45 protein-coding genes (2 of these 45 running past the window's edge) are annotated in these 56,807 nt (G+C 73.9%); 18 read left to right on the top strand and 27 right to left on the bottom strand.

Translation table 11 applies throughout. The features are described from left to right. From ACF1BN_RS05040 to ACF1BN_RS05025, 4 genes are all read right to left on the bottom strand, one after another. Positions 1–1,922 carry the 5' portion of a GAF domain-containing protein gene (locus ACF1BN_RS05040; RefSeq protein ID WP_392330181.1) on the bottom strand. 130 nt of this gene lie to the left of the window's left edge, so only the first 1,922 of its 2,052 coding nucleotides appear in the window; it begins with the start codon at positions 1,920–1,922; its stop codon lies beyond the left edge, outside the window. A 158-nt stretch (positions 1,923–2,080) separates the two neighbouring features. Continuing rightward, positions 2,081–3,076, bottom strand: a complete 996-nt coding sequence (locus ACF1BN_RS05035; RefSeq protein WP_392330180.1) for a BTAD domain-containing putative transcriptional regulator — start codon at positions 3,074–3,076, stop codon at positions 2,081–2,083. Between the two features lie 323 nt (positions 3,077–3,399). Beyond that, on the bottom strand, positions 3,400–3,867 hold the full coding sequence (locus ACF1BN_RS05030) for a DUF1772 domain-containing protein (RefSeq protein ID WP_392330179.1): 468 nt from the start codon (positions 3,865–3,867) through the stop codon (positions 3,400–3,402). Positions 3,868–3,953: 86 nt separating this feature from the next. Next, positions 3,954–5,549 (bottom strand): von Willebrand factor type A domain-containing protein, encoded by a 1,596-nt coding sequence (locus ACF1BN_RS05025; RefSeq protein ID WP_392330178.1) that lies wholly within the window; start codon positions 5,547–5,549, stop codon positions 3,954–3,956. Positions 5,550–5,816: 267 nt separating this feature from the next. On the opposite strand from ACF1BN_RS05025, the gene ACF1BN_RS05020 reads away from it, so the two are divergent. Further along, positions 5,817–6,533, top strand: a complete 717-nt coding sequence (locus ACF1BN_RS05020; protein WP_392330177.1) for a DNA-binding response regulator — start codon at positions 5,817–5,819, stop codon at positions 6,531–6,533. 19 nt (positions 6,534–6,552) lie between these two features. Here ACF1BN_RS05020 and ACF1BN_RS05015 read toward each other — a convergent pair whose 3' ends face one another. Next, positions 6,553–7,449: an ABC transporter permease gene (locus ACF1BN_RS05015; RefSeq protein ID WP_392330176.1), complete on the bottom strand. Its 897-nt coding sequence runs from the start codon at positions 7,447–7,449 to the stop codon at positions 6,553–6,555. After that, positions 7,446–10,253, bottom strand: coding sequence for an alpha/beta fold hydrolase (locus ACF1BN_RS05010; RefSeq protein WP_392330175.1), 2,808 nt, complete (start codon positions 10,251–10,253; stop codon positions 7,446–7,448). Before ACF1BN_RS05010 ends, ACF1BN_RS05015 begins: the two co-directional genes overlap by 4 nt. A gap of 142 nt (positions 10,254–10,395) precedes the next feature. Here ACF1BN_RS05010 and ACF1BN_RS05005 point away from each other — a divergent pair, with 142 nt between their 5' ends. Then, positions 10,396–10,839, top strand: a complete 444-nt coding sequence (locus ACF1BN_RS05005) for a GNAT family N-acetyltransferase (RefSeq protein ID WP_392330174.1) — start codon at positions 10,396–10,398, stop codon at positions 10,837–10,839. Between the two features lie 232 nt (positions 10,840–11,071). Here the strand turns inward: ACF1BN_RS05005 and ACF1BN_RS05000 are convergent, their stop codons facing one another. The 4 genes from ACF1BN_RS05000 to iolC are packed head-to-tail and all read right to left on the bottom strand — an operon-like array spanning position 11,072 to position 16,246. Beyond that, positions 11,072–12,574, bottom strand: a complete 1,503-nt coding sequence (locus ACF1BN_RS05000; protein WP_392330173.1) for a CoA-acylating methylmalonate-semialdehyde dehydrogenase — start codon at positions 12,572–12,574, stop codon at positions 11,072–11,074. Between the two features lie 32 nt (positions 12,575–12,606). Continuing rightward, on the bottom strand, positions 12,607–14,469 hold the full coding sequence (iolD, locus tag ACF1BN_RS04995; protein WP_392330487.1) for a 3D-(3,5/4)-trihydroxycyclohexane-1,2-dione acylhydrolase (decyclizing): 1,863 nt from the start codon (positions 14,467–14,469) through the stop codon (positions 12,607–12,609). Continuing rightward, positions 14,460–15,275 carry a 5-deoxy-glucuronate isomerase gene (iolB, locus tag ACF1BN_RS04990; RefSeq protein ID WP_392330172.1) on the bottom strand — a complete coding sequence of 272 codons (816 nt, stop codon included), beginning with the start codon at positions 15,273–15,275 and terminating at the stop codon, positions 14,460–14,462. The genes iolD and iolB overlap by 10 nt, the downstream gene beginning before the upstream one ends. Continuing rightward, entirely contained in the window at positions 15,272–16,246 is a 975-nt protein-coding gene (iolC, locus tag ACF1BN_RS04985; RefSeq protein ID WP_392330486.1) for a 5-dehydro-2-deoxygluconokinase, read from the bottom strand. The genes iolB and iolC overlap by 4 nt, the downstream gene beginning before the upstream one ends. A gap of 179 nt (positions 16,247–16,425) precedes the next feature. Here iolC and ACF1BN_RS04980 point away from each other — a divergent pair, with 179 nt between their 5' ends. Both ACF1BN_RS04980 and ACF1BN_RS04975 read left to right on the top strand, forming a co-directional pair. Further along, on the top strand, positions 16,426–17,346 hold the full coding sequence (locus ACF1BN_RS04980) for a sugar phosphate isomerase/epimerase family protein (protein WP_392330171.1): 921 nt from the start codon (positions 16,426–16,428) through the stop codon (positions 17,344–17,346). Positions 17,347–17,603: 257 nt separating this feature from the next. Then, positions 17,604–17,801 carry a helix-turn-helix transcriptional regulator gene (locus tag ACF1BN_RS04975; RefSeq protein ID WP_376602477.1) on the top strand — a complete coding sequence of 66 codons (198 nt, stop codon included), beginning with the start codon at positions 17,604–17,606 and terminating at the stop codon, positions 17,799–17,801. A 183-nt stretch (positions 17,802–17,984) separates the two neighbouring features. Here the strand turns inward: ACF1BN_RS04975 and ACF1BN_RS04970 are convergent, their stop codons facing one another. After that, positions 17,985–20,243: an MMPL family transporter gene (locus tag ACF1BN_RS04970; RefSeq protein ID WP_392330170.1), complete on the bottom strand. Its 2,259-nt coding sequence runs from the start codon at positions 20,241–20,243 to the stop codon at positions 17,985–17,987. Between the two features lie 165 nt (positions 20,244–20,408). Between ACF1BN_RS04970 and ACF1BN_RS04965 the strand changes: the two genes are divergently transcribed. Then, a complete protein-coding gene (locus tag ACF1BN_RS04965; RefSeq protein WP_392330169.1) occupies positions 20,409–21,146 on the top strand; it encodes a TetR/AcrR family transcriptional regulator in 738 nt (245 codons plus the stop codon). Here the strand turns inward: ACF1BN_RS04965 and ACF1BN_RS04960 are convergent. Continuing rightward, entirely contained in the window at positions 21,124–22,332 is a 1,209-nt protein-coding gene (locus ACF1BN_RS04960; RefSeq protein ID WP_392330168.1) for a cation:proton antiporter, read from the bottom strand. The genes ACF1BN_RS04965 and ACF1BN_RS04960 overlap by 23 nt on opposite strands. Positions 22,333–22,396: 64 nt before the next feature. Between ACF1BN_RS04960 and ACF1BN_RS04955 the strand changes: the two genes are divergently transcribed. The 3 genes from ACF1BN_RS04955 to ACF1BN_RS04945 all read left to right on the top strand — a co-directional run bounded on the left by ACF1BN_RS04955 (position 22,397) and on the right by ACF1BN_RS04945 (position 25,891). Next, on the top strand, positions 22,397–23,344 hold the full coding sequence (locus tag ACF1BN_RS04955) for a PrsW family intramembrane metalloprotease (RefSeq protein WP_392330167.1): 948 nt from the start codon (positions 22,397–22,399) through the stop codon (positions 23,342–23,344). A gap of 46 nt (positions 23,345–23,390) precedes the next feature. Further along, a complete protein-coding gene (locus ACF1BN_RS04950) occupies positions 23,391–23,615 on the top strand; it encodes a heavy-metal-associated domain-containing protein (protein WP_392330166.1) in 225 nt (74 codons plus the stop codon). 71 nt (positions 23,616–23,686) lie between these two features. Continuing rightward, entirely contained in the window at positions 23,687–25,891 is a 2,205-nt protein-coding gene (locus ACF1BN_RS04945) for a heavy metal translocating P-type ATPase (protein WP_392330165.1), read from the top strand. 498 nt (positions 25,892–26,389) lie between these two features. On the opposite strand, the gene ACF1BN_RS04940 is transcribed toward ACF1BN_RS04945, so the two are convergent. Both ACF1BN_RS04940 and ACF1BN_RS04935 read right to left on the bottom strand, forming a co-directional pair. Next, positions 26,390–27,679 (bottom strand): citrate synthase, encoded by a 1,290-nt coding sequence (locus tag ACF1BN_RS04940; RefSeq protein ID WP_376604714.1) that lies wholly within the window; start codon positions 27,677–27,679, stop codon positions 26,390–26,392. Positions 27,680–27,857: 178 nt separating this feature from the next. Then, complete coding sequence (locus ACF1BN_RS04935) at positions 27,858–30,089, bottom strand: ATP-dependent RecD-like DNA helicase (protein ID WP_392330164.1); 2,232 nt, start codon at positions 30,087–30,089, stop codon at positions 27,858–27,860. Between the two features lie 99 nt (positions 30,090–30,188). Between ACF1BN_RS04935 and ACF1BN_RS04930 the strand changes: the two genes are divergently transcribed. Next, a complete protein-coding gene (locus ACF1BN_RS04930; RefSeq protein ID WP_392330163.1) occupies positions 30,189–30,656 on the top strand; it encodes a DUF937 domain-containing protein in 468 nt (155 codons plus the stop codon). 174 nt (positions 30,657–30,830) lie between these two features. Here ACF1BN_RS04930 and ACF1BN_RS04925 read toward each other — a convergent pair whose 3' ends face one another. From ACF1BN_RS04925 to ACF1BN_RS04915, 3 genes are read right to left on the bottom strand one after another with little or no spacing between them, the layout of a single operon-like run. Beyond that, positions 30,831–31,604, bottom strand: a complete 774-nt coding sequence (locus ACF1BN_RS04925) for a sugar phosphate isomerase/epimerase family protein (protein ID WP_392330485.1) — start codon at positions 31,602–31,604, stop codon at positions 30,831–30,833. 26 nt (positions 31,605–31,630) lie between these two features. Further along, positions 31,631–32,785: a dihydrodipicolinate synthase family protein gene (locus tag ACF1BN_RS04920; RefSeq protein ID WP_392330162.1), complete on the bottom strand. Its 1,155-nt coding sequence runs from the start codon at positions 32,783–32,785 to the stop codon at positions 31,631–31,633. Beyond that, entirely contained in the window at positions 32,782–33,933 is a 1,152-nt protein-coding gene (locus tag ACF1BN_RS04915) for a Gfo/Idh/MocA family protein (protein ID WP_392330161.1), read from the bottom strand. The genes ACF1BN_RS04920 and ACF1BN_RS04915 overlap by 4 nt, the downstream gene beginning before the upstream one ends. 152 nt (positions 33,934–34,085) lie before the next feature. Here ACF1BN_RS04915 and ACF1BN_RS04910 point away from each other — a divergent pair, with 152 nt between their 5' ends. Together ACF1BN_RS04910 and ACF1BN_RS04905 are read left to right on the top strand one after the other, a co-directional pair. After that, positions 34,086–35,132 carry a LacI family DNA-binding transcriptional regulator gene (locus ACF1BN_RS04910; protein ID WP_392330160.1) on the top strand — a complete coding sequence of 349 codons (1,047 nt, stop codon included), beginning with the start codon at positions 34,086–34,088 and terminating at the stop codon, positions 35,130–35,132. Between the two features lie 40 nt (positions 35,133–35,172). Next, the gene (locus ACF1BN_RS04905; protein WP_392330159.1) at positions 35,173–35,739 is read left to right on the top strand and encodes a Uma2 family endonuclease; all 567 of its coding nucleotides are present in this window, start codon (positions 35,173–35,175) and stop codon (positions 35,737–35,739) included. 1 nt (position 35,740) lies between these two features. Here ACF1BN_RS04905 and ACF1BN_RS04900 read toward each other — a convergent pair whose 3' ends face one another. After that, on the bottom strand, positions 35,741–36,307 hold the full coding sequence (locus tag ACF1BN_RS04900; protein WP_392330158.1) for an AAA family ATPase: 567 nt from the start codon (positions 36,305–36,307) through the stop codon (positions 35,741–35,743). Then, positions 36,304–37,362, bottom strand: a complete 1,059-nt coding sequence (locus ACF1BN_RS04895; RefSeq protein ID WP_392330157.1) for an EamA family transporter — start codon at positions 37,360–37,362, stop codon at positions 36,304–36,306. The genes ACF1BN_RS04900 and ACF1BN_RS04895 overlap by 4 nt, the downstream gene beginning before the upstream one ends. Before the next feature lie 251 nt (positions 37,363–37,613). Here ACF1BN_RS04895 and ACF1BN_RS04890 point away from each other — a divergent pair, with 251 nt between their 5' ends. Both ACF1BN_RS04890 and ACF1BN_RS04885 read left to right on the top strand, forming a co-directional pair. After that, positions 37,614–38,525, top strand: a complete 912-nt coding sequence (locus ACF1BN_RS04890) for a LysR family transcriptional regulator (RefSeq protein WP_392330156.1) — start codon at positions 37,614–37,616, stop codon at positions 38,523–38,525. 204 nt (positions 38,526–38,729) lie between these two features. Beyond that, positions 38,730–40,556: a glycoside hydrolase family 3 protein gene (locus tag ACF1BN_RS04885; protein WP_392330155.1), complete on the top strand. Its 1,827-nt coding sequence runs from the start codon at positions 38,730–38,732 to the stop codon at positions 40,554–40,556. A gap of 45 nt (positions 40,557–40,601) precedes the next feature. Here ACF1BN_RS04885 and ACF1BN_RS04880 read toward each other — a convergent pair whose 3' ends face one another. The 6 genes from ACF1BN_RS04880 to speB form a co-directional block, all read right to left on the bottom strand. Continuing rightward, complete coding sequence (locus tag ACF1BN_RS04880; RefSeq protein WP_392330154.1) at positions 40,602–42,050, bottom strand: aminopeptidase; 1,449 nt, start codon at positions 42,048–42,050, stop codon at positions 40,602–40,604. Positions 42,051–42,136: 86 nt separating this feature from the next. After that, positions 42,137–42,511 (bottom strand): hypothetical protein, encoded by a 375-nt coding sequence (locus tag ACF1BN_RS04875; RefSeq protein WP_392330484.1) that lies wholly within the window; start codon positions 42,509–42,511, stop codon positions 42,137–42,139. Positions 42,512–42,804: 293 nt separating this feature from the next. Then, positions 42,805–43,233, bottom strand: coding sequence for a hypothetical protein (locus ACF1BN_RS04870; RefSeq protein ID WP_392330153.1), 429 nt, complete (start codon positions 43,231–43,233; stop codon positions 42,805–42,807). A gap of 49 nt (positions 43,234–43,282) precedes the next feature. Further along, positions 43,283–47,008: an ABC transporter ATP-binding protein gene (locus ACF1BN_RS04865; protein ID WP_392330483.1), complete on the bottom strand. Its 3,726-nt coding sequence runs from the start codon at positions 47,006–47,008 to the stop codon at positions 43,283–43,285. 248 nt (positions 47,009–47,256) lie between these two features. Next, on the bottom strand, positions 47,257–48,939 hold the full coding sequence (locus ACF1BN_RS04860; RefSeq protein WP_392330152.1) for a thiamine pyrophosphate-binding protein: 1,683 nt from the start codon (positions 48,937–48,939) through the stop codon (positions 47,257–47,259). Between the two features lie 76 nt (positions 48,940–49,015). Further along, entirely contained in the window at positions 49,016–49,981 is a 966-nt protein-coding gene (gene speB / locus ACF1BN_RS04855) for an agmatinase (RefSeq protein WP_392330151.1), read from the bottom strand. 118 nt (positions 49,982–50,099) lie between these two features. Here speB and ACF1BN_RS04850 point away from each other — a divergent pair, with 118 nt between their 5' ends. Continuing rightward, positions 50,100–51,518 (top strand): PucR family transcriptional regulator, encoded by a 1,419-nt coding sequence (locus ACF1BN_RS04850; protein ID WP_392330150.1) that lies wholly within the window; start codon positions 50,100–50,102, stop codon positions 51,516–51,518. A gap of 8 nt (positions 51,519–51,526) precedes the next feature. Here ACF1BN_RS04850 and ACF1BN_RS04845 read toward each other — a convergent pair whose 3' ends face one another. Then, positions 51,527–52,132 (bottom strand): hypothetical protein, encoded by a 606-nt coding sequence (locus ACF1BN_RS04845; protein WP_392330149.1) that lies wholly within the window; start codon positions 52,130–52,132, stop codon positions 51,527–51,529. A 164-nt stretch (positions 52,133–52,296) separates the two neighbouring features. Between ACF1BN_RS04845 and ACF1BN_RS04840 the strand changes: the two genes are divergently transcribed. The 4 genes from ACF1BN_RS04840 to ACF1BN_RS04825 all read left to right on the top strand — a co-directional run bounded on the left by ACF1BN_RS04840 (position 52,297) and on the right by ACF1BN_RS04825 (position 56,624). Further along, positions 52,297–53,535, top strand: coding sequence for a helix-turn-helix domain-containing protein (locus ACF1BN_RS04840; RefSeq protein WP_392330148.1), 1,239 nt, complete (start codon positions 52,297–52,299; stop codon positions 53,533–53,535). Positions 53,536–53,612: 77 nt separating this feature from the next. Beyond that, positions 53,613–54,770 (top strand): acyl-CoA dehydrogenase family protein, encoded by a 1,158-nt coding sequence (locus ACF1BN_RS04835; protein WP_392330147.1) that lies wholly within the window; start codon positions 53,613–53,615, stop codon positions 54,768–54,770. Beyond that, a complete protein-coding gene (locus tag ACF1BN_RS04830) occupies positions 54,771–55,652 on the top strand; it encodes an acyl-CoA thioesterase (protein WP_392330146.1) in 882 nt (293 codons plus the stop codon). Positions 55,653–55,673: 21 nt separating this feature from the next. Further along, positions 55,674–56,624 carry a cation diffusion facilitator family transporter gene (locus ACF1BN_RS04825; RefSeq protein WP_392330145.1) on the top strand — a complete coding sequence of 317 codons (951 nt, stop codon included), beginning with the start codon at positions 55,674–55,676 and terminating at the stop codon, positions 56,622–56,624. Between the two features lie 99 nt (positions 56,625–56,723). Here the strand turns inward: ACF1BN_RS04825 and ACF1BN_RS04820 are convergent, their stop codons facing one another. Next, positions 56,724–56,807 carry the final stretch of a phosphatase gene (locus tag ACF1BN_RS04820; RefSeq protein ID WP_392330144.1) on the bottom strand. Its footprint extends 699 nt past the window's final position, so 84 of the gene's 783 nt are visible here — the last part of the coding sequence; its start codon lies beyond the right edge, outside the window — the gene reads right to left on this strand; it ends in the stop codon at positions 56,724–56,726.

Below are 56,807 nucleotides of genomic sequence, written 5' to 3'. Positions count from 1 at the left end.
GGGCCGAGGAGTTCGCCGATGCGCTCCAGCCGGCGGGAGACCGTGTTGGGGTGGACGTGCAGGGCCTCGGCCGCGTTGGTGGGGCTGGCGCCGGAGGCGAAGTACGCCTCCAGGGTGCGGGTCAGGTCGGTGAGCCGCTCGGCGTCGTAGTCGAGGACGGGCCCGATGGCGTTCTCCACGAAGCCGTCCACGTCGTGATCGTCGGAGAGCAGCATGCCGAGGAAGCCGAGGTCGGCGACGGCCGCGGCGGAACCCGTGCCGCCCAGCGCGCTCATCGCGTCCAGGCAGCGCAGCGCCTCCGCGTAGAGCGGGCCGACGGCGTCGGGGCTGCCGCCGGGGCCGGCGGCGGCGACCGAGACGGGGTGGCCGAGGAGCGGGCTGAGCTCCTCGGAGACGGCCGCCGCGGCGGCGGAGGCGTCCACGCCGGGCAGGAGCAGCACGATGCAGCCGCCCTGCACGGTCTTGAGGCCGGAGAGCCGGTACGCGTACGAGGACGCCCAGACCACGGCCCTGCCCTGCTCGCCGCCCTCCGGCCGGGCGACCACGAGGACGTGCGGCTTGCGCAGGTCCACGCCGAGGCGGCGGGCGCGCTGGGCGCTCTGCTGCGGGGAGTGCGGCGGGTCGGCGATGAGGTCGTCGAGGAGCTCGTCGCGGACGGGGCCCTCGGCGACGGCGGTGGAGCGCTGCATGAGGAGGAGCAGGGCGACGGACTGGGCGACGAGTTCGAGGAGCCGTTCGTCCTCCTCGGTGAGGCCGCCCTCGGCACGGACCACGAGGCCGCCGAGGTTCTCGGAGCCGGCGATGACGGGAGCGACCCAGACGGCGTCGGCGGCGAGGACGGGCCGGCGCAGCGCGTGGGCGTCGAGGGACGCCTTGGCGACGGCGTCCTCGTCGAGTTCGGGGAAGTCACCGCTGGCGGCGAGACGGAGGCCGCCGGGGTCGCGGACCATCACGGTGGCGTCGAGGGCGTCGCCCGCCGCCTTGGCGACGTGCGGAAGGTCACCGCCGGCGAGGACCAGGTTCATGATCCGGCCGTGGGCCTCGCTGGTGTGCCGCATCCGGGTGAGGCTGGTGCGCACGCGCGCGCTGTCCCGCTCCAGTTCGAGGAGTTCGGCGCGGGTGCGGTCGAGGAGTCCGGCCTTCTCGACGGCGAGGGCGGCCAGGTCGGCGAGGGCGCCGAGCAGGGCGACCTCCTGGGGGGTGTGCTCGCGGACCCGACGGTCGGCGCCGAAGAGGGCGCCGATGACCGAGTCGCCGCTGCGCAGGGGCACGGCGACGATGGCGCGGAGCCCCTCGGCGCGGACGGCCTCGTCGCCGGGGTCGACGACCTCGGCGTCGTCGAGGGCGGCCGCCGGGTCGGGGGCGGTGCCGCTGGTGAACCGCTCGTCGACCGGGTAGTCGGGGGTCCAGACGGGTTCCCCGGTGCGCTGGACGACACCGCCGAGGCAGTTGCCGGTGCCGATCCGCAGCCCCACGCTGAGGCCGGGGCCGCCGGTGCCGCCGGTGTCCCCGCCGGTGCGGGAGCCCTCGGTGACGCGGATGTAGCAGGCGCCCCGGGGGCCGCGCAGCGTCACGTACGCCATGTCGAGGCCGAGGAGGCGGCGGGCGCGACGGGTGACGATGCGGAGCAGGGCGTCCAGGTCGTAGCTGAGTGTCAGATCCCGGGCGGTGTCGGTGAGGACGGCGAGGGAGGCGCCGTCGCGGTCGGCGCGGACCCGGTCGGCGGCGCGCTCGGCGTGGAGGGTGCGGGCGAGGGCGACGGCCCGCTCCAGGCGGCCGAGTCCGTCCTCGTCGAGTCCGGCGATGCGGGCCTCGTCGAGGAGGGTCTCGAACTGCCCGGGCAGGGCCTGGCCCGCGAGCAGCTCCAGGACCGCGAGCAGCGTGTCGGCGCCCGCGCCCCCGTCCGCGCCGTGCGTGTCCATGGCCCCCCACCCCCGTCGTCTCGCTTAAATCGGGCACCTCGGAGGAAACCCGTCCTCGCGGCCGAAACTAATTCGGTCCCGGGAGTGGGTCAACGGTGACGTGCGGCACTTCGTTCCCCACGGCTCCGGTTCCCCCCGAGAGCGCAACCGACACTCCGTCAGACGGCCACCGCCACACCCTTGGTGGCGGCGTCGGCGCGGACGGGATGGTGCTGGGCGGGGATGCGCGGCAGGGCGGGGCCGTACCAGGCGACGAGCGGTGCCGCGTCGGTGCGCGCGGGGGCCGTGGCGGCGGGTGCGTACCCGTGGCCGAAGGGGGCGTCGGCGGGGTGCGGGACCGTCCGGCCGGTGCCCACGCGCGTGTGGCGGACGGCGAGGACCGAGTGCTGGAGCCGGCGGAGCCGCGCGGAGGGCTCCATGCCGGTCTCGCGGTGGAGGACCGTGCGCAGCCGCTCGTAGACGGCGAGGGCCTCCTCGTGGCGGCCGCAGCGGAGCAGGGCGACCATGAGGTGGGCCTGGAGCGGTTCGTTGGTGGCGTAGCGCGCGGCGAGTCCGGGGAGCTCGGAGAGGATCTCCTCGGCCCGGCCGAGGCCGAGCTGGGCCTCGACCCACTGGTCGAGGACGCTGAGGCGGGCGCTCTCCAGGCGTTCGATCTCGCGGCGGAGGCAGGGGCCCGCGGCCACGCCCGCGTAGGGGTCGCCGCGCCAGAGGGCGAGGGCCTCGCCGAGCCGGAGGGAGGCGCGAGCCAGGTCGCCGACGTCCATGGCGCGGTATCCGGCGCCGGCCGCGCGCTCGAACTGGCCGATGTCGTGGACGCCGACGCCGGTGTCGAGGCGGTAGCCGCCGGGGAGCGAGACGAGGACCGCGTCGGCGGTGCGCCGCTCGCTCCAGCCGCCGGGCGCGCCGTCGTCCTCGGAGTCGTGCAGGGCGCGGGCGATGAGCGCGCGCAGCTCGGCTATGTGGGTCGCGAGTTCGGTACGGGCTCCGCGGGGGGCGCCGGACGGCCAGAGCTCCTCGGTGAGGACGGTGACGGGGACGACCTGACCGGCGAAGGCGGTGAGCAGGGCGAGCACCTGGCGTGGCGCGGCCGCGGTCGGGGTGATCGATACCCCGCCCTCGCGGACCGACAGTCCCCCCAGGATGTGGACGTCCACTATGCCCCCTCGGTGTCTGCGCACGCGGATCCTCGGGTTGATTAAAAAAAGACCCCCCTGGTCATGTCAATAAGAAACCGGAAGGTATGAAATCCGGATCCCGGAAATCGGGGTGATTCACCCTCTTTGCCAGGATATAAGGGCGGCGGGTTTTCGCCAGGGGCCGAAACCCCATGCGTGCCAGCAGCATGTTTCGGACTAGGTAGTTTGGTTTTGAAGGGTCCCTGTGGATGCGGGGACGGTGATCTTCGGCGAGATCGCGCCACCTGGGAGGACAAGCGGACCCGGCGGTCTGTTTCCCCGCCGGGCCGGCGGCGTCCCGGTCAGCCGACGGCGGCGGCCGTGAGCAGGCCGAAGGCCACGACGATCAGGGCGGTACGGACCCGGTGGTAGGCGTTCCAGCGCGGTTCGAAGGCGGCGCGGGTGGCGGCCGGGTCCTCGTCCGGGCCCTCGGCGGCGGCGAGCGCGTTGTTGAGGGGGACGTTGCCGACCACGGTGATCAGATGGTTGAGGACCGCGCAGACGAAGCCGGCGAGCACCAGCCAGCGATCCGTCCCGGTCCGGCCCTGGACCGGCACCAGATAGGCGGCGAGCGGGAGGACGGCCGCCGCCACGAAGACGGTCATGAAGACCGCCCTGGGCACCGCCTCGTTCACCCGGCGCATCGCGGTGACGAACGCGGCGTCGGTGAGGCGGCCCAGGGCGGGCATGATCCCGGTGAGGAAGATGAGGAAGAAGCCGGCGTAGAGGCCGGTGCTTCCGACGGCGAGGGCGAGCAGCAGGGTGGCCATGGGGTCATGATGCCGCCCCCGCGGCGGAGCCGCCCGTTCCTACCGGGGGTCCGCCGCACGCGCGCGCGGCGGACCCCCGGAAGGTCTCACGCGTACGGGTCGGAGGACCTGAACTCCCCCTCCTCCGACGGACGTTCCCCGATCAGCCGGTCGGCCTGCCGCACGGCCTCGGCCAGCTCGCCGACCACCGCCGAACCGGACCGCTCCCGGATGCCGTCGGCGTACGCGGCGAGTTCGCCCAGGCGCGGGGCGCCCGGCAGCGAACCGCCGCGCAGCCGGTCCGCGAAGTAGGCGGAGACCGCCGAGAGCTGGAGGCTGTCGCGGCCCGAGTCCCAGAGTCCGGCGCGCAGCGCGGTCGCCTCGACGGTGCCCGAACGCTCCCGCGGGGAACGGGACTCGGGGTCGAGCCAGCGGACGGTGGCGGTGGCGATCCGGCCGCTCACGCCGGGCCGGGTCCTCACCACGTACAGGGCGGTGACCGTGTGGCCCGCGCCGACCTCGCCGCCGTCGACCCGGTCGTCCCTGAAGTCGTCGTCGGCGACCTCGCGGTTCTCGTAGCCGATCAGCCGGAACCGCTCCACGGTCTCCCGGTCGAAGGCGACCTGCGCCTTGGCGTCCCGGGCCCGCAGCTCGACCTGGGCGGGCAGCTGGTCGACGAAGACCTTGCGGGCCTGCTCGCGGGTGGACACGTACGTGGTCTGGCCGTCCCCCTTGTCGGCGAGCCGCTCCATCAGCTCGTCGCCGTAGTCGCTGCCGACCCCGACCCCGAAGAGGGTGATGCCGTGCTCCCTGCGCTGCTCGTCGATGTGACCGAGGAGGGCGTCGGCGCCCGTCTCGCCGGAGTTGGCGAGGGCGTCGGAGAGCAGCACGACCCGGTTGGTGGCGCCCTCGCGCCGCCCCTCGGACGCCACGTCGTAGCCGGTGCGCAGCCCCGCCTCCAGGTTGGTGGAGCTGCGGACGCCCAGCGCGTCGACGGCCTCGCGGACCCGCTGGCGGGCCTCGCCCAGCCGGGTCATCGGGAGCAGGGTCTCGGCCTCGTCGCTGAAGGCGACCAGGGCGACGGAGTCGTCGTCGCGGAGCTCGTCGGCCGCGAGCCGCAGGGAGTGCTGGACGAGGTCGAGCCGGCCGGGCTCGCTCATCGATCCGGAGACGTCGACGACGAAGGTGAGGGCGGCGGGCGGGCGTTCGCCGGCCCGGTCCGCGCCCCGGGTGGCGAGGCCGACCCGGACCAGCGACCAGCCCTCCGCCCCGGTGGCGGCGCCGTCGACGGTGACGCTGAAGCCGTCGTCGGCGGGGCGCGGGTAGTCGGGGCGGAAGCTGTTCACGAACTCCTCGGGCCGGACGGTGGACGGGTCGGGCAGCCGGCCCTCGGCGAGCGAGCGGCGGGCGTAGCCGTACGAGGCGGTGTCGACGTCGAGGGCGAAGGTGGAGAGGTAGTCCGGGGCGGGGCTCGGGGCCCGCTGCTCCCCCTCGGGCCCGCCCGTGGGCCGGTCCTCGGCCGCGCCGGAGGGCGGGGCCCCGGAGGGCCTGGGCGCGGCGGTGGCACCGCCGTCGGGGACGTACGGGGCGGCCTTGTGGCCGTCGCTCGCCGATTCCTTCCCGGTGCCGGCGCAGCCTCCGAGGAGGAGCCCGGCGACGAGCGCCGCGGCGAGGGCCCCGCTTCTCCTGTGAGCACGCTTCATGGTCAACTCCCCGTTTCTGTATGGACCTTGCTCCGGGCACGGGTCACCGCCGGGTGCGGCGGGAGCCGCGCCCGGCTCCTGCGACTGTGACGAACGGGAGGCGTGCGCGGACCCCGCGAAGGAGTTGCGGATGGATCTCGATGTGGCAACGGGAGTCGGAACGAGGGGCGATGGCATGGAGACGCCAGGTTTGTCCCCAGGGGTTGTCACCGTAAGCAGTCACATGAGTACATAGAGTGGACATCGAGCGGGCGGGGGTGGTCAGCGGTGGCAGAGAGCGCGGGCTCCGTGATGCTCGCCCGTTCGGCGATGAACCGGGCCGCCACCGAGGGACAGCGGCCTGCGGGGCGCCCGGTCCGGGGAGCGCGGCGCATCAGCGCGGCGCTCGCCGGGCTGGCCGCCTCGACCCGGCACGAGCTGCTGACCTTCGACGATCCGGTGGCCTCGGCGGAGCACGCGATCCCCGGGCCGTTCCTGGAGCTGGCGGGGGCGTGCATGCGCGTCGCGGCGGAGCGGGCCGGGGAGGTGCGGCGGATCGTGCCCCTGCACGCGCTCCCCCGCCTGGAGGAAGGCCCGCGGATACCCGGGCGGGCGCGGTTCGCCGACGCGATCCCGTTCAAGCTGATCGTGGTGGACCGGACGGTGGCGGTGATCCCGCTCGACCTGGAACTGCTGTACAACGGACTGCTGCTGATCCGGGACCCGGTGGTGGTGCAGGCCCTGGTACGGACCCATCACGCCTGCTGGAACGCCGCCGAGGAGCTGGGGCGCATCCCTCCGCCGCGGTCCTCGGGCGGACCGCCCGAGCAGCTGCGGCCGGTCCTGGAGGCCCTGCTCTCGGGGGTGACGGACGAGACGGCGGCGGCCCGGCTCGGCATGTCGGCGCGGACCTACAGCCGGCGGGTGGGCGAGCTGATGGCGGCCCTGGGGACGACGAGCCGCTTCCGCGCGGGCGCGGAAGCGGCTCGTCGGGGGTGGCTGTGAGAGCCGGTCGCCCCGGGTCTCAGGACACGATGTCCTTGCGCGCGAAGCCCCGGAAGGCGAGGGCGAAGAGGACCAGGGCGTAGGTGACGGAGATCGCCGCCCCCTGGGCCATGCCGCCCCACTCCAGCCGGGGCTGGAGGGCGTCGATCCAGGCGAACTGCCAGTGCGCGGGCAGGAAGTCGCGCCAGTCGCCGAGCGCCGTGACCGCGTCCAGGACGTTGCCGACGATGGTCAGCCCGACGGCGCCGCCGACCGCGCCGAGGGGCGCGTCGGTGCGGGTCGAGAGCCAGAAGGCGAGGCCCGCGGTGACCAGTTGGGAGACGAGGACGAAGGAGGTGGCGATGAGCAGCCGGAGGACGGACTCCCCGGCCGGCAGCGAGCCGCCGGTGGGCAGCTGGAGCGGCCCCCAGCCGTAGGCGACCGTGCCGGCGGCGAGGGCGATCAGCGGCAGGAGGAAGAGCGCCGCGGTGCTGTAGCCGAGCGCCACCGCCAGCTTGGCGGCGAGCAGCCGATGGCGCGGCACGGGCGCCGCGAGCAGGTAGCGGAGCGAGGACCAGCCGGCCTCGGAGGCGACGGTGTCGCCGCAGAAGAGCGCCACGGGGATGACGAGGAGGAAACCGGCCGAGACGAAGAGGCAGGTCGCCGCGAAGTTGGCGCCGGAGGCGGTCGCCGTGTCGATGAGGGTGATCCGGCCGCCGCGGTCGTCGCCGTCGGGGCCGCCGATGGCGAAGGCGACGATCAGGACGAAGGGCAGGGCGGCGAGCACCCCGGCCATCACCAGGGTGCGTCGGCGCTTCCACTGGCGCAGGGCCTCGACGCGCAGCGGCAGGGTGCGCCCGGGGCGGTATCCGGGGGCGAGGGCCTCGGGGGCGGGGCTCTCGGGGCCGGCGCCGGGGCCGGTGGCCGTCGCGGTCATGCGGATCCTCCGATCAGGGTCAGGAAGGCGTCCTCCAGGCGTCGGTGCGGCCCGACCCCGGTCAGCGGGACGTCCAGGCGGACGAGTTCGCCGATCAGGGCGGTCACGTCGGCGGGTGCGTCTTCGGGGGTGCTTCCCGGGACGCCCTCGGGGGCGAGTTCGGGGGTGCCTTCGGGAAGGTCGAGGCGGACCAGGAGGCCGTCCTCGGCGCGGACCGCGGAGCCCACGCCGGGCAGGGCGGCGATCTTCTCGACGAGCGCGTCGCCGACGGGCGCGCCCAGGGTGACGAGCAGGGTGTCTCCGGCGCCGGTGATCTCGGCGACCGGGCCCGCCTGGACGAGCTGTCCGCGGTCCATGACGACGAGGTGGGTGCAGGACTGCTCGACCTCCGAGAGGAGGTGGCTGGAGACGATGACGGTGCGGCCGCCCGCCGCGTACCGGATCATCACCTCGCGCATCTCGCGGATCTGCGGCGGGTCGAGGCCGTTGGTCGGTTCGTCGAGGATGAGGAGGTCGGGCAGGCCGAGCATGGCCTGCGCGATGGCGAGCCGCTGCCGCATGCCCTGGGAGTAGGTGCGGACGGCCCGCTGGAGGGCGCCGCCGAGGTTGGCGATGCGCAGGGCCTCGTCCATGTGGGCGTCCTCGGCCGGGCGGCCGGTCGCCTTCCAGTACAGCTCCAGGTTCTCCCGGCCGGTGAGGTGCGGCAGGAAGCCGGCGCCCTCGACGAAGGAGCCGACCCGGGAGAGGACCGGGGCGCCCGGGCGGATGGCCTGGCCGAAGACCCGGATCTCGCCCTCGTCGGGGGTGATCAGGCCCATCAGCATGCGCAGGGTGGTGGTCTTCCCGGCCCCGTTGGGGCCGAGGAGGCCGAGGACCTGGCCCTGCTCGACGCGGAAGGAGAGGTCGCGGACGGAGTACCGCTCGCCGCCCTTGTACTTCTTCGACAGGCCGGTGATCTGGAGCGGTACGGAGGCGAGCGCCGGGTCCGGTGCCGGGGCGGCCGTCCGGCGGCGGGCGGTCAGCAGGAGGGCCGCGGCGACGGCGAGGCCGGCGAGCGGCAGGCCCCAGACCCACCAGGGCAGGCCGGCGGCCTGGGTGGTGACGGCGGGCGCGGTGGGCACGGTGAGGGGGCCCTCGACGGCGACGGTGTAGCCGGCGGTGGTGACCGGGGAGGCGTAGCCGAGGTCGGTGGCCGCGACGACGAGCCGCAGCCGGTGGCCGGCCTCCACCTCGTGGTCGATGGCGGGCAGGGTCAGCGTGACGGACCGGCCCTCGCCGGCGTCCTCGACGCGGACCGGGCTGACGAGCTGGGAGGGCAGCACCTGCTGCCGCCCGTCGGGCCCGACGTCGTACACCTTGGCGAAGAGGACGGCGGAGCCGTCGGCGGCGGTCGAGGTGACCTTGACGCGGACGGTGGGGGTGCCGGTGACGCGGAGCGGCGCGCTCCGCGGGGCCGCGTCGAAGCGGGCGTGCTGGCCCGGGAAGTCGAGGGCGAGGCCGACGCCGAGGGAGGAGGAGAGGCCGCCGAGGCCGCCGCCGAGACCGGGCACGGCGGAGACGGCGGGCGGGGCGCCGCCGGCCGGGTTGGTGAAGCTCTGCGGCGGTCCGGCGAGCGGGAGTTCGCGGGTGTCGGCGCGCAGGCCGGGGTAGCGGTCGGCGGTGGCGGCGCGGAGGGTGGCCCGGCCGTCGGTGGAGTCGACGCCGCCGGTGCGGCTGACCCGGAAGGCGGGGCCGGTGTCGACGGAGGTGTCCCGCTTCAGCCAGCGGTCGAACCAGGCGCCCACCCGGTCCTCGACCCGCCCGGTCTCGCGGTCGCCGCCGTCGTGGCCGCCGGCCGCCCAGTCCACGGCGACGGGGGCGCCGTTGGCGGCGAGGGCGCGGGCCATCGCGTCGGACTGGTCGAGCGTGAAGAGGGAGTCGGTCTGGCCCTGGACGATGAGGGTCGGGACCTTGATGCGGTCGCCGACGGCGGAGGGGCTGCGCGACTCCAGGAGCGCGCGGGCGGCGGCGTCGGGCCGGCCGGAGACGGCCACGCGGTCCTTCAGGGCGCAGATCTCGGGGGTGAAGCGGCCGCAGGCACCGCCGCGGACGCCGGGGCCCGCGGCGGAGCGGCCGGAGGCGGCCTCGGAGGGACGGCCCTCGGGTGCTCCCTCGGGGACGCCCTCGGGTGCTCCCTCGGGGACGCCCCCGGTGGCGGTGCCCATGGGGGTGCCCATGGAGAAGAGGATCCCCGCCCACAGCTTCTTGTAGACGCCTTCGGGGAAGAGGGCGTCGGCGAGGTTCCAGTAGGTGATCTGCGGGGCGATGGCGTCGACCCTGGGGTCGTGGCCGGCGGCGAGGAGGGAGATCGCACCGCCGTAGGAGGCGCCGGTGACGCCGACACGCGGGTCGCCGGCCTTGTCGAGGAGGACCTCGGGCCGGGCGGCGAGCCAGTCCACGAGCTTCCCGACGTCCCGGACCTCGTGGTCGGGGTCGTTCAGGCCGATCTGCCCGCCGGAGGCGCCGAAGCCGCGCGCGGACCAGGTGAGGACCGCGTAGCCGTCGCGGGCGAGCCGCTCGGCCTGCGGACGTACGTCGTCCTTGGAGCCGCCGAAGCCGTGCGCGAGCAGGACGGCGGGGCGGCGGCCGGAGCCCTCGCCGGGGTAGTACGAGGTGTCGATCCGCACCCCGTCGAGGTCGAGGGCCCGGTCCTCGCGCTGGACGGGCGGCGGTTCGTCCTGGGCGACGGCGGTCAGGGCGCCGGCGCCCGCGAGGACGGTGAGCGCGGCCGTGACCGCGGCCAACCGGGGAAGTCGGAGTCGCATGCCCCCGAGCCTAGGCGGGCCGCCGGTGTGGGCACGGCTGCCCCGAGGCGGAAATCCGCGGCCTCCTGGAGTCGTACGCAGTACGGTCCGCGTACAGCGGTCGCGGTACGCGCGCGGCCGGGCGGCGGTGAGGGAGACGCGGGTGGCGGACGGGTTCGGGATCCGGCGGGCCGGGACGGTGGAGGAGCTGCTCGCGGCCGAGCACCTGTACGACGGCCCGGCGCGGGTCGCGTGGGCGGAGCGCTTCCTCGCCTCTCCCGGGCACCTGATGCTGATCGGGTACGCGCCGGACGGGACGCCCGCCGGGTTCGTGACCGGGATCGAGACGCTCCACCCGGACAAGGGCGCCGAGCTCTGCCTGTACGAGCTGGGCGTGGACGAGGCGTACCGGCGGCGCGGCCTCGGCCGGGCGCTGACGCGGGCGCTGGTGGCGGCGGCCCGGGAGCGCGGGTGCGTGGGCGCGTGGGTGCCGGTGGACACGGACAACGGCCCGGCGCTCGCCACGTACCGCTCGGCGGGCGCGGCCGACGACGGGGTGTGCGCGGTCCTCGTCTGGTCCTTCGGCGCCGAGGGCCACGGGGACTGACGCCGGCGGGCCGCCCGGCCGGGACGGGGGAAGCGCTCCGGCCGTTCCCCCGGGAGCGCGCCCGGGGGAACGGCCGGAGCACGCTCGTGTGCCACTGGCGGGCGTCGGGCCGGGCTAAGCGCGTGAGCGACGGCCTCCGGTGTGCGGGCACGCACGCCGGGACCCCGTACGCGCGGCCGTCGGCCGCGGGGTGCGGGCCCGCACCCCGGGGCCGTCGGCCGGCTGCCGGGGTTCAGTGGTTGCGCGGGAAGCCCAGGTCCACGCCGGTCGGGGCGTCGGCCGGGTCGGGCCAGCGGGTGGTGACGACCTTGCCGCGGGTGTAGAAGTGCACGCCGTCGTTGCCGTAGATGTGGTGGTCGCCGAAGAGCGAGTCCTTCCAGCCACCGAAGGAGTGGTAGCCGACCGGCACCGGGATCGGCACGTTGACGCCGACCATGCCGGCCTCGACCTCCAGCTGGAAGCGGCGGGCGGCGCCTCCGTCGCGGGTGAAGATCGCGGTGCCGTTGCCGAACGGGGAGGCGTTGATGAGGGCCAGGCCGTCCTCGTACGTCTCGGCGCGCAGCACGCACAGCACCGGGCCGAAGATCTCGTCCTGGTAGGCCTTGGCGGTGGTGGGCACGTGGTCGAGGAGGGAGAGGCCGATCCAGTGGCCGTTCTCGTGGCCCTCGACGGTGTGGCCGGTGCCGTCCAGGACGACCTGGCAGCCCTCGGCCTCGGCGCCGTGCACGTAGGAGGCGACCTTGTCGCGGTGGACGGCCGTGATGAGCGGGCCCATCTCGGAGGTCGGGTCGGTGCCGGGGCCGATCTTGATCTTCTCGGCGCGCTCGCGGATCTTCTCGACCAGCTCGTCGCCGATGGAGCCGACGGCGACGACGGCGGAGATCGCCATGCAGCGCTCGCCGGCGGAGCCGTACGCGGCGGAGACGGCGGCGTCGGCGGCGGCGTCGAGGTCGGCGTCCGGGAGGACCAGCATGTGGTTCTTGGCGCCGCCGAGCGCCTGGACGCGCTTGCCGTTCGCGGAGGCGGTGGTGTGGATGTGGCGGGCGATCGGGGTCGAGCCGACGAAGGAGATCGCGGCGACGTCCGGGTGCTCCAGGAGGCGGTCGACGGCGACCTTGTCGCCGTGCAGCACGTTGAAGACGCCGTCCGGCAGGCCGGCCTCGGCGAGCAGCTCGGCGATCTTGAGGGAGGCGGACGGGTCCTTCTCGCTCGGCTTGAGGATGAAGGTGTTGCCGGTCGCGATGGCGATCGGGAACATCCACATCGGCACCATGGCCGGGAAGTTGAAGGGCGTGATGCCGGCGACGACGCCGACCGGCTGGCGGATCGAGGCCACGTCCACGCGGTTGGAGACCTGGGTGGAGAGCTCGCCCTTGAGCTGGGTGGTGATGCCGCAGGCCAGGTCGACGATCTCCAGGCCGCGGGCGACCTCGCCGAGGGCGTCGGAGTGGACCTTGCCGTGCTCGGCGACGATCAGCTCGGCGATGGCGTCGCGGTTGGCGTCGAGCAGCGCGCGGAACTTGAAGAGGATCGTGGTGCGCTGGGCCAGCGAGGAGGTGCCCCAGGTGGCGAAGGCGTCCTTCGCGGCGCCGACGGCCGCGTCGACCTCCTCCACCGAGGCGAGGGCGACCCGGGTGGTGACCGCGCCGGTGGCCGGGTCGGTGACCGGGCCCCAGTTCCCCGACGTGCCCTCGACGGTCTTGCCACCGATCCAGTGGTGGACGCTCTTCGTCATGACGAGTTACTCCTTCAGAGCCTTCGGTGCCTTCAGAGACGGCGGCGCCGGGCGGTGACGTGCCGGTCGTACTCCTCGCGGGCCTTGACCGCCGACGGGCGGGTCGAGATCTCGGCCACGGGCACATCCCACCACGCCTGGGCCGGAGGCGGGCCCGACACACTGTCGGGCGTTTCGGTCTCGATGTAGACACATGTGGGATCCGTGGCGGCGCGGGCGTCCGCGAGGGCTTCCCGCAGGTCACGGACGGTACGGGGGCGCAGCACCCGCATCCCGAGGGAGGCCGCGTTGGCGCCGAGGTCGACGGGGAGCGGGGGGCCGGTGAAGCCGCCTCCGGGGTCCCGCAGGCGGTAGTCGGTGCCGTACCGCTCGGCGCCGACCGCCTCGGAGAGGCCGCCGATGGAGGCGTACCCGTGGTTCTGGAGGATCACCAGTCTCAGGGGCAGCCGTTCCTGCACGGCGGTGACGATCTCGGTGGGATTCATCAGGTACGTCCCGTCCCCGACGAGGGCCCAGACGGGCCGGCCGGGGGCGGCGAGGAGGACGCCGACGGCGGCGGGGATCTCGTAGCCCATACAGGAGTAGCCGTACTCGACGTGGTACTGGTCGCGGGAGCGGGTCCGCCAGAGCTTGTGGAGGTCGCCGGGGAGCGAGCCGGCGGCGTTGATCAGGATGTCGGTGGAGTCGACCAGGGTGTCGAGCACTCCGAGGACCTGGGCCTGGGTGGGGCGGGCGGTCTCGTCGGGGACCGCGTAGGCGGCGGTGACCCGGGCCTCCCAGGCGGCCTTCGCGGCGGTCCAGGTCAGCGGGCGTGCCGGGTGGTCGCCGAGGGCGTCCGCGAGGGCGGTGAGTCCTTCCCGGGCGTCGGCGACGAGTGGCAGCCGCGTGCCCTGCTTGTGGGCGTCGAAGCCGGTGATGTTGAGGTTGAGGAAGCGGGCGTCCGGGGCGAAGAGGGTGCCGGAGGCGGTGGTGAAGTCGGTGTAGCGGGTCCCGACGCCGACGATCAGGTCGGCGACGCGGGCCAGGTCGTCGGCCGTGGCGGTGCCGGTGTGGCCGAGGCCGCCGACCTCGCAGGGGTGGTCGTGCGGGAGCACGCCCTTGCCGGCCTGGGTGGTGGCGACGGGGAGCCCGGCCCGCTCGGCGAGCTCCCGCAGGGCGTCCTCGGCGGCGCTGTGCCGGACCCCGCCGCCGGCGACGAGGAGCGGGCGGTCGGCCTCTCTCAGGGCCTGTGCGGCGGCGTCGAGTTCGGCCCGGTCGGGGCGGGGGCGGCGGACGCGCCAGACGCGGTCGGCGAAGAACTCCTCCGGCCAGTCGTACGCCTCCGCCTGCACGTCCTGCGGGAGGGCGAGGGTGACGGCGCCGGTCGCCGCCGGGTCGGCGAGGGTCCGCATCGCCTCCAGGGCGGCCGGGACCAGTGCCTCGGGGCGGCCGATCCGGTCGAAGAAGCGGGAGACGGGGCGCAGGCAGTCGTTGACGGAGACGTCGCCGGCGTGGGGCAGCTGGAGCTGCTGGAGGACCGGGTCGGCGGGACGGGTCGCGAAGGTGTCACCGGGGAGCAGCAGCACCGGGAGGTGGTTGATCGTGGCGAGGGCGGCGCCGGTGACGAGGTTGGTGGCGCCGGGGCCGATGGAGGTGGTGACGGCGTGGGCGGAGAGCCGGCCGGTCTGGCGGGCGTGGCCGACGGCGGCGTGGACCATGGACTGTTCGTTGCGGCCCTGGAGGAAGGGCATGGCGTCGGCGTGCTCGACGAGCGCCTGGCCGAGCCCGGCGACGTTCCCGTGGCCGAAGATGCCCCAGGTGGCGGCGATCAGCCGGTGCCGGGTTCCGTCGCGCTCGGTGTACTGGGCGGCCAGGAAGCGCACCAGCGCCTGCGCCACGGTGAGCCTCACGCGTATCCCTCCGTGTGGTCGGGGTGGAAGCTGATCCGCCACTCCCGCGCGGGGCCGGGGCCGGCCATGACGTTGAGGTAGTACAGGTCGTGGCCGGGCCGGGCGATCGAGGGGCCGTGCCAGCCGTCGGGGACGAGGACGGCGTCGCCGTGCCGGACCTCGGCGAGGAGGTCGGCGCCGCCGGGCCGGGAGGGCGAGATCCGCTGGTAGGCGTAGCCGCGCGGGTCCTCGATCTCGTAGTAGTAGATCTCCTCCAGGACGGACTCGGTCCCGGGGCGGTGCTCGTCGTGCTTGTGCGGCGGGTAGGAGGACCAGTGGCCGCCGGGGGTGATGACCTCGACGGCGATCAGCCGGTCGCAGGGGAAGGCGTCGGCCGAGGCGAAGTTCCGCACCCGGCGGGCGCGGTCACCGCTGCCGCGGTCCTCGACGGGAACCTCCGGCGCGGGGCCGTAGCGGGCGGGGAGTCGTCGCTCGCAGTTCGCTCCTGCCAAAGCGAAGCGGCCTCCCGCGCCGGAGGCGATCTGGGCGTGGGCGTCGCGCGGTACGTAGACGAAGTCGGTCACGGAGGCGAACACGCTTGCGCGGCCACCGAGTTCGAAAAACTCCCCGTCGACGCGCACGGTACCGCCCCCGGCGAGGGGAAGCACCACCCATTCGGCATCCGCGCTGTCGAAGGTGTGCTCCCCGCCGGGCGGCAGGTCGACGACGCGGAGTGCGGAACGGCTCCATCCGGCCGTCCCGGGGTCGATGTCGAGGGCGTACGGCCCCCGGGCGGCGCTCCCGGCGGGGAGGTGGAGGCGGCGGTCGGTCACCAGGGGTCGTCCTCGGTCGGGAGGGTGCCCGAGCCGGTGGCGAGGGCGCGGTCGATGCCGGCGGCGTCCGGCATGGCGGGGGCGCAGGCCAGCCGGCCTGCGACGATGGCGCCGGCGGCGCCCGCGCGGCGCAGGGTGTCCGCGAGGGGGAGGCCGGCGAGGAGGCCGTCGACGAGGGCGCCGCCGAAGGCGTCGCCGGCGCCGAGGCCGTTGACGACGTCGACGGGGAGCGGCGGGACGGCGGCGCGCCGGCCGTCGGCGGCGAGCGCGAGGACGCCCTCGGGGCCGCGTTTGACGACGGCGAGCGGGACGGTGGCGGCGTCGCCGGGGGCGAGGAGGCCGAGGAGGGCGCGGGCGGCGGCCTCGGGGTCGCGTTCGCCGGTGGCGACCTCGCACTCCTCGGCGTTGCCGACGGCGACGGTGGCGTGCCGCAGGGCCTCGGTGTAGTGGGGGCGGGCGGTGGCCGGGTCGGGCCAGAAGTGGGGCCGCCAGTCGAGGTCGAGGACGGTGTGGGCGCGGCCGGACCGGGCCTTCAGGGCGGTGAGGGTGGCGGCCCGACTGGGCTCCTCGCTGAGGCCGGTGCCGGTGGTCCACAGGACGCGGGCGGCGCGGATCGCGTCGAGGTCCAGCTCGTGCGGGTGGATCTCCAGGTCGGGGGCCTTGGGGCGGCGGTAGAAGGTGAGCGGGAAGTCGTCGGGCGGGAAGAGGGCGCAGAAGGTGACGGGGGTGGGGTGCTCGGGGACCTCGGTGACCCAGCGGGCGTCCACCCCGAACTCCTTGAGCTCGCGCCGGAGGTAGCCGCCGAAGGGATCGGCGCCGGTGCGGCTGATCAGGGCGGTGCGGCGGCCGAGGCGCGCGGCGGCGACGGCGACGTTGGCCGGGGAGCCGCCGAGGAACCGCCGGAAGGTGTCCACCCGGTCGAGTCCGACGCCGCTCTGGAGGGGGTAGAGGTCGACGCCGAGCCGCCCCATGGTGATCAGGTCGTACGGCTCCGACTCCACCCGTGCCACCTCTCGACTCCGGCGTCCGCTCCCAGGTCTAGCCGTCCGCCGGGAGGCGTGTCAACGATATGTCAGGACATTCGGACGGATGCCCCGCGCGTCCGGCGGGTGTCTTGACGCTGCTCCGGGGCGCGGTCAAGGTGGCTGGCATGACGAAGCCGTCGCCGCCGTCGCCGTCGCCCGCCCGCATCCGCGTCGGTTCCGCCCCGGACTCCTGGGGGGTGTGGTTCCCGGACGACCCCCGGCAGGTGCCGTGGCAGCGCTTCCTCGACGAGGTGGCGGGGGCCGGCTACGAGTGGATCGAGCTGGGCCCGTACGGCTATCTGCCCACCGATCCGGCGCTGCTCGCCGAGGAGACCTCCCGGCGCGGGCTTCGGGTGTCGGCCGGCACGGTCTTCACCGGGCTGCACCACGGCTCCGCCGTGTGGGAGCGGACCTGGGCGCACGTCGCGGAGAACGCGGCCCTGGCCCAGGCCATGGGCGCCCGCCACCTGGTGGTGATCCCCTCCTTCTGGCGGGACGACAGAACCGGCGAGGTGCTGGAGGACCGGGTGCTGTCGGCGGGGCAGTGGCGGGATCTGACCGCGCTGACCGAGCGCCTGGGCCGGGAGGTGCGGGAGCGGTACGGGCTGCGGATCGTGGTCCATCCGCACGCCGACACGCACCTCGACGACGAGGAGAGCGTGACCCGCTTCCTGGACGCCACCGATCCGGAGGCGGTGGCGCTCTGCCTGGACACCGGGCACTACGCGTACGCGGGCGGGGACAGCGTGAAGCTGATCGAGACCTACGGGGAGCGCATCGGCTACCTCCATCTGAAGCAGGTGGATCCGGTGGTGCTGGCGTCGGTGCGGGCCGAGGGCCTGCCCTTCGGCCCCGCGGTGGCGCGGGGCGTGATGTGCGAGCCGCCGGCGGGGGTGCCGGCGCTGGAGCCGGTGCTCGCGGCCGCGGCGGCGCTGGACGTGGACCTCTTCGCGATCGTGGAGCAGGACATGTACCCGTGCGAGCCGGACGCCCCCTATCCGATCGCCCTGCGCACCCGGGGCTACCTCCGCTCCTGCGGGGTGTGACCGGAGGGCTCCGCGCACGGGGGCGCGCCGCTGTGACTGTTCGTCACTTCTGTCACGAAGGTCCCGTCCTCGTCACAGGTGTCGCGGTTTCGCGGGCTTCGCGTCACAGACGGTCGACAGCCGCTCCCCGGCCGTCAGAGCGGGTCCTTCCGCGGGCACAGGACCGGTGATTTCACCGACGCCACCGCCCGCAGCGCCCCCGAACGGCACCCCCCGCCACCGCTGCGCGGCACGGGGCGTGAGGGAGGCACAGGCACATGACGGACAGGAACCTCTGGTCGTACAAGGACATCGCCGCGCACATCCGGGTCCAGCCGGACACCGTCCGCTCCTACCGGAAGCACGGGCTGCTTCCGCCGCCCGACCGGGTCGAGTCGGGCAAGCCCTTCTGGTACGCGGACACCGTCCGCGCCTGGGTCGCGAGCCGCCCCGGCAACCGGGCGCGCCGCGACTGATCCCTTCCGTCCGGCCCGTGCGGCGCCGTCCTCCGGTGGAGTCCGGGGGGCGGCGCCGCGGCGTGTCCGGTCCGCCACGGGCCCGGCGGGACCAGGACGGGCCGGGCGGGATCCCGAAGGCCGTCCGGGACCCCGAAGGCCGGGCGGGATCCCCAAGGCCGTCCGGGGCCCGGAGAGGGCTGTCTAGCCCCGGGTGGTGACGGGCTCGCGGATCCGCTCCGTCCCGGCGGACGGGGCCGCGGGGGTGGTGGGCGGCTCGGACTCGCTGATGCCGAAGCGGTCGTGGAAGCGGCGGAGCGGTCCGGGGGCCCACCAGGTGAGGCGGCCGGTCAGTTTCATGACCGAGGGGACGAGGAGGCTGCGGACCACCATGGCGTCCATGACGACGGCGAGGGCGACGCCGAGGCCGAGCATCTTGGTGTTGGTGACCCGGGAGGTGCCGATGGCGACCATGACGACGGCGAGGATGACGGCGGCGGCGGTGATGAGTCCGCCGGTGCGGGCGAGGCCGAAGCGGACGGCGCCCTCGTGGTCGCCGGTGGCGTCGTACTCCTCCTTGATCCGGGAGAGCAGGAAGACGCCGTAGTCCATGGAGAGGCCGAAGGCCACGCAGAACATGAGGACCGGCAGGGTGGTCTCTATGTCGCCGGTGGCGGTGAAGCCGAGGAGGCCGGAGAGGTGTCCGTCCTGGAAGACCCAGACGACGGCACCGAACATGGCGGTGAGGCTGAGGGCGTTGAGGACGACGGCCTGGACGGGGATCAGCACGCTGCCGGTGAGCAGGAAGACGAGGAGCAGGGTGACGAGGACGATGATGCCCGCCGCCCAGGGGAGCCGCTCGGCGATGGCGTCCTTGGAGTCGACGAGGACGGCGGCCTGGCCGGTGACCGAGGTGGCGAAGGGGGCTTCGGCGGCGCGCAGTTCGCCGACGGCGCGCTGGGCCCCGTCCCCGACGGCCGGGCCTTCGGGGACGACGCTGTAGTAGGCGGCGGTGTCCGCGCCGGTGCCGGAGACGACGGGGCCGTCGACCCGGACGACGCCGTCGAGGCCGGCGATGCGCTCGCGGTAGGCGGCGAGCTCGGCGGGGGTGGCGGGGCCCTCGGCGAGGACGGCGATGCTGCCGCCGGGGTCGCCGGGGAAGCCGTCGCGCAGCTCCTCCTGGACGATCCGGGAGGTGGCGGTGGCGGGCAGCTGCCGGTCGTCGGCGGTGCCGAACTTCACGCCGAGGAAGGGCAGCCCGAGCAGGACGAGGCCGGCGGTGGTGAGGACGGCGAAGACGGGGGCCCGGCGCATCACCAGGCCTGCCGTCCGGGACCAGCCGGTGCCCGCCGCGGCGTCCTGCGTCCGGGCGCGGCGGCGCCGGAGGAGGCGGCGCAGGTCGAGGGCGTCGACCCGGTGGCCGAGGAGTACGAGGGCGGCGGGGAGGAGGGTGAGGGCGGCGGCCGCGGCGAGCAGGACGACGGCGATGCCCGCGTAGGCGAAGGAGCGCAGGAAGTACTGCGGGAAGACGAGCATGGCGGCGAGCGAGACCGCGACGGTGAGGGCGGAGAAGAGCACGGTCCGCCCCGCGGTGCGCAAGGTGGTGCGGACGGCGGCGGAGGGCTCGGCTCCGGCGGCCAGCTCCTCGCGGTAGCGGCGGACGACGAAGAGCGCGTAGTCGATGGCGAGGCCGAGGCCGAGCGCGGTGGTGAGGTTCTGCGCGAAGACGGAGACGTCGGTGAACTCGGTGATCCCGCGCAGCACGGCGTTGGTGCCGAGGATGGCGACGATGCCGACGCCGAGCGGCAGCAGGGCGGCGACGGCGCTGCCGAAGACCATGACGAGCAGGACCAGGGTGAGCGGCAGGGCGATCAGCTCGGCCCGCAGCAGGTCCTCCTGGATGATCGTCTGCATCTCGTGGCGGACGGCGAGGCCGCCGCCGAGGGTGACCTCGACGGGTCCGTGGGTGCCGCGGTACTCCGGCGCGATGCGGTCGAGGAGCTCGCCGGCCGCCTTCTCCTCGCCGGCGATGCGGGCGGCGACGACGGCCTTGGTGCCGTCCTCGGAGCGGAGGGCGGGCGAGCCGCCCGCCCAGTAGGAGCCGACACCCTCGACGCCGGGCTCGGCGGAGAGCCGCTCGGTGAGGCGGCGGGCCTCCGCGACCACGGCGGGGTCGTCGACGCCGGCCTCCCCCGCGTCGACGAGGAGCAGCAGATTGGGCTGGGAGCCGGGGAACTCCCGCTCCAGCGCCTTCGTGGCGTAGCTGGACTCGGCGGCCGGGTCCTCCCAGCCGCCGCTGCCCATCCGGTCGGCGACGCCGCCGCCGGCCAGGACCGCGAGGGCGGTGAGGACGAGGGCGACGAGCAGGGTGAGCCTCGGTCGCGCGGTCACGAAGCGCGTCCATCCCCCGCCCCGGACCGGGCTGTCCCCCCGTGCGGGTGGCGCTTTCTTGACTTCGGACATGACGCGGTGTCCCCTTCACCGTGGCCCTCGCGCTCGCTTCCCGGCAGGTCACGAGGGCCGCCCATTGCCATAGACTGGCAAACACGAGCGATCACTCGCGTATTCATAGAATGCGAGCGACCTCTCGTGTTTGTCAACGCGTATCGAGGAGGACTGGGGACAGCCATGCCCGAGGACCCGAAGCCGCGCCGCCGACAGGCCCGCGGCGAACGCCGCATCTCCCAGCTGCTCCAGGCGGCCGCCGCCGTGTTCTGCGCCAACGGCTACACGGCCACCAGCACCAACGCGATCGCCCGCGAGGCCAAGGTCTCGCCAGGCACGCTCTACCAGTACTTCCCGAACAAGGAGGCAATCGCCGTCGAGCTCGGCGGCCGGCTCATCCAGCAGATGCGCGAGGCCCACGGCCAGGTCTTCACCCCGGCCAACATGGCCCTGCCGCTGCCGGAGCTGATCGACGCGGTGCTCGACCCGATGATCGAGTTCAACTGCCTCAACCCGGCCTTCCTCGCCCTGATGCACGGCTCCGACGTGCCCGGCAGGATCGCCGAGGAGCACGACGAGCTGCACGCCTCCCTGCTGCACCAGGTCCGCGAGACGATCCGGAACCGGGCCACGCCCCCGCTCCCCGACGACCGGCTGGACCGGATCGCCGACATGGCCTTCGCCGTCTTCAAGGGCGGGCTCGCGCTGGTCGTCGCCGCCCCCGAGGGGCCGGTGCGCGACGCGGCCGTCGCCGAACTCAAGACGGTGATGCTCCGCTACCTCTCCCCGGTCGTCGACGGGGCGGAGGCCGGCGGCGCCCCGGCCACCGACAAGGCAAGGGCCGACAGGTCGAGGACCGACAGGGCAAGGACCGACAAGGCGGAGGCGGGCGGGACCGTCACCACGCCTCCGACTCGCTGACCGCCTCCGCCGTCCCCTGGTCCCGTCCCGCCCGCACCCGCATCGCGAGCAGCGGGAGGACCAGGACGGAGACCATCCCCGCGCCCACGAGAGCGGCCGCCTCGCCCGCCGACAGGGCCCCGTCGTCCAGGCCGATGGTGGTGATGGCGACGACGAGCGGCAGCGCGGTGGAGCCGTAGAGGACCAGTGCGGCGCGGTCCTTCCGGTCGAGGTCGCGCGGGGCGAGGAACCAGATCGGCCCGCCGCGCACCACCAGGAAGAGCAGCACGAAGACCGGCAGGAGCAGCAGCGCCCGGCTGCCGGAGAGCAGCGAGTCCAGGTCGAACTCGATGCCGGTGACGACGAAGAAGACCGGCACCAGGAAGCCGAAGCCGACCGCCTCGACCTTCCCCAGGATCTCCGGCCCCGCCTCGGGCGCCGCCCCGGTCAGCACCAGCCGGGTGATGAGCCCGGCGGCGAAGGCGCCCAGCAGGACGTCGAGGCCGAGCGCCGTCGAGGCCCCGAGCATCAGGGCGAGCAGCAGGAAGACGAAGCGGACCGCGAACTGGCCGCTGGTGTGGAGGGTCTTCGCGACGACGGCGGCGAACCACGGCGGGCGGGGCCGCAGGGCCCAGAGGACGGCGGCGGCGGTGAGCGCGGCGAAGACCAGGAGGAGCACCGTGGACTGGGCGGCGCTGCGCCCGCTGAGCAGCAGCGCCATGGCGATGATCGGCCCGAACTCGCCGACCGCGCCGAAGGCCATCACGACCGAGCCGAAGCGCCCGCGCAGGCCGCCGGAGTCGCGCAGCACCGGCAGGACGGTGCCGAGGGCGGTGCTGGTGAGGGCCACGCCGATGAAGACCCCGGTGGACCAGCCGCCGCCGAGCAGGATGCCGGCGGTGAGCCCGAGGGCGAGCGCGACCAGCCAGGCCCAGACCGAGCGCCCGAGGGTGTCGCCGCGGACCTTGCCGAACTCGATCTCGTACCCGGCCAGGAAGATCAGCATGGCGAGGCCGAGTTCCGAGAGGCCGTCGATCAGCTCGCCGGAGTGGGCCCAGCCGAGCACGTCGGGGCCGACGAGGATGCCGAGGAGGATCTCGAAGACGGCGAGCGGAACGGGGACGCGGCGCCCCACCCCGTACGCCAGCAGGGGCGCGAGGACGGCGATCACCATGATCAGGACGAGCGTGCTCCCCGAATGCGACATATCGGGTATCTACCATAAGCTCCGGTCAGATGCCCTGTCGGTGGAGGGACTTGGAGGCCCGCGGATGTACGAGTACCGGCCCACTGCCCCGACCCCTCCCCCACCGCCCCCGGCTCCCCCGGAACCCCCCGGACCGCGCCCCGGCCTGTGGAAGCGCTGCCTGTGGGGCGGCCTCGCGCTGTGGGCGCTGACCGCGGTGGTCACGTACGCCACCGCCAACACCACCCTGCTGCCCACCCTGATCCTGCTGGGCAGCTTCCTGGTCCCGGGCGTCTTCGTCCTGTGGGCGTACGAGCGGCACGGCCGCGACCTCGGACTGCCGGTGATCCTCGGGTGCTTCGTCACCGGCGGCATCCTCGGCGTCCTCGGCGCCTCGGTCATGGAGTACTACCTCCTGCACCCCTCGCTGTGGATGTTCCTCGGGGTCGGGCTGATCGAGGAGGCGGTGAAGCCGGCCGCCCTGATGTTCGTCGTCCGGCACCGCCCGTATCTGCGCGGCCGGCGCGCCGGTCTGGTGCTCGGCGGGACGGTCGGCTTCGGCTTCGCGGCCTTCGAGAGCGCGGGGTACGCCTTCAACGCGGCCGTCACCCTGGACGGCATCGACCTGCGCTCGCTGCTGGAGACCGAGATCCTGCGCGGGGTCCTCGCCCCCTTCGGGCACGGCCTGTGGACGGCGATCGTGGGCGCGGCGCTCTTCGCCTCCCGCCGCCCCGACGGGCGGTTCCGGTTCACCGGGGCGGTCGTCGGCACCTACCTCGGCGTGGCGGTGCTGCACGCGCTCTGGGACTCGATGCACGGCATCGCGCTCTGGCTGGTGCTCCGGCTGACCACCACGGACCTCGACCGCTCGCTCTTCGCCCAGGGGTACATCCCGGAGCCCACGTCCGAGCAGGAGCACCTCTTCACCCTCTTCTCGGTGGGCGGTCTGGTACTGGTGACACTGGTGGGACTGGCGTGGCTGAGATCGCTGACGCGACGCGAACCGGACAGGAGTGGCATTGATACCCCCTAGGGGTATAATGTGGAAGCGTAAGGCTCGAATCGAAGAGGAGAACCCCATGGCCGCCGAGACGCAGACCGAACTCACCACCGTGTACCAGGTCAAGGGCATGACCTGCGGCCACTGCGAGGGCGCCGTCTCCAGCGAGATCTCCGCGCTCCCCGGCGTCTCCTCGGTCACCGCCGTCGCCGGCACCGGCGAGGTCACCGTGGTCTCCGCCGCCCCGCTCGACCGCGAGGCCGTCGCCGCCGCCGTCGACGAGGCCGGTTACGAGCTCGTCTGACCGCCCGCCGCACCGGCACCGCAGGGCCGTACCGTTGTCCGGTACGGCCCTGCTCCCCTTTGGAACCGCACATGCCCAGCACCACCGTCACCGAGCTGACCATCGGCGGGATGACCTGCGCCTCCTGCGCGGCCCGCGTCGAGAAGAAGCTCAACCGGATGGACGGCGTCACCGCGACCGTCAACTACGCGACCGAGAAGGCACACGTCGAGCACGCCCCCGAGGTCGGCGTCGACGCGCTCATCGCCACCGTCGTGAAGACCGGCTACACCGCCGAGGAACCCGCCCCGCCGGAGCCCGAGGCGGCCGACGAGCCGGAGACCGACCCCGAGCTCGACGCGCTGCGCCGGCGGCTGACCGTCTCCGCCGTCCTCGCCGCGCCCGTCGTCCTGCTCGCCATGGTCCCCGCCCTCCAGTTCGGCAACTGGCAGTGGCTCTCCCTCACCCTCGCCTCCCCCGTCGTCGTCTGGGGCGGCCTGCCCTTCCACCGCGCCGCCTGGACCAACCTCCGGCACGGCGCCGCCACCATGGACACCCTCGTCTCGGTCGGCACCCTCGCCGCCTACGGCTGGTCCCTCTGGGCGCTCTTCCTCGGCGACGCCGGCATGCCCGGGATGCGCCACGGCTTCGACCTCACCGTCGACCGCGCCGACGCCTCCGGAGCCCTCTATCTGGAGGTCGCCGCCGGCGTCGTCACCTTCATCCTGCTCGGCCGCTACCTGGAGGCCCGCGCCAAGCGGAAGGCCGGCGCCGCGCTGCGCGCCCTGATGGAACTGGGCGCCAAGGACGTCGCCGTCCTGCGCGAGGGCCACGAGGTACGGGTGCCGGTCGCCGAACTGCGGACCGGAGAGTTCTTCGTCGTACGCCCCGGGGAGAAGATCGCCACCGACGGCACCGTCACCGAGGGCGCCTCCGCCGTCGACGCCTCACTGCTCACCGGCGAGTCCCTGCCCGTCGACGTCACCCCCGGCTCCACCGTCACCGGCGGCTGCGTCAACGTCTCCGGCCGGCTCGTCGTCCGGGCCGGCCGGGTCGGCGCCGACACCCGGCTCGCCCGGATGGCGAAGCTCGTCGAGGAGGCGCAGAGCGGCAAGGCCGAGGTGCAGCGGCTCGCCGACCGGGTCTCCGCCGTCTTCGTCCCCGTCGTCCTGGTCATCGCCCTCGCCACCCTCGGCTTCTGGCTCGGCTCCGGCGCGGGCGCGACCGCCGCGTTCACCGCGGCCGTCGCCGTGCTGATCATCGCCTGCCCCTGCGCCCTCGGCCTCGCCACCCCGACCGCGCTGCTCGTGGGCACCGGGCGCGGCGCCCAGCTCGGCATCCTCATCAAGGGCCCCGAGGTCCTGGAGTCCACCCGCCGCGTCGACACCGTCGTCCTCGACAAGACCGGCACCGTCACCACCGGCCGGATGACCCTCACCGGAGTCCACCCCGCCGGCGACACCGACGAGAAGGAGCTGCTGCGGCTCGCCGGGGCCCTGGAGCACGCCTCCGAGCACCCGGTGGCCCGCGCCGTGGCCGCCGGCGCCGCCGAGCGGCTCGGGCTCCCCACGGCCGAACTGCCGACCCCCGAGAGCTTCGAGAACGTCCCCGGGCTCGGCGTCCGCGGCACCGTCGACGGCCGGTCCGTCCTCGCCGGGCGGGCCGCCCTGCTCGCCGCCGCGTCCGTCCCGGTCCCGGCCGGCACGACGGCCGGGGCCGTCCTCGTCGCCTGGGACGGGGCCCTGCGCGGCACCCTCACCGTCGCCGACGCGGTCAAGGACACCAGTGCGGAGGCTGTCGCCCGACTCCGCGCCCTCGGACTGCGGCCGGTGCTGCTCACCGGCGACCACCGGGCCGTCGCGGAGGCCGTCGCCGCCGAGGTCGGCATCGACGAGGTGATCGCCGAGGTGCTGCCGGAGGAGAAGGCCGGGGTGGTCCGGCGGCTCCAGGAGGAGGGCCGCACGGTCGCCGTGGTCGGCGACGGCGTCAACGACGCGGCGGCGCTCGCCACCGCCGATCTGGGGCTCGCCATGGGCACCGGGACGGACGCGGCCATCGAGGCGAGCGACCTCACCCTCGTCCGGGGCGACCTGCGCGTCGCCGCCGACGCGATCCGGCTCTCCCGCCGGACCCTGGCGACGATCAAGGGCAACCTCGCGTGGGCCTTCGGCTACAACGTGGCCGCCCTGCCGCTCGCCGCGGCCGGTCTGCTGAACCCGATGATCGCGGGCCTGGCCATGGCCTTCTCGTCCGTCTTCGTCGTGACGAACAGCCTGCGCCTGCGCCGGTTCCGTTGATTTCACCTACACGTGACGCACAAGTCCTTCACAAAGAGACCTAGATCACAGATATTGGGGGGTAACCATCTGGGCTGTTCGCGAGTCTAAGTGGGCGATGCCAGAACGTCTTGGGGGACGTTCGTCGGGAGGTCTTGGGGGACGTCCCGACAGGCAAGCGCGGCCGGGGCACGTGCACGGGGAGCTTGAGCGGCCCTCCCGTACGTACCCCGGCAGACCGCGCACCGGACGCCCGGCCCGGATCCCGTGGGGGGAATCCGCACCGGGGATATGGGAAGCGCCCCGCTCGCCGACCCGTGGGGGGATCGGAGAGCGGGGCGCTTCTGTCTGTCCTTCCGGGGAGGCGCCCCCGGGGCCGCGGCCTCGGAGCGCGGGCCCGGCACGGGAACACGGCCTCGGAGCGCGGCCTCGCAGCGCGGCTTCGGAACACGTAAGGGCCCTCCGGCTTTCCGCCGGAGGGCCCTTCGCGACGCCTCAGTCGACCTGTGCGGGGTCGGCTCAGCGCTCCTCGACCGGGACGAAGTCGCGGAGGACCTCACCGGTGTAGATCTGGCGCGGGCGGCCGATGCGGGAGCCGGGCTCCTTGATCATCTCGTGCCACTGGGCGATCCAGCCGGGGAGCCGGCCGAGCGCGAAGAGCACGGTGAACATCTCGGTCGGGAAGCCCATCGCGCGGTAGATGAGGCCCGTGTAGAAGTCCACGTTCGGGTAGAGGTTGCGCGAGACGAAGTACTCGTCGGAGAGCGCGTGCTCCTCCAGCTTGAGCGCGATGTCCAGCAGCTCGTCGGACTTGCCGAGGGCCGAGAGGACGTCGTGCGCCGCCGCCTTGATGATCTTGGCGCGCGGGTCGAAGGACTTGTACACCCGGTGGCCGAAGCCCATCAGGCGGACGCCGTCCTCCTTGTTCTTCACCTTGCGGATGAAGGAGTCGACGTCGCCGCCGTTGGCCTTGATGCCCTCGAGCATCTCCAGGACCGACTGGTTGGCGCCGCCGTGCAGCGGGCCCCACAGGGCGGAGATGCCGGCCGAGATCGAGGCGAACATGTTCGCCTGCGAGGAGCCGACCAGGCGCACGGTGGAGGTCGAACAGTTCTGCTCGTGGTCCGCGTGCAGGATGAGGAGCTTGTCGAGCGCCGAGACGACGACCGGGTCGAGCTCGTACTCCTGGGCCGGGACCGAGAACGTCATCCGCAGGAAGTTCTCGACATAGCCGAGGTCGTTGCGCGGGTAGACGAAGGGGTGACCGATCGACTTCTTGTACGCGTACGCGGCGATCGTCGGCAGCTTCGCGAGGAGCCGGATCGTCGACAGGTGGCGCTGCGTCTCGTCGAACGGGTTGTGGCTGTCCTGGTAGAAGGTGGACAGCGCGGAGACCACCGAGGACAGCATCGCCATCGGGTGGGCGTCCCGCGGGAAGCCGCGGAAGAAGTTCTTGACGTCCTCGTGGACCAGCGTGTGCTGGGTGATCTCGTTCTGGAAGGTGGCGAGCTCCTCGCCCTTCGGCAGCTCACCGTTGATCAGCAGGTAGGCCACCTCCAGGAAGGTGGACTGCTCGGCCAGCTGCTCGATGGGGTAGCCGCGGTACCGCAGGATGCCCTGCTCGCCATCGAGGTAGGTGATGGCGGATTTGTAGGCGGCGGTGTTGCCGTATCCGCTGTCCAGGGTGACCAGGCCGGTCTGGGCCCGCAGCTTCCCGATGTCGAAGCCCTGGTCACCGACGGTGCTCTCGACCACCGGGTAGGTGTATTCACCGTCCGCGTACCGCAGTACTACAGAGTTGTCGCTCACGTCATCCCTCACCGACGTAGTGCCTCTTCTTCGAGGTGCCCTGACTGTCTCTACCATCCCCCACTTGGCTCAGGAGAGTGCACTCGGGGTCGCCATTGGGCCAATCGGCGGCACTCAGTGCCGCCAACCTGCTCATCCTGCCCCCTTCGCCCCGGTTCCGGTAGTCCTCCGTGATCTTTCACACGGGGGCACCCCCTGTGAGCCGGTGAGCCAGTGCGGTAAAGCGCCGGCCCGCAGAGACCGTACGGACCGCCTGGGCGATCGCGCGGCGCGAGCCGACCAGCACCACGAGCTTCCGCGCCCGGGTCACGGCCGTGTAGAGCAGGTTCCGCTGGAGCATCATCCACGCACTCATCGTGACCGGGATCACCACGGCCGGATACTCGCTGCCCTGCGAACGGTGGATGGTCACCGCGTAGGCGTGGGACAGCTCGTCCAGCTCGTCGAAGCTGTACGGCACCTCCTCGTCCTCGTCCGTCCGCACGGTGAGGCACTGCTCCACGGGGTCCAGCGCGGTCACCACCCCGACCGTACCGTTGAAGACCCCGTTCGCCCCCTTCTCATAGTTGTTCCTGATCTGGGTGACCTTGTCCCCCACGCGGAAGACCCGGCCGCCGAACCGCTTCTCCGGGAGGTCCGGGCGGGCCGGGGTGATCGCCTGCTGGAGCAGCCCGTTCAGCGCGCCCGCGCCGGCGGGGCCGCGGTGCATGGGGGCGAGGACCTGCACGTCCCGGCGCGGGTCGAGGCCGAATCTGGCGGGAATCCGCCGGGCCGCGACCTCGACGGCGACCCGGGCCGCGTCCTCCGTCTCCTCCTCCGCGAAGAGGAAGAAGTCCGGAAGCCCCTGGGTGCGGGGCGGGGTGCCCGCGTTGATCAGATGCGCGTTGGTCACCACGCCGGACTCCTGCGCCTGGCGGAAGATCCGGGTCAGCCGGACCGCGGGGACCGGGCTGCCGGGGGCCAGGAGGTCGCCCAGGACCTCGCCGGCGCCGACCGAGGGCAGCTGGTCGACGTCCCCCACCAGGAGCAGGTGGGCACCCGGGGCGACCGCCTTGACCAGCTTGTTCGCGAGCAGCAGGTCCAGCATCGACGCCTCGTCGACCACCACGAGGTCGGCGTCGAGCGGCCGGTCCCGGTCGTACGCCGCGTCCCCGCCGGGCCGCAGCTCCAGGAGGCGGTGGACGGTGGACGCCTCGGCGCCGGTCAGCTCCGCCAGCCGCTTGGCCGCGCGGCCCGTCGGCGCCGCCAGGACCACCTTGGCCTTCTTGGCCCGGGCCAGCTCCACGACGGAGCGGACGGTGAAGGACTTGCCGCAGCCGGGGCCGCCGGTGAGGACCGCGACCTTCTCCGTCAGGGCGAGCCGGACGGCCTGCTCCTGCTCGGGCGCCAGGGTGGCCCCCGTACGGTCCGCGAGCCACGCCAGCGCCTTGTCCCAGGCCACGTCCCGGAAGGCGGGCATCCGGTCGTCCGGGGCGCGCAGCAGGCGCCGCAGCTGCCCGGCGAGGGAGAGCTCGGCCCGGTGGAAGGGGATCAGGTAGACGGCCGTGACCGGGGCGCCCTCCGGGCCGGGGACCGTCTCCCTGACCACCCCTTCGGGGTCCTCCGCCAGCTCGGCGAGGCACTCGATGACGAGCCCGGTGTCCACCTGGAGCAGCTTCACGGAGTCGGCGATCAGCCGCTCCTCGGGGAGGAAGCAGTGCCCCTGGTCGCTGGACTGGGACAGGGCGTACTGGAGCCCGGCCTTCACCCGATCGGGGCTGTCGTGCGGGATGCCGACGGCCTGCGCGATCCGGTCGGCGGTGAGGAAGCCGATGCCCCACACGTCGGCGGCGAGGCGGTACGGCTGGTCGCGCACGACGGAGATGGAGCCGTCGCCGTACTGCTTGTAGATCCGGACGGCGATGGAGGTGGAGACGCCGACGGTCTGGAGGAAGACCATCACCTCCTTGATCGCCTTCTGCTCCTCCCAGGCGCCCACGATGTTCCTGGTCCGCTTGGGGCCGAGGCCGGGCACCTCGATGAGGCGGCCGGGATCCTCCTCCAGGACGTCGAGGGTCGCCAGGCCGAAGTGGGTCGTGATGCGGTCGGCGAAGACGGGGCCGATACCCTTGATCAGCCCGGAGCCGAGATACCGGCGGATGCCCTGGACGGTGGCGGGCAGCACGGTCGTGTAGTTGTCCACCAGGAACTGCCGGCCGTACTGCGGGTGGGAGCCCCAGCGCCCCTCCATCCGCAGCGACTCCCCCGGCTGGGCGCCGAGCAGGGCGCCGACGACGGTGAGCAGGTCGCCGGCGCCTCGGCCGGTGTCGACCCGGGCGACCGTGTAGCCGCTCTCCTCGTTGGCGTACGTGATCCTCTCCAGCACGCCTTCCAGCACGGCGGGGCGGTGCGACTGACCCTCGTTGGACATGGCCCGACGGTAGCGAAGGCCACCGACAGGGCGGGCGGACCTGTGGACAACTCCCGCCCCGGGGTGCCGATCAGAGGGATGAACCGTAGCGTTTCGGTCATGAGCGAGAGCAGTCACTCCTTCCAGGACGAGGTCCTGGACGAACTCGGCGAGGACCGTCTGGCGGAGATCGCCGCGCTCGCCGGCACCGACACGGCCGGCGCGCGTGCGCTCGTCGACGGCTCGGTCGCGGAGCTGTCCGGCGAGCTGCGGCAGGCGGCGGCGGAACCGGGCAGCGCGGACGAGGTCAAGGCCGCCGTCGACGAGGTCACCTCCGAGGAGCCGCCGCTCCAGGGCGTCGCCTCCTTCGGCGGCCTCGCGGCGGGCGGCCTGATGGCCGGCGTCCTCGCCAAGCTGGCGAGACCCGCCGCCAACGCCGTCGCCAAGCGCACCGGCCTCCCCCCGGCCACCGTGAACCGCGCGGTGGACCTGCTGGTCCCCGTGGTGCTCGCGGTCCTGACGCGGCGCGCCACGGCGAAGAAGGGCGGCGGGGGGCTGGGCGACCTGCTGGGCGGCGGGAAGAAGTAGCCCGGCCCCGCCGCACACGGGGCCGGGCCGGGAGAGCCCCCGCCGCGCACGCGGGGGCGTGGCCCATGGGATCCAGGATCTTGGATCTTGGATCCAGGCGTATGGATCCTGGATCCTGGAGGTCGGATCCTGGATCCCACCTCCTGGATCCAAGATCCAGAATCAAGCCGCGGCTCAGACCTTCAGGAACGCGTCCACCGTCTCCTCCAGCACCTCGACCCCGTCCCTCGCCCAGAGACCGGCGTTGAAGAGCTCGACCTCGACGGGGCCCGTGTAGCCAGCCCGGTCGAGGAGCGACGCCCACCGGCCCAGGTCGATCACGCCGGTGCCCAGCTGCCCGCGCCCGTGGAGGACGCCCTCCGGGAGGGGGGTGGTCCAGTCGGCGAGCTGGAAGGAGTGGATGCGGCCCTGCGCGCCCGCGCGTTCGACCGCCGCCGGGGCGCGCTCGTCCCACCAGAGGTGGTACGTGTCGACGGTGACGCCGACCTGCTCGGCCGGGAAGCGCTCGGCGATGTCCAGGGCCTGGTCCAGGGTGGAGATCGCGCAGCGGTCGGAGGCGTACATGGGGTGGAGGGGCTCGATGGCGAGGCGGACCCCGCGCGCGCCCGCGTAGGGGGCGAGCGCGCCGATCGCGTCCGCGATGCGCGCGCGTGCTCCGGGCAGGTCGCGGCTGCCGGCGGGCAGTCCGCCGGAGACCAGGACGAGGGTGTCGGTGCCGAGCGCCGCCGCCTCGTCGATCGCCGCCCGGTTGTCGGCCTCCCAGCCGTCGCTGGTGAAGAAGCCGCCGCGGCAGAGGGTGGTGACGGCGAGACCGGCGTCCCGCACCAGGGTGGCCGCCGCCTCGATCCCGTACTCCTTCACCGGGTCGCGCCAGAGGCCGATGCCGGGGACGCCGAGGCGGACGCACTCCTCCACCAGGGCGGGCAGCGGGAGCTGCTTCACCGTCATCTGGTTGATGCTGAGGCGGTCGAGGTTCACTGAGGGACTCCGTGCACGGTGAGGAGGGCGCTCATCCGGGCCTGCGCGCGGGCCGGGTCCGGGAAGAGGCCGAGGCCGTCGGCGAGTTCGTAGGCGCGGGCCAGGTGCGGCAGGGAGCGGGCCGAGTGGAGTCCGCCGACCATGGTGAAGTGCTCCTGGTGGCCCGCGAGCCAGGCGAGGAGGACGACGCCCGTCTTGTAGTAGCGGGTCGGCGGCTCGAAGAGGTGCCGGGAGAGGGCGACCGTCGGGTCGAGGAGCTTGCGGAAGCCGTCCGTGTCCCCGGTGTCGAGGGTTCTGACCGCCTCCGCCGCCAGCGGGCCGAGCGGGTCGAAGATGCCGAGCAGGGCGTGGCTGAACCCCTGGTCGTCGCCCGCGATCAGCTCCGGGTAGTGGAAGTCGTCGCCGGTGTAGCAGCGGACGCCCTCGGGGAGGCGGCGGCGGAGCGCGACCTCGCGGCCCGCGTCGAGGAGGGAGATCTTGACGCCGTCGACCTTGTCGGGGTGGGCGGCGACGACCTCCAGGAACGTCTCGGTGGCCGCGTCGAGGTCGGCGGAGCCCCAGTACCCCTCCAGGGCCGGGTCGAACATCGGGCCCAGCCAGTGCAGGACCACGGGCTCGGCTGCCTGGCGCAGCAGGTGGCCGTAGAGGTCGAGGTAGTCCTCCGGGCCGGCGGCCGCGGCGGCCAGCGCGCGGGAGGCCATCAGGATCGCCCGGGCGCCGGACTCCTCGACGACGGCGAGCTGTTCCTCGTACGCGGCCCGGATCTCCGGCAGCGTGGCGGGGCCGGTGAGCTGGTCGGTGCCGACCCCGCAGGCGATCAGGCCGCCGACGGCCCTCGCCTCGGCGGCGCTGCGGCGGATCAGTTCGGCCGCGCCCGTCCAGTCGAGGCCCATGCCGCGCTGGGCGGTGTCCATGGCCTCCGCGACGCCGAGCCCGTGGGACCACAGGTGACGGCGGAAGGCGAGGGTGGCGTCCCAGTCGACGGCGGCGGGGCCGTCGGGGGTGGTGTCGGCGTAGGGGTCGGCGACGACGTGGGCGGCGGAGAAGACGGTGCGGGAGGTCGGCGGGCCTGCCGCGGCGGGGGCGAGCGGTTCGGCGCGGGGCCGGTACGCGCGCGTGCCGCCGCCCGGGAGGGGGAGGTGGAGGGTCACAGGGAGACCTCCGGGACGTCGAGGCGGCGGCCCTCGGCGGCGGATCTCAGGCCGAGCTCGGCGAGCTGGACGCCGCGGGCGCCGGCGAGCAGGTCCCAGTGGTAGGGCTCGTCGAGGACGACGTGGCGGAGAAAGAGCTCCCACTGGGCCTTGAAGCCGTTGTCGAACTCGGCGTTGTCGGGGACCTCCTGCCACTGGTCGCGGAAGGAGTAGGTGGCGGGGATGTCGGGGTTCCAGACCGGCTTGGGGGTGAGTCCGCGGTGCTGGACCCGGCAGTCGCGGAGCCCGGCGACGGCGGAGCCCTCGGTGCCGTCGACCTGGAACTCGACGAGTTCGTCGCGGTGGACGCGGACCGCCCAGGAGGAGTTGATCTGGGCGATGGCGCCGCCCTCCAGGTGGAAGGTGCCGTAGGCGGCGTCGTCGGCGGTGGCGTCGTACGGCTTGCCCTCCTCGTCCCAGCGGCGCGGGACGTGGGTGGCGATCTCGGCGGAGACGGCGGTGACCCGGCCGAAGAGCTCGTGGAGCACGTACTCCCAGTGCGGGAACATGTCGACGACGATGCCGCCGCCGTCCTCGGAGCGGTAGTTCCAGCTGGGGCGCTGGGCCTCCTGCCAGTCGCCCTCGAAGACCCAGTAGCCGAACTCGCCGCGCACGGACAGGATCTCGCCGAAGAAGCCGCCGTCGATGAGCCGCTTGAGCTTCAGCAGGCCGGGGAGGAAGAGCTTGTCCTGGACGACGCCGTGCTTGATCCCCTTGTCCGCGGCGAGCCGGGCGAGGTCGAGGGCGCCCGCGAAGTCGGCGGCGGTGGGCTTCTCGGTGTAGATGTGCTTGCCGGCCTCGATCGCCTTGGTGAGGGCATCGACGCGCGCGGAGGTGACCTGGGCGTCGAAGTAGACGTCGACGGAGTCGTCGGCGAGGACGGCGTCGAGGTCGGTGGACCACTCGGTGAGGCCGTGCTTCTCGGCGAGGGCGCGCAGGGCGTGCTCGCGGCGGCCGACCAGGACCGGCTCGGGCCAGATGACCTGGCCGTCGCCGAGGTCGAGGCCGCCCTGCTCGCGGAGGGCGAGGATCGAGCGGACGAGGTGCTGGCGGTAGCCCATGCGTCCGGTGACGCCGTTCATGGCGATGCGGACTGTCCTGCGTGTCATGGATTGTTCCTCCCCGACGGGCCTGCGCCCTCGTTCTGGCGTGGAAAAAGGACGGAAAGCGCTTTCGACGCGACGATAGAAAGCGCTTTCTGCCACGGATGACGCTAGCCTGCCGACATCACGCCGGACAAGGCCCTGGAGGTACGCACGCGATGACCGTCACGCTGTCGGACGTGGCCGCCCGCGCCCGCGTCTCCCCCGCGACCGTCTCCCGGGTCCTGAACGGCAACTACCCGGTGGCCGCGTCGACGCGGGAACGGGTCCTGAAGGCGGTCGAGGAGCTGGACTACGTCCTCAACGGGCCCGCGAGCTCGCTCGCCGCCGCCACCTCCGATCTGGTCGGGGTACTGGTCAACGACATCGCCGACCCCTTCTTCGGGATCATGGCGAGCGCGGCGCAGAGCGCGATCGGCGAGGGCGGATCGGGCCGGGCGGGCGGCGAGAAGCTGGCCGTCGTCTGCAACACCGGCGGCTCCCCCGAGCGCGAGCTGACCTACCTCACGCTGCTCCAGCGGCAGCGCGCCGCCGCCGTCATCCTCATGGGCGGCTCGCTGGAGGACCCGGAGCACCTGGCCGCGACCGCCGCCAAGCTGTCCCGGATGGCCGAGGCCGGGACACGGGTCGTGCTGTGCGGCCGGCCGCCCGCACCGGGGGACGCGCACACCGCCGCGCTGGTCTTCGACAACCGCGCCGGGGGCCGCCGGCTCACCCGCCATCTGCTCGACCTCGGCCACACCCGGATCGGTTACGTCGCGGGCCCCGCCGACCGCACCACCACCCGCCACCGCCTGGAGGGCCACCGGGAGGCCCTCGCGGCGGCGGGCGTCGCCGAGGGGCCGACCGTCCACGGCCCGTACGACCGGGCCGCCGGCCACGCGGCCGTCGCCGGGCTCCTGGACCGCGAACCGGAGCTCACGGCGATCGTCGCCGCCAACGACACGGTGGCGCTGGGCGTCTGCGCCGCCCTGCGGGAACGGGGCCTGTCGATCCCCGGCGACGTCTCGGTGGCCGGCTTCGACGACCTCCCGTTCTCGGTCGACGCGGTGCCGGCGCTGACGACCGTACGCCTCCCGCTCCACGAGTCGGGGGTGCGCGCCGGGCGGCTGGCCATGGGCACGGAGGAGGCTCCGGCGGGCGGCGCGGAGGCGGTCCCGGGCGAGCTGGTCGTCAGGGACTCGACGGCGGTCCCGCGGGGATGAACCCGGCTATCGTGGGACTCGACGGCATACGGAGGCCCGCATGACGACGACAGAGGTGGACGCCCGGAGCGCGTGGGACGCGCTGGAGGACGCCAAGCTGCCCAGCGGCTATCACGTCGAGATCACAGACGGGAAGATCATCATGACGCCGCAAGGCAGGGATCAGTGGAAGGTGATCCTCAAAGCCGCGCCCCAGATCGAGCAGCAGCTCGCAGGCCACGGCGAGATCCTCTCGGACGTCATGATCGATTTCCCGTCGAGCCTGTACGGCTACGCGCCCGATCTCGCCGTCGTCGCGCCCGGCTCCGAGCTCAACAGCCGCGGCCGATACGAGTGGCACGACCTCGAAGCAGTCCTGGAAGTCGTCTCCGCGAGCACCCGGGACAACGACTTCGAGAAGAAGTTCCGGATGTACGCCAGGAGCACGATTCCGCTGTACGTGATCATCGATCCGTCCGACCGAACCTGCACGATGCACCGTGACCCCACGGCTGCCGGCACCTACGCGCAGGAGGAGAAGATCCCCTTCGGCGAGGATCTGGTCCTCCCCCTCGAAGGCCGCGAGATCGTCGTGAAGACCGACGGGTTCCCGCGCGCCGGGGACTGAGCTACCCGGCGGCGGGGTCCAGGCCCGTCGCCGCGAGGACCGCGTCGACGGTCTCCTCGACCGTCCGGTCGCCGTTGTCGATCCAGACGCCCTGGCCGGAGAGTTCGGCGCGCATGGCCTCGTCCAGGAAGGACCAGTCGGTGGTGAGGCGCTTGTGGCGGGCGTCGTTGCGCTCCCGGGCCCGGTCCGGGCCGGGGGCCAGGATCACCACCCGGAGCGGGACCGCCGCCATCGCGCTCCGGTAGAAGTCCAGGTGGGAGCGGCGTACCACCACGTCGTCGAGGACCGGCAGGAAGCCGGCGGCGGCGAAGCTGCCCGCCAGGAGGCAGGCGCCCCGGGCGCGCAGGAGGATCTGGCGGTCCGCCTCCGGGTCGCCCTCCGGGGTCGGCCACCGGCCGCCGCTGACGATCAGCTCCTGGAGGTGGTCGACCTCGATGTGCGCGGCACGCGCGAACCGCGCGGCGAGAGCCGCCGACACCGTCGACTTGCCGCTGCCGGGGATGCCGGCGAGGAGCAGCGCGCCGGGCGCGGGGACGGCGGTGTCGACGGTCACGTGCTCGAAGGTCATACGGGCCTTTCCTCGCGGGGCGGAGCCACGGACGAAGCCCCGGGCGAAGCCGCGGACGGAGCCATGGGCTGAACCGCCGACGGAGCCGCAGACTGAGCCACGGGCTGAGCCGCGGGCTGAGCCGCCGACGGAGCCACGGACGATACGGGGGCGGGCGACCGGCGCACCAGCGGTTTCCGGTCCGGCTCCGGAGACCCCGGCTTCCGCGCCGCCAGGGACGTCAGCGCCACTCCGCCGACGAGCAGCGCCGCCGCCACCCAGCGCAGCGGACTCACCGGCTCGCCGAGGAAGAGCGCGGCGGAGGACATGCCGAAGACGGGGACGAGGAGCGAGAAGGGGGCGACGGAGGAGGCGGGGTGACGGCGCAGCAGCCAGCCCCAGGCGCCGAAGCCGAAGACGGTGGCGACCCAGGCGACGTAGACGATGACGCCCACGCCGGTCCAGTCCAGGGCGCGCAGCGCGGCCAGGTCCCGCTCGGGGCCCTCCAGCAGGAGGGACAGGCCGAGCAGCGGCAGGACGGGGACGGTGCTGACCCAGACCATCCAGTTGAGCGCGTCGGGCGGGGCGGCCCTGCGGGTGCAGACGTTGGAGACACCCCAGGCGGCGGCAGCGGCGATGACCAGGACGAAGCCGGTGACCGGCCCCGAGGTGCCCTCGTCGACGGCGGCGACTCCGATGCCCGCGAGGGCGACCGCCATGCCGAGGAGGGCGCGCCGGGCGGGGCGCTCGCCGAGGACGGCGAAGGCGAGGAGGGCGGTGAAGACGGCCTGCACCTGGAGCACCAGAGAGGAGAGCCCGGCGGGGGCGCCGAGGTCCATGCCGAGGAAGAGGAGGCCGAACTTGGCGACGCCCAGGGCGAGTCCGACGGCGATGATCCACTTCCAGGCGACCTTGGGGCGACCGACGAGGAAGACCGCGGGCAGGGCGGCGACGAGGAAGCGGAGCGCGGAGAAGAGCAGCGGCGGGAAGTGGTCGAGGCCGATCTCGATGACGACGAAGTTGACCCCCCAGACCGCGGCGACGAGCGCGGCGAGGGCGATGTGTGCGGGGCGCATGCAGGCGAGCATGACCGGCCGGGACCGTGTAGCACCAGCACAGGTCTCTTCATGGTTGGATGAAGTGTTGCTACATCCTCCTGCTCCGACTGCCCCACCTGCCCCACCCGTCCCGCCGCGCACTCCGCCCGGGCCGCCCGGGCCGCACGAACAGTCCGAGCCGTCCAGGCCGCCCAAGCCGTCCCAGCCAGCCCAGCCGCCCAAGCCGCCCAAGCCGTCCCAGCCGCCCCAGCCGCCCACCGGAGGTTCCCGTGCTCGATCTCGGCCGTCTGCGCGCTCTGCACGCCGTCTCCGTCCACGGGAGCGTGGGCGCCGCCGCGGCGGCGCTCGGCTACACCCCGTCGGCGGTGTCGCAGCAGATCGCGAAGCTGGAACGGGAGACCCGGACGACCCTGCTCGAACGGAGCGGGCGGGGCGTCCGCCTCACTGACGAGGCGCGCCAACTCGCCTCCACCGCACGCGAGTTGCTGGCCCTGGTGGAGGAGGCGGAGGTACGCCTGGAGGAGCGGCGCGGGCTGCCGGCCGGACGGCTGTCGATCGGCTGCTTCCCGAGCGCGGCACGCGGCCTGATGCCCCGGGTGCTGGCGGACCTGGCCGTCCGCCATCCGGGTCTGGACGCCCGGCTGACCGAGGTGGACCCGCACCTGTCGGTGGATCTCGTGGGCCGCGGGGTGCTCGACCTCGCGGTCGCCCACGACTGGGACATCGCCCCGCTTCCGGCGCCTCCCGGGGTGGAGCAGGCGGTGATCGGCGACGACGGCTGCGACATCCTGGTGCACCGGGACCATCCGCTGGCGGGCCGGCGGTCGGTGCGGCGGGAGGAGCTGGCGGACGAGCGGTGGATCTCGCAGCCGCCGGGGACGGTGTGCCACGACTGGCTGGAGCGGACGCTGCGGGCGACCGGGGTGGAGCCGCTGATCGTCCATCAGGCGGAGGAGAACCACACACAGGTCGCGCTGGTCGCGGCCGGTCTCGGCATCGCGCTCGTCCCCCGGCTCGGGCGCGGCGGGCTGCCGTCCGAGGTGGCGCCGCTGCGGCTCGACCCGGCACCGACGCGCCGGCTGCACGCGCTGTGGCGGACGGGTGCGGCGCGCCGCCCGGCGATCCGGGAGACGGTCCGTACGCTCCAGGAGCTGTGGCCGTCGATCGCGGCGGCGGCCTGAACCGGCGCGGAACCCCGCCCCTCCCCCTTCACCCTCCCCCCTCCCGAGCCCCTCCCTCCCCCTCCCCCGCTCCCTCTTCTTCGGCGATTCGTGCGGGAATCCTTGACCTGGTAGTTACTTTCAGACTATCCGTTCGTCTTGGCAGTTTCTTTCACCCCTCGCTGCCGTCTCCGCTGTCACCCTGCACGGCCGGAAGGAGCACCAGTGCCCCACCCCGCCCCCACCCGCCGCACCCTGCTCGCCGTCACCGCCGCCGCGGCCGCCGCCGCGGCCACCGGAGCCGTCACCCCCGCCGCCGCCCACGCCCCCGCCACCGACGCCAGGACCGAGCGGTGGCTCCGCCGGATCGTCGGGCGGATGTCGCTGGAGGAGAAGGTCGGCCAGGTCTTCGTCTCCCGGGTGTACGGCCACTCGGCCACCGCCCCCGACCAGGCGGACGTGGACGCCAACCTCCGTGAGCTCGGGGTCCGTACGGCCGCCGAGCTGATCGAGCGCTACCACCTCGGCGGGGTCATCTACTTCGCCTGGGCGCACAACACCCGCGACCCGCAGCAGATCGCGGCGCTCTCCAACGGCATCCAGACCGCCGCGCTCTCCGGGGGCACCCCCGTGCCCCTGCTGATCTCCACCGACCAGGAGCACGGCATCGTCTGCCGGGTCGGCGAGCCCGCCACCCTGCTGCCCGGCGCGATGGCGCTCGGCGCGGGCGGCTCCCCGGCGGACACCCGCAGGGCGGCCGGGATCGCCGGCGCCGAACTCGCCGCGCTGGGCATCCGGCAGAACTACGCCCCCGTCGCCGACGTCAACGTGAACCCGGCCAACCCGGTCATCGGCGTCCGCTCCCTCGGCTCCGACCCGCGCGCGGTCTCCGCCCTGGTCACCGCCCAGATCCGCGGCTACCAGGGCTCCGGCGTCGCCGCCACCGCCAAGCACTTCCCCGGCCACGGCGACACGGCCGTGGACAGCCACTACGGCCTGCCGGTCATCACCCACACCCGCGCGCAGTGGGCCGAGCTCGACGCCCCGCCGTTCCGCGCCGCGATCGCCGCAGGCATCGACGCGATCATGACGGCCCATCTCGTCGTCCCGGCACTCGACCCGTCCGAGGACCCGGCGACGCTCTCGTACCCGATCCTCACCGGTGTGCTCCGTGAGGAGCTCGGCTACGACGGGGTGGTGGTGACCGACGCCCTCGACATGCAGGGCGTCCGGACCAAGTACGGCGACGACCGGGTGCCGGTGCTGGCCCTCAAGGCCGGCGTGGACCAGCTGCTGAACCCGCCGAAGCTCGACGTGGCCTGGAACGCGGTGATCGCGGCCGTGCGCGGCGGGGAGCTGACAGAGGAGCGCCTCGACGAATCGGTTCTGCGGATCCTGCGGCTGAAGGCCCGGCGGGGCCTCCTCACGGACCCGTACACGAGCCGGCGGGAGGTGGCCGCGACCGTCGGCACCGCCCGGCACCTCGCCGAGGCCGACCGGATCGCCGAGCGGACCACCACGCTGCTGGTCAACGAGGACGGCTTCCTGCCGCTGCGCCCGGCCTCGCACGGGAAGGTCCTGGTCGTCGGCGCCGACCCCGCCTCCCCGTCCGGGACGACGGGACCGCCGACCACCACCCTAGGCGGGGCGCTACGCGAACTGGGCTTCACGCCCACCGTGCTGTCCACCGGGATCACCCCGACGGCGGACCGGATCGAGGAGGCGGTGGCGGCGGCGGCCGGCCAGGACGTGATCGTCGTGGGCACGTACAACGTCACGGCGGCGAGCCCGCAGCGGACGCTGGTGGCGCGGCTGGTGGCGACCGGGGTGCCGGTGGTGACGGTCGCGATCCGCAACCCGTACGACGTGGCCCGGATCTCCGGGCAGCGGGCCACCCTCGCCGCCTACTCCTGGACCGACGTGGAACTCCGCGCCGCCGTGCGGGTGCTGGCCGGGCGGGCCAGACCGCGCGGACGGCTGCCGGTGCCGGTGCGGAGCGCCGACGACCCGGCGGTGACGCTCTACCCGGTCGGGTTCGGCCTCTCGTACTGACGGGCGGGGTGCGGCTCCCTCACGGGCCGCACCCCACCGGCGGGGCTACGGCCGCAGGCCGTGCTCCTTCGTCACGTCGTCGTCCACCGGCTTGTCCAGGCGGGCGTCGAAGCGCGCCAGCGGCCGGGCCGCCTCGACCGCGGGGGCGTCCACACCGGCCCAGGCCAGGATGCGGGCGGTGGCCTTCTCGCGCTCGGCGTCGGCGAGTCCGGCGACACTCGCGCCGTGGTTGGCTCCCGGCGCGGTGAAGACGTAACTGTCCCGGGCGCCCTTGCCGAGGCGGAAGGGCTCGGCGCTCCACGGGTCGTTCTCGCCGTTGACGAAGAGCATCCGGTTCGCGTTCTTCCGGACCCAGTCGTCGACGTCCCGCATCACCTGCGGTTTGAACTTCATGGGGATCTCGCGGGGCACGAAGTTCGAGGCGGGCTGGTAGCCGTAGCGGCTCAGGCCGCGCAGGTGCGGCTGCTTGATGCTGGGCGAGCCGAGCTCGGTGGCCGCCTGGTAGTAGTACGGCGTGTAGTACTCCAGGCCCTGGTCGGTGTAGGCGCCCCAGCCGGCGTAGGCGTCGATCGTCTCGTAGACGGTGTCGTCGCTCGCGGTCCGCGCGTCCGGGATCGTGTCGCAGACGTCCTCGCCGTAGTACTGCCAGAAGCCCCAGACGAAGTCGAGGACGGTCGCCTCCCACGCCTTGTCGAGCGAGCCGACCGTGTGGAAGGTGGCGCCCTCGGTCGCGACCCACGCCTTGAACTTCTCCTGGAGCGGGCCGCGGCGCAGCAGGGCCTCGCGCTGCATGGTGTTCAGGCGGTCGCGGCACTCCTTGGTGCCGACGTTCGCGAAGAACCGGTCGTAGGCCGAGTCCTCCTTGTTCACGACGTCGTTGGGGGCCACGTAGGCGACGACGCCGTCCATGTCGCGCGGGTAGAAGCGCTCGTAGTAGGTGGCGGTCATGCCGCCCTTGGAGCCGCCGGTGGAGAGCCAGTTCTCGCCGTAGACCTTCTTCAGCGCGGTGAAGATCCGGTGCTGGTCGGTGGCGGCCTGCCAGATGTCGAGCTTGGACCAGTCGGCGGGCGCCGGACGGGACGGCGTGAAGAAGCGGTACTCCATGGAGATCTGGTTGCCGTCGATGATCCGGGTCGGCTCCGCCCGGCTCGGGGTGGTGCTCAGGCCGTAGCCGCTGGTGCGGAAGACGGTGGGGCGGTCGGTGCCCTTGTGGAGCACCGAGATCCGCTGCTGGAACGTGCCGGCCCAGGGCCGCTTGTGGTCGATCGGCTGCTCGTAGTTCAGGACGAGGAAGCGGTAGCCGGCGTACGGCTTCTCCTCGATCAGGCTCATCCCGGGGATCGCCAGGAGGCGGTCCTTGATGTCCGGGCCCGGCGCGTCGGCGACGATGCCGGCGGACTCCGTGCCGGCGGCGGTGGCGGTGGCCACGCCGGTGGAGCCCACGGTGCCTATGAGCACCGAAAGCGACAGCATCAGTCTCAGCGACTTACGCATGCACCCTCCCATGATTCACAACGGTGCCGTGAACCTAGCGGGGTGAACGTCCGGGCCGCCAGACCCGGTTGAGCCTTACCTCTGCATCAGCACAGGATCCAGCCGGTGGCGGTGGAGCGCCCGGAGACGGTCGCGGTGGCGCGGACGCAGCGGTTGAGCGCGTGCACGGTCACCGGACCGGCCTGCCGGCTCCAGCGCCCGGAGACGACGGCGGCCCGGCCGCCGCGCGGCTGGAGGGTGACCTTCATGGGCCGCGGCGCGCCGGGCCGCTTGGCGAGGACGAGCGCGCAGGCGTAGTGGCGGGTGCGGTAGAGGCGCAGCTCGCCGGTGCTGAAGGACACCGTGCGGGCGGGCCGCCCGTGGCAGACGGAGACCGCGTCGGCGGTGCCCGTGCCCGGTCCCGCGAGCGTCAGGAGCCCGGCGGCGAGGACGAGGACGAGGCCGTACGCGACGGGGTGCACGCGCGCGCGTGCCACGGCCCGCGCGAGGCCGCTGCGGAGCGCGGCGAGCGGACCCCGGAGGCCGTCCCGGGCCACGCCGTCGGCGGGCACGGGCGCGGGCGTGCGGGAGGGGGCGGGTGCCGGCAGGGCCGCGGGCGCGGCGGCGCGGGGTCTGCCGGGGGCCGCCTGCGCGTGCGCCGCCCGCCGTCGGTCCCCTGTGCCTCCGGACATGCCCGTTCCTCCCCCGCCGTCCGTTCGCCCGTACAGGCTTACGACGTCCTGGACGTCCGTACGGTTGCCCCCGGCGGTCGCCGTCACGGCAGGAAGTAGCCCATGACCAGGCAGAGGAAGATCGACTCCGCGCCGATCAGCGTCCACAGGGCGGCCCGGCGGGCCCGGGTGGGCGGGGCCCCGTCCGGGACGGTGAGCGCCCGCAGCCAGGCGCCGCCCGCGACGGCCAGGGTGGTCGCGTACAGCCAGCCGGGGATCTCCCGGCAGGTCCCGCGCATCACGCACGCCGAGCCCGCCTCGGTGGAGAGGACCAGCATCACGCCGAGGAGCGTCGCGGGCAGGAACAGCAGCCCGGCCCAGAGCGCGGCGCGGCGCAGCGCCCGGGCCTCCAGGTAGGGGATCGCGGCGGGCGCCGGGTCCGTGTCCGGGGCGGGGGCACCGGGCGCGTCCGGGCGATCGGCGGGGGTCGCGGGGGCCGGGGCGGGGGCGTTCGGGCCGCCGGTGTCGTTCATGCCACCGATCCAACCCGGGCCGCCCCGGCCCCGTCATGAGCCCCCGTACTCAGATCGCGGCCGGTTCCTCCTCCGGCTCCGCCTCGCCGATGAAGGTGCGCCACAGGGTCGCGTACCGGCCGTCCAGGGCGAGGAGCTCGTCGTGGCTGCCGTCCTCGGCGACCCGGCCGTGGTCCATGACGACCACCCGGTCGGCGCGCGCGGCCGTGGTGAGGCGGTGGGCGACGATCAGCGTCGTGCGGCGGCCGGAGAGCCGCTCGGTGGCGGCGTTCACCTGGGCCTCGGTGGCCAGGTCCAGGGCGGCCGTGGCCTCGTCGAGGAGGAGGACGTCCGGGTCGACCAGCTCGGCCCGGGCGAGGGCGATGAGCTGCCGCTGGCCGGCCGAGAGGTTCCGGCCGCGCTCGGCGACCTCGTGGAGGTAGCCGCCGTCGAGGGTGGCGATCATGTCGTGCGCGCCGGCCGCGCGGGCCGCCGCCTCCACCTCGGCGTCGGTGGCGCCGGGCCGCCCGTAGGCGATGGCGTCGCGGACCGTCCCGGCGAAGAGGTACGCCTCCTGGGGGACGACGCCGAGCCGGTGCCGGTACGAGGTGAGGTCCAGGTCGCGCAGGTCGGCGCCGTCCGCGGTGACCCGGCCCGAGGTCGGGTCGTAGAACCGGGCGACCAGCTTGACCAGGGTGGACTTGCCGGCGCCGGTCTCGCCGACGAACGCGACCGTCTGACCGGCGGGGATCCGCAGGTCGATCCCGGTCAGCGCGGCCTCCTCGGTGCCGTAGGCGAAGGAGACGGACTCGAAGGCGATCTCGCCGCGCAGCGAAAGCACCTCGCGGGGCTCCTCGGCCGGGGCCGTGGAGGTCGGCTCCTGGAGCAGTTCCCGCATGCGCCCGAGGGAGACGGCGGCCTGCTGGTAGCCGTCGAAGACCTGGGAGAGCTGCTGGACGGGGGCGAAGAAGAGGTCGATGTAGAGGAGGTAGGCGACGAGGGCGCCGGTGGTGAGGGTGCCGGCCTCGATCCGGTTGGCGCCGACGATCATGACGGCCGCGGCGGCGCCCGAGGAGAGCAGGGTGACGAAGGGGAAGTAGACCGAGATCAGCCACTGGCCGCGCACGCGCGCGTCCCGGTAGGACTCGCCGCGCTCCGCGAACCGCGCGGCGCCCGCCCGCTCCCGGCCGAAGGCCTGCACGATCCGCAGGCCGGCGACGGACTCCTGGAGGTCGGCGTTGACGACGCTGATCCGCTCGCGGGCCAGCTCGTACGCCTTCACGCTGGACCGGCGGAAGTAGTAGGTGGCGACGGCGAGGACCGGCAGGGTCGCGAAGACGACCAGGGCCAGCTGGAGGTCGAGGACCACCAGCGCCACCATGATCCCGAAGAAGGTGACGACCGAGACGAAGGCGGTGACCAGACCGGTCTGGAGGAAGGTGGACATCGCGTCGACGTCCGTGGTCATCCGGGTCATGATGCGGCCGGTGAGCTCGCGCTCGTAGTAGTCCAGGCCGAGCCGCTGGAGCTGGGCGAAGATCTTCAGGCGGAGCGCGTAGAGGACCCGCTCGCCGGTGCGGCCGGTCATCCGGGTCTCGGCGGTCTGCGCGACCCACTGGACGAGGACGGTGACCAGGGCGAGCGCGGAGGCGGACCAGACGGCGCCGACCGCCAGGCGGTTCACCCCCTCGTCGATGCCGTGCCGGATCAGGACCGGCAGGAGCAGCCCGGCCCCCGCGTCGAGGGCGACCAGGCCGAGGCTGATGAGGAGGGGCGCGCCGAAGCCGCGCAGCAGCCGGCGGAGTCCGTAGCCGGTCTCCGGCTCCACGGCGCGGGACTCGTCCACCTCGGGAGTGTCGGCGGCGGGCGGCAGGGCGGCGACGGCCGCCAGCAGCTCGGGGGTGGCTCCGGCCGTCTCGGCCGCGCGGTCGGCGGTCTCGTCCCGTACCCACAGGGCCGGGGTGATGCCCCGCTCGGCGTCGAACTCGGCGTCCAGCTCGGCCCGCAGCGGGTCGTCCTCCCGGGGCGCGGGGCCGGTCCTCAGGACGTGGCCGGGGGAGACGCCGCCGAGCTCGTCCGGGTCGGTGAGGAGCCGGCGGTAGAGCGCGGAGCGCTTCTCCAGCTCCTCGTGGGTGCCGAGGTCGGCGAGCCGGCCGCCGTCGAGGACGGCGATCCGGTCGGCCAGGCCGAGGGTGGAGCGGCGGTGGGCGATGAGCAGGGTGGTCCGGCCCGCCATGACGGCCTTCAGTGCCTCGTGGATCTCGTGCTCGACCTTGGCGTCCACGGCGGAGGTGGCGTCGTCGAGGACGAGGAGGCGGGGGTCGGTGAGGATCGCGCGGGCCAGCGCGACCCGCTGGCGCTGGCCGCCGGAGAGGGTGAGGCCGTGCTCGCCGACCTTGGTGGCGTAGCCCTCGGGCAGTTCGGCGATGAAGCCGTCGGCGCGGGCGGCCCGGGCGGCGGCCTCGATCTGCTCGTCGGTGGCGTCGGGGACGCCGTACGCGATGTTGGCGCGGACGGTGTCGGAGAAGAGGAAGGAGTCCTCCGGGACGAGCCCGATGGCGGCCCGCAGGGACTCCAGGGTCAGCTCGCGGACGTCGTGGCCGCCGACGAGGACGGCGCCCCGGTCGACGTCGTAGAAGCGGGGCAGGAGGAGCGAGGCGGTGGACTTGCCGGAGCCCGAGGAGCCGACGAGGGCGACGGTCTCGCCGGCCCGCAGCTCCAGCGAGAAGCCGTCGAGGACGGGCTTCCCGTCGCCGTACGCGAAGGTGACGCCGTCGAACTCGACGGTGGCGGGGGCGTCGGCCGGCAGTTCCTTGGTGCCGTCCGCGATGGCCGGCTCGGTGTCGATCAGCTCGACGACCCGGTCCACGCCCGCGCGTGCCTGCTGGCCGACGGTGAGGACCATGGCGAGCATCCGGACCGGGCCGACCAGGGAGGCCAGGTAGGCGGAGAAGGCGACGAAGGTGCCGAGGGTGATCTGGCCCTTGTAGGCGAGCCAGCCGCCGAGCGCGAGGACGGCGACCTGGCCCAGGGCGGGGACGGCCTGGAGGGCGGGGGTGTAGCGGGAGTTCAGCCGGATGGTCCGCAGCCGCGCGGCGAACAGCTTCCGCCCCGCCTCCCGGATCTTGCCGGTCTCCTGGTCCTCCTGCCCGAAGCCCTTCACGACCCGGACGCCGGTGACGGCGCCGTCGACGACGCCGGCGACACCGGCGGCCTCCTGCTGGGCTGCCCAGGTGGCCGGGTGGAGCCGGGTGCGGCTCCGCTTGGCGATCCACCACAGGGCGGGGGCGACGGCGAGGGCGACGAGGGTCAGCGGGATCGAGAGCCAGGCCATGACGGCCAGCGAGATGACGAAGAGGAGGATGTTCCCGATCGTCATCGGGAGCATGAAGAGCAGGCCCTGGATGAGCTGGAGGTCGCTGGTGGCGCGCCCGACGACCTGCCCGGTGGACAGCTCGTCCTGCCGCCGCCCGTCGAGCCGCAGGATCGTCCCGTACATGTCGTCGCGCAGGTCCCGCTGCACGTCGAGCGCGAGCCGGCCGCCGTAGTAGCGGCGGATGTAGGTCAGGACGTAGACGAGCACGGCGGCGCCGAGGAGCAGCCCGGTCCACACGGCGAGCGACCGCGAACCGGCGCCGATCACGTCGTCGATGATCACCTTGGTGATGAGCGGCACCAACGCGAGCAGCGCCATGCCGGCCAGCGACGAGCCGAGCGCCAGCACGACGTCCGTCTTGTACCGCCAGGCGTACGACCACAGCCGCCGCGCCCACCCCTGTTGCCGTTGCTGCCCCACCACCGTCACGTGGCGCCTCCCGTCCGTCCTGGTCTGCCGGAAGGCCACAACGTGCCCGACGTGCGATTTCATCCCGCCGCAACAAAGACGGGCCTGAAGTCCTAGGACCCCGGGGCCGGCCGGGCGCCTGCCGGCGGCCGCGGTACGTCACGGGTCCGGCCCCGGCCGCGAGGGCGCGGAAGACGGCGAGGGCGGTCCCGGCGGGCCGGCCCTCGCGGCGCTCCGGCCCCCGGGCCGGGGCGGTCCGCTCAGAGGTGGGTCGGTTCGAACATCTTCAGGAGGGCCGGGAGGACGACGACCGAGGGGCCCGGGGTGGCCAGGGCCTCGGAGAGGTCGGCGGTCAGGGTGTCGGGGGTGGTGCGGACGGCGGGGACGCCGAAGGACTCGGCGAGGGCGACGAAGTCGGGCCGGGCCAGCTCCGTGCCGGTGGCCTCGCCGAAGGCGTCCGTCATGTACTCGCGCAGGATGCCGTAGCCGCCGTCGTCGACGATCAGCCAGGTGACGTCGAAGCCGTACTGCCTGGCCGTCGCCAGCTCCGCGATCGAGTACATCGCGCCGCCGTCGCCGGAGACCGCGAGGACCGGGGTCGTCGGGTCGGCGGCGGCGGCGCCGAGGGCGGCCGGGAAGCCGTAGCCGAGGCCGCCGGCGCCCTGCGCGGAGTGCATCGTGTTGGGGTGCCGGGCGTCGAAGGCGGACCACGCCCAGTAGGCGAGGATCGTCATGTCCCAGAAGCTCGGCGCCCGGGAGGGCAGCGCCTCGCGGACCGAGGCGACGATCCGTCGCTCCAGGTCCAGGTCCTGCGCGGCCAGCCGGTCGGCGACCTTGTCCAGGACCGCGCGGACCCGGGCCGGGGCGGTGGTGTCGGTGCGCTCCCCGGCCGTCTCCAGGAGCGCCTGGAGGGCGAGGCGCGCGTCGGCGTGGATGCCGAGCGCCGGGTGGTTGGACTCCAGCTTGCCCGCGTCCGCCTCGATCTGGATCACCCGGCCGCGCGGGGCGAAGGTGTGGTAGTTCGAGGACAGCTCGCCGAGGCCCGAGCCGACGACGAGGACGACGTCGGCGTCCTCCAGGAAGTCGGTGGTGTGCCGGTCCTCCAGCCAGGACTGGAGGGAGAGCGGGTGTTCCCACGGGAAGGCGCCCTTGCCGCCGAAGGTGGTGACCACCGGCGCGTCGAGGCGTTCGGCGAGCGCGAGGAGCTTGCCGGAGGCGTCGGAGCGGACCACCCCGCCGCCGGCGATGATCGCCGGGCGCTCGGCCGTCGACAGCAGGTGCGCGGCGAGGGCGGTCAGCTCGGGGCGCGGGACGATGTCCTCGGGCGTGGCGTCCATGGCCGTGACCACCGGGAGGGTGGTCTCGGCGAGGAGCACGTCCTGCGGGATCTCGACCCAGACCGGGCCGTGCGGGGCGGTGAGCGCCGACTCCCAGGCCGCGGCGATCGCGGACGGGATCTGGGAGTGCGTACGGACGGTGTGGACGGACTTCACGACGTCCCGGAAGCTGGCCTGCTGGTCGCGGAGCTCGTGGAGATGGCCGTGCCGGCCGCCGCCGAGTCCGGCGGCGGGGATCTGGCTGCCGATGGCGAGGACCGGCGCGGAGGCGGCGGCGGCCTCCTGGAGCGCGGCGAGCGACATGAGGGCGCCGGGTCCGGTGGAGAGCAGCAGCGGGGCCGCCTCGCCGGTGACGCGGCCGTAGGCGTCGGCGGCGAAGCCCGCGTTGTTCTCGACGCGGAGGCCGACGTACCTCAGCGAGGAGCGGCGCAGGGCGTCGAACATGCCGAGGGCGTGCTGGCCGGGGAGACCGAAGACCGTCGTGGCGCCGAGGCCGGTGAGGGTCTCGATGACGAGGTCGCCGCCGGTCCGCCCCGCGGGCGGGTTCAGCGCGGCCTCGATCTGGGCGGCGGTCGGTCGCAGGACCAGGTCGTGGTCGTGGGTCATGTCGGGGTCCCCTGGGCGTCGTGGTCGATCGTGCGCGAGGGGTGCCCGGCCCGGTCCGGCCGGGCACCCCCGGGAATTATCGGCTCGCCGCGATCTGGCGGCTCATGATCGTGGTCAGCTCGTAGGCCGTGTGGGAGGCGGCGACCGCGGTGATCTCGGCGTGGTCGTAGGCGGGGGCGACCTCGACGACGTCGGCGGAGACGAGGTTGCAGGAGGAGAGGCCGCGGAGGATCTCCAGGAGCTCGCGGGAGGTCATGCCGCCCGCCTCGGGGGTGCCGGTGCCGGGGGCGTGGGCCGGGTCGAGGCAGTCGATGTCGATGGAGATGTAGAGCGGGCGGTCGCCGATGCGCTGGCGCAGCTGGTCGGCGACCTCGTCGGCGCCGCGGCGGTAGATGTCCGCGGAGGTGACGATGCCGAAGCCCATCTTCTCGTCGTCGGTGAGGTCCTGCTTGCCGTAGAGCGGGCCGCGGGTGCCGACGTGGGAGAGGGCCTCGGTGTCGAGGATGCCCTCCTCGACGGCGCGGCGGAACGGGGTGCCGTGGGTGTACTCGGCGCCGAAGTAGGTGTCCCAGGTGTCCAGGTGGGCGTCGAAGTGGAGCAGGGCGACGGGGCCGTGCTTCTTGGCGACCGAGCGGAGCAGCGGGAGGGCGATGGTGTGGTCGCCGCCGAGGGTCATCATGCGGGCGCCGGTGCCGAGGATCTCGTCGGCGGCGGCCTCGATGGTCTCGACGGCCTCGTTGATGTTGAACGGGTTGGCGGCGATGTCGCCGGCGTCCGCGACCTGGGCGAGGGCGAACGGGGAGGCGTCCTGCGCCGGGTTGTACGGGCGGAGCAGGCGGGAGGCCTCGCGGATCGCGTTGCCGCCGAAGCGGGCGCCGGGGCGGTAGGAGACGCCGGAGTCGAAGGGGACGCCGACCACGGCGATGTCGGCGGTGCCGACCTCGTCGAGCCGCGGCAGGCGGGCGAACGTCGCGGGACCGGCGTACCGCGGGACGCGGGACGAGTCGATCGGGCCGCGCGGGGTGTTCTGGTCGCTGCTCATGGTCGGTGCCTCCTGGGCTGTCGTCGGGGTTCGGCTCGACCGTAAATCGCCCGGAAGCCACATTGAAGTGTACTTTTCCTCCATCGAAGGGGTCTGAGATGTACGAAGGGACCATGTCGTGACGCTCTCGCGTTCGCTCGCCACTCCCCCGACCCCCCCGGTCCCCCTCGCCGCGCTGCTCGCCCGCCGGGAGCTCGGGCTGCGGCTGCTCGCCGGTCCGGAGGACGTGGCGCTGCACTGGGTGCACACCTCGGAGATGGCCGACCCGTACCCGTACCTGCTCGGCGGCGAGCTGCTGATGACGGCGGGCGTGCAGCTGACGGATCCGGCGCGGTACGTGGAGCGGGTGGTGGAGGCGGGGGCGGCGGCGCTCGGCTTCGGGGTGACGCCGGTGTACGACACGGTGCCGGCGGAGCTGGTCGAGGCATGCGTCCGGCAGGGGCTGACGCTGATCGAGGTGCCGCCCCGGACGCCGTTCACGGCGGTGGCGCGGGCGCTGTGGCGGCTGATGGCGGAGGCCCGTCTGCACGAGCTGCGCCGGGTGACGGAGGCCCAGCGGTCGCTCGCCACGGCCGCGGCCCGGCCGGCGCCGGTCCCGGCGGTGCTGGGCGCCCTGGCCTCCCGGCTGGGCGGCCGGGCGGTGCTGTACGGCGTGGACGGCACGGAGTCGGCGGCGGCCGGCCGTGAGCTCGGGCCCGAGGCGGCGCGTGCGCTGGCGGACCTCGCCGGGGTGGTCGGGCCGCGGCCGGGCGGACCGGCGTCGGCGAGCGGGGAGGGCGGCGGGCTGAAGCTCGCGGCGTACGCGCTCGGCGGCGGCGACGGGCTGACCCTGGGGGTGGCGACGGAACGGCGCGACCCCGGCGACCACACGGTCGCCGGGGTGGCGGTGGTGCTGCTGTCCCTGCTGACGGCCCCGCACGGGGCCGGCGACGTGTCGGTGCGGGACGCGGCCCTGACGGGGCTGCTGCTCGGCGCCCCGGCGGCGGAGACGGCCGCCGCGCTCTCCCCCGGCCCGTGGACGGTGGCGCACGCGCGGGGCGGCGACGGTACCCCCTTCGCGGCGGCCGGTCTGGCGGCGGCGCTGGGCACGGACCTGGTGGAGGCCGGTCCGACGGTACGGCTCCTGCTGCCGCCGGGCGCGGCGGCGACCGTCCAGCCGGGCTGGACGCTCGGCGTGAGCGCCCCCGCCGCCCCGGACGCCCTCCCGGCGGCGGACGCCCAGGCCGCGCGGGCGCTGCGCCGTGCGGAGGCGACCCGGGTCCCGCTGGTTCGGCACCGGGCGAACGGCCTGGCGGGTCTGGTGGACCCGGACGAGGCCGCCGCCCACGCGCGCGTGCTTCTCGCTCCCCTCAGCGAGCCGCAGGCGCAGACGCTGCGCACCTGGCTGTCCCTGCACGGCAGCTGGGACCGCACGGCCGCCGCGCTGGGCGTCCACCGCAACACGGTCCGGCAGCGGATCGCCCGCTGCGCGGTCCTCCTCGGCCGCGACCTGGACGACGCGGACGCGCGGATGGAGCTGTGGTTCGCGCTCCGGTGAGGACCGGGTCAGTACAGCTTGTTGACGGCGGTCTTCGTGGTGGTGCGGAAGGCGGTCAGCGGGGCGTCCTTGAAGTCGCCCATCTGGCCCCAGCGGACGAAGGTGACCGTCCTGCCGTCGCGGCCCACCGAGAAGAGGTGGATGTCGGTGTTGCCGATCTGCGGGTCGGCGGTGTCCAGGCTGTAGACCCAGGCGCCCTCCTCGACGGCGAGCTTGCCGTGGAAGGCGCTGACGGCCTTCAGGCCCGGGTTCTGCTTCTCCAGGAGGGAGCCGCAGCCGGCGAGGGACTTGCGGAGGGTGTCGACCAGCTTCACGGCGTCGGCCTCGGTGCGGGCGACGTTGGTGATCTGGACGCCGTTGGTGTCGAGCTCGGTGCTGAACTCGCGGTAGCGGGAGTTCTGCGCCGGGATCTTGTACGGGGCGCAGAGGGCGCCGCCGTTCTCCGGGACGCCGTTGAAGATCTGGGTGGCGGTCCACGGCGTGGACGACTTCGGCATCTGGGAGGCCGCGAGGAAGGCGGGCTGGGCGGCGGCCTGCGCCGGGCCGGCGGCGAGGGCGGCGAGGCCCAGGGCGGCGGTGGCGGTGGCGGCGAGTGCGGCACGGAGCTTGTTCATGGTGGTGGATCCCCCGTCGGGTCGTTCGGTCAGTGCTCCATCAGCCTCGGGCCGCCGCCCGCCGCATGCAACGGTGACGCGCCCGTCCCCCGTCCCGGAACCATTCCACCCCCGCTGACGTGCAAGGACGTGAAGGCGTGGGACGCAGGGTCGAGGGGGATGGAATGCCGAAGGACGCCGCCGTCGAGGAGTTCGCGCGGTTCGTGCGCGCGTTGAAGGCGAGGGACGGGCGGAGTTACGAGGCGCTGGGCCGGCGCCTGAACGTCAGCGCGTCCACCCTCCACCGCTACTGCTCCGGCGCGACCGTCCCGGAGGAGTTCGGCGTGGTCGACCGCCTCGCCCTGCTGTGCGGGGCGGACGAGGAGGAGCGGCGGGCCCTGGAGGCCGCCTGGAGCCGCGCGGACCGCACCCGCCGCCCTCCGGCGCCGGAGGGCGCCCCGGCCTCGATGCCGGCGACGGCCCCGGAGGCCGTGTCCGGGTCGGATCCCAAGCCCGCCCCGGAGGCCGCGTCCGCCCCGGAGGCCGCGTCCGCGGCGGAGCCCGTACTCGCCCCGGAGGCGGTACCCGTCCCGGAGGTCGCGGCCGGGTCCGAGCTGGAGCCCGTGCACGCCCGCGTGCCGGGCCTCCCGTCCGAGCGGCGGCGGCGGCGTTGGGGGTGGCCGGCGGTGGTCGGCGGGGCGCTGGCGGTCGTGGGGGCGATGACCCTCGGAGCCGTACTCCTGCCGGGGAAGGCGCGGGAGCGGGCCGCCCAGCCTCCGGCGCCCCCGCCGCTGACGTGGACCGTCTCCTCGCACCTCTGGAAGAACGGGTGCGGGCACACCTATCTGGTGGAGCGGACGCCCCCTCCCCCGCCCGAGGCGGCCGACGCGCGGCGCTGGGCGACGGCGCAGGGGGCCGTGCACGGCGGCGAGACGCTGGTGCGGGTGTCGGTGCAGGGGAAGGGCGCCGCGGCGGTGGTGCTCCAGGCGCTGCACGTGCGGGTGGTGGAGCGGGACGCGCCGGTGCCGTGGGCGGGGTACCGGATGGACGACGGGTGCGGCGGGGCGGTGACGCCGCGCCGTTTCGAGGTGGACCTGGACCGGCAGCGGCCGGTGGCCCGGCCGCTGGACGGGTACGACGCCTCCGGTCAGGAGGGCCGGACGCTCCCTGCGGTCTCCTTCCCGTACGCGGTCAGCCTCACCGAGCCCGAGGAGCTGCTGGTCTCGGCGGCGGCGGTGAGGTGCGACTGCCGCTGGTACCTGGAGCTGGACTGGAGCTCGGAGGGGCGCCGGGGCACGGTCCGGATCGGGGACGAGGACGGCGGACCCTTTCGGACGAGCGGGGCGAAGGGGCGGCCCGTGTACGGGTACGACTCCGTGGGCAGGGCCTGGATCACAGGCGAGGAGTCTGGACAGGGCGGGTGACCGCTGGGTAACTTCGGAGGAGACAGACTGAGCAAGCGCTTAGACAACTGGCCCCGCACACCCGGAGGAGTCGCACCGTGCGCCGTACCGTATTCGACGAGGACCACGAGGCGTTCCGGGAGACCATCCGGGCCTTCATCGAGGCCGAGGTCGTCCCCGTCTACGACGAGTGGTTCGCGGCCGGCCAGGCGCCGCGCGACTTCTACTACAAGCTCGGCGAGCTGGGCATCTTCGGCATCAACGTGCCGGAGGAGTTCGGCGGCGCCGGCCTCGACACCCACAAGTTCGAGGCCGTCCTCTACGAGGAGACCTCCCGCGCCGGCGTGCAGTTCGGCGGCTCCGGCGTGCACGTGCTGCTCGCCCTGCCGTACATCAAGATGCTCGCCACCGGCGACCAGAAGAAGCGCTACCTGCCGAAGTTCGTCTCCGGCGAGGAGATGTGGGCCCTCGCGATGACCGAGCCGGGCACCGGCTCCGACGTCGCGGGCATGAAGACCACCGCCAAGCTCTCCGAGGACGGCACCCACTACGTCCTCAACGGCGCCAAGACCTTCATCACCGGCGGCGTCCACGCCGACCGCGTGATCGTCTGCGCCCGCACCTCCGCCCCCTCCGCGGAGGACCGCCGCTTCGGCATCTCGCTCTTCGCCGTGGACACCAAGTCCGAGGGCTACTCGATCGGCCGCAAGCTCGACAAGCTCGGCCTGAAGACCTCCGACACCGCCGAGCTCGCCTTCGTCGACGTCAAGGTCCCCGTCGAGGACCTCCTCGGCGAGGAGGGCAAGGGCTTCTCCTACCTCGGCCACAACCTCGCCTCCGAGCGCTGGGGCATCGCCTTCGGCGCCTACGCCCAGGCCAAGGCCGCCGTCCGCTTCGCCCAGCAGTACGTGCAGGACCGCGTCGTCTTCGGCAAGCCGGTCGCCCACTTCCAGAACACCAAGTTCGAGCTGGCCGCCTGCCAGGCCGAGGTCGACGCCGCCGAGGCCGTCGCCGACCGCGCCCTGGAGGCCCTGGACGCGGGCGAGCTGACCCCGGCCGAGGCCGCCTCCGCCAAGCTCTTCTGCACCGAGGTCGCCCACCGCGTCATCGACCGCTGCCTCCAGCTGCACGGCGGCTACGGCTACATGAACGAGTACCCGATCGCCCGCCTGTACGCGGACAACCGCGTCAACCGCATCTACGGCGGCACCAGCGAGATCATGAAGTCGATCATCGCGAAGAGCATGGGCCTGTAAGTGCCCGAGGCGCCTTCCGCACTGGATGACCTGCTCGCTCTGCTCGACCTGGAGCGGATCGAGCGGGACATCTTCCGGGGACAGTCCCGGTCCGCGATCGTCCCCCGCGTCTTCGGCGGCCAGGTGGCCGCCCAGGCGCTGGTGGCGGCGGGCCGGACCGTCCCCTCGGATCGTCTCGCCCACTCCCTGCACGCGTACTTCCTCGTGCCGGGCGACCCGGGCGCGCCGATCGTCTACGAGGTCGACCGCATCCGCGACGGCCGCTCCTTCACCACCCGGCGGGTCGTCGCGATCCAGCACGGCCGGCCGATCTTCCACCTCTCCGCCTCCTTCCAGGCGTACGAGGAGGGGCTCGACCACCAGGACGCGATGCCGGCCGCGCCCGACCCGGAGTCGCTGCCGACCGCCGAGGAGACGCTGCCGCGCCACCTGCCGGAGGGCGTGGCCCGGCGGCTCGTCGAGGCCCGCGCCGCCGTCGACCTGCGGTACGCCGACGTCCCGCCCTGGGGCTCCGTCGGGGAGCCGCGCGAGCCGCGCTCGCAGGTCTGGTTCCGCACCAACGGCAAACTGGGCGGCGCCGTCGACGAACCCCTGCTCCACGTCGTCCTCGCCACCTACGTCTCCGACATGACGCTGCTCGACTCGGTGCTGCTCGCCCACGGGCGCGGCGGCTGGGCCGTCGGCGACGTGGTCGGCGCCTCCCTCGACCACGCCATGTGGTTCCACCGGCCCTTCCGGGCCGACGAATGGCTCCTCTACGACCAGGAGTCGCCGTCCTCCTCCGGCGGGCGCGGCCTCGGCCAGGCGAAGATCTGGACCCGGGACGGGCGTCTGGCGATCTCCGTCATCCAGGAGGGTGTCGTTCGCGTCCCGCGCCCCTGACCGGACATACCGTCCGATGTCATGACGGATGCGGGCGGCAGGGCCGACAACAGCGAGAGCACCTTCACCGTGCTCGTGGCGGCGGGCGCGAACCTCGGGATCGCGATCGCCAAGGCCGTCGCGGGCGTCATCAGCGGATCGAGCGCGATGCTGTCGGAGGCCGCCCACTCGGTCGCCGACACGGTCACCGAGGTCATGCTGCTCACCGCGCTCAAGCGGAGCGAGAAGCCCGCCGACGAGGACCATCCCGTCGGGCACGCGGGTGAGCGGTACGTGTGGGCGATGCTCGCCGCCGTCGCCACCTTCGTCGGCGGCGCGGTCTTCGCGATCTACGACGGCATCCACACCCTCACCCACGGCGAGGAGCTCGGCGACCCGCTCGTCTCCTACGTCGTCCTCGCCGTCGCCTTCGTCCTGGAGGGCTTCTCCCTGCGGACCGGCGTCAAGCAGGTCAAGGCGGAGGCGGAACGGATGCGGGCGCCGTTCGCCCAGTACCTGCGGCTGACGCCGGACACCACCGTGAAGGCGGTCGTCCTGGAGGACGCGGCCGCGCTCGCCGGTCTGATGCTCGCCGCGGGAGGCCTCCTCGGCGGCCAGATCACCGGCTCCGGCGTCTGGGACGGCGTCGCCTCGATCCTGATCGGCTGCCTCCTCGTCTACGTGGCCTGGACACTGGGCCACGCCAACGCCCAGCTCCTCATCGGCCGCCCGCTGCCCCCGGCGATGCGCGCGGAGGTACGGGAGGAGCTGCTGGGCGTGGAGCCCGTGGTGGACGTCCTGGATCTGATCACCCTGATCCAGGGGCCGGGCGAGGTGCTGGTCGCCGCGAAGGTCGACTTCCGGGACGTGGCGACGGCCGCCGAGGTCGAGCGGGCCTGCGAACAGGCGGAGGCCCGGCTGCGGGCCCGCTTCCCCTCGGTGCGCCGGGTCTACCTGGACCCGACGCCGGGACCGGCCGGATCAGACCGGTAGGCCGGCCGGATCAGACGGACAGACCGGCCGCATCAGACCGGCAGACCGGCCACATCAGACCGGCAGACCGGCCGCATCAGACCGGCAGACCGGCCGGGGTCAGACGGACAGACCGGCCGCGTCGAGCACGTACGCGGTCAGCGGCTCGTAGAAGCGGGGGTCCACGACGTGGTCGTCGAGCGG

The sequence above is a fragment of the Streptomyces sp. NPDC014861 genome (genome assembly GCF_043081625.1).
GTDB lineage: Bacteria > Actinomycetota > Actinomycetes > Streptomycetales > Streptomycetaceae > Streptomyces.
This window is presented reverse-complemented; position numbering and strand designations above follow the sequence as displayed.

Bases quoted from the DNA above. Each gene is read 5' to 3' on its own strand.
- ACF1BN_RS04925 (WP_392330485.1), bottom strand. From the start codon at position 31,604: ATGACGGTGAAGCAGCTCCCGCTGCCCGCCCTGGTGGAGGAGTGCGTC.
- ACF1BN_RS04975 (WP_376602477.1), top strand. From the start codon at position 17,604: ATGACGGACAGGAACCTCTGGTCGTACAAGGACATCGCCGCGCACATC.
- ACF1BN_RS04900 (WP_392330158.1), bottom strand. From the start codon at position 36,307: ATGACCTTCGAGCACGTGACCGTCGACACCGCCGTCCCCGCGCCCGGC.
- ACF1BN_RS04880 (WP_392330154.1), bottom strand. From the start codon at position 42,050: ATGCGTAAGTCGCTGAGACTGATGCTGTCGCTTTCGGTGCTCATAGGC.
- ACF1BN_RS04825 (WP_392330145.1), top strand. From the start codon at position 55,674: ATGACGGATGCGGGCGGCAGGGCCGACAACAGCGAGAGCACCTTCACC.
- ACF1BN_RS04955 (WP_392330167.1), top strand. From the start codon at position 22,397: ATGTACGAGTACCGGCCCACTGCCCCGACCCCTCCCCCACCGCCCCCG.
- ACF1BN_RS04845 (WP_392330149.1), bottom strand. From the start codon at position 52,132: ATGAACAAGCTCCGTGCCGCACTCGCCGCCACCGCCACCGCCGCCCTG.
- ACF1BN_RS04935 (WP_392330164.1), bottom strand. From the start codon at position 30,089: ATGTCCAACGAGGGTCAGTCGCACCGCCCCGCCGTGCTGGAAGGCGTG.
- ACF1BN_RS05030 (WP_392330179.1), bottom strand. From the start codon at position 3,867: ATGGCCACCCTGCTGCTCGCCCTCGCCGTCGGAAGCACCGGCCTCTAC.
- ACF1BN_RS04840 (WP_392330148.1), top strand. From the start codon at position 52,297: ATGCCGAAGGACGCCGCCGTCGAGGAGTTCGCGCGGTTCGTGCGCGCG.
- ACF1BN_RS04965 (WP_392330169.1), top strand. From the start codon at position 20,409: ATGCCCGAGGACCCGAAGCCGCGCCGCCGACAGGCCCGCGGCGAACGC.
- ACF1BN_RS04945 (WP_392330165.1), top strand. From the start codon at position 23,687: ATGCCCAGCACCACCGTCACCGAGCTGACCATCGGCGGGATGACCTGC.
- ACF1BN_RS04950 (WP_392330166.1), top strand. From the start codon at position 23,391: ATGGCCGCCGAGACGCAGACCGAACTCACCACCGTGTACCAGGTCAAG.
- ACF1BN_RS04915 (WP_392330161.1), bottom strand. From the start codon at position 33,933: ATGACACGCAGGACAGTCCGCATCGCCATGAACGGCGTCACCGGACGC.
- ACF1BN_RS05025 (WP_392330178.1), bottom strand. From the start codon at position 5,549: ATGAAGCGTGCTCACAGGAGAAGCGGGGCCCTCGCCGCGGCGCTCGTC.
- ACF1BN_RS05000 (WP_392330173.1), bottom strand. From the start codon at position 12,574: ATGACGAAGAGCGTCCACCACTGGATCGGTGGCAAGACCGTCGAGGGC.
- speB (WP_392330151.1), bottom strand. From the start codon at position 49,981: ATGAGCAGCGACCAGAACACCCCGCGCGGCCCGATCGACTCGTCCCGC.
- ACF1BN_RS04895 (WP_392330157.1), bottom strand. From the start codon at position 37,362: ATGCGCCCCGCACACATCGCCCTCGCCGCGCTCGTCGCCGCGGTCTGG.
- ACF1BN_RS05015 (WP_392330176.1), bottom strand. From the start codon at position 7,449: ATGACCGCGACGGCCACCGGCCCCGGCGCCGGCCCCGAGAGCCCCGCC.
- ACF1BN_RS05010 (WP_392330175.1), bottom strand. From the start codon at position 10,253: ATGCGACTCCGACTTCCCCGGTTGGCCGCGGTCACGGCCGCGCTCACC.
- ACF1BN_RS04860 (WP_392330152.1), bottom strand. From the start codon at position 48,939: ATGACCCACGACCACGACCTGGTCCTGCGACCGACCGCCGCCCAGATC.
- ACF1BN_RS04970 (WP_392330170.1), bottom strand. From the start codon at position 20,243: ATGTCCGAAGTCAAGAAAGCGCCACCCGCACGGGGGGACAGCCCGGTC.
- ACF1BN_RS04870 (WP_392330153.1), bottom strand. From the start codon at position 43,233: ATGAACGACACCGGCGGCCCGAACGCCCCCGCCCCGGCCCCCGCGACC.
- ACF1BN_RS04930 (WP_392330163.1), top strand. From the start codon at position 30,189: ATGAGCGAGAGCAGTCACTCCTTCCAGGACGAGGTCCTGGACGAACTC.
- ACF1BN_RS04980 (WP_392330171.1), top strand. From the start codon at position 16,426: ATGACGAAGCCGTCGCCGCCGTCGCCGTCGCCCGCCCGCATCCGCGTC.
- iolC (WP_392330486.1), bottom strand. From the start codon at position 16,246: ATGGGGCGGCTCGGCGTCGACCTCTACCCCCTCCAGAGCGGCGTCGGA.
- ACF1BN_RS04960 (WP_392330168.1), bottom strand. From the start codon at position 22,332: ATGTCGCATTCGGGGAGCACGCTCGTCCTGATCATGGTGATCGCCGTC.
- ACF1BN_RS04905 (WP_392330159.1), top strand. From the start codon at position 35,173: ATGACGACGACAGAGGTGGACGCCCGGAGCGCGTGGGACGCGCTGGAG.
- ACF1BN_RS04910 (WP_392330160.1), top strand. From the start codon at position 34,086: ATGACCGTCACGCTGTCGGACGTGGCCGCCCGCGCCCGCGTCTCCCCC.